Source organism: Streptomyces sp. NPDC054887, from assembly GCF_053610585.1.
The window spans coordinates 1-55,234 of record NZ_JBSGYQ010000019.1 but is presented as its reverse complement, the minus strand read 5'-3'; the positions used below and the strand labels follow the sequence as shown (position 1 = coordinate 55,234).

At 72.9% G+C, this 55,234-nt stretch carries 51 protein-coding genes and 7 tRNA genes (1 of these 58 cut by a window edge); 41 read left to right on the top strand and 17 right to left on the bottom strand.

The window, feature by feature from the left end:
• Nucleotides 1-1,120, bottom strand: partial view of an NAD(P)/FAD-dependent oxidoreductase gene (locus tag ACWGH0_RS13725; RefSeq protein WP_453404351.1) — the 5' portion only. Its footprint begins 239 nt before the window's first position; the window shows 1,120 of its 1,359 coding nt (coding positions 1-1,120); its start codon is at nucleotides 1,118-1,120; the stop codon falls past the left edge of the window.
• Between the two features lie 181 nt (nucleotides 1,121-1,301).
• Here ACWGH0_RS13725 and ACWGH0_RS13720 point away from each other — a divergent pair, with 181 nt between their 5' ends.
• The 5 genes from ACWGH0_RS13720 to ACWGH0_RS13700 all read left to right on the top strand — a co-directional run bounded on the left by ACWGH0_RS13720 (nucleotide 1,302) and on the right by ACWGH0_RS13700 (nucleotide 7,207).
• Complete coding sequence (locus tag ACWGH0_RS13720) at nucleotides 1,302-2,495, top strand: argininosuccinate synthase (protein WP_453404350.1); 1,194 nt, start codon at nucleotides 1,302-1,304, stop codon at nucleotides 2,493-2,495.
• 84 nt (nucleotides 2,496-2,579) lie between these two features.
• Nucleotides 2,580-4,007, top strand: coding sequence for an argininosuccinate lyase (gene argH, locus ACWGH0_RS13715; protein ID WP_453404349.1), 1,428 nt, complete (start codon nucleotides 2,580-2,582; stop codon nucleotides 4,005-4,007).
• 66 nt (nucleotides 4,008-4,073) lie between these two features.
• Nucleotides 4,074-5,045 carry an aldo/keto reductase gene (locus ACWGH0_RS13710; protein WP_453404390.1) on the top strand — a complete coding sequence of 324 codons (972 nt, stop codon included), beginning with the start codon at nucleotides 4,074-4,076 and terminating at the stop codon, nucleotides 5,043-5,045.
• 63 nt (nucleotides 5,046-5,108) lie between these two features.
• Nucleotides 5,109-5,660 (top strand): TetR/AcrR family transcriptional regulator, encoded by a 552-nt coding sequence (locus tag ACWGH0_RS13705; protein WP_453404348.1) that lies wholly within the window; start codon nucleotides 5,109-5,111, stop codon nucleotides 5,658-5,660.
• Nucleotides 5,657-7,207, top strand: a complete 1,551-nt coding sequence (locus ACWGH0_RS13700; RefSeq protein ID WP_453404347.1) for an MFS transporter — start codon at nucleotides 5,657-5,659, stop codon at nucleotides 7,205-7,207. Before ACWGH0_RS13705 ends, ACWGH0_RS13700 begins: the two co-directional genes overlap by 4 nt.
• A 153-nt stretch (nucleotides 7,208-7,360) precedes the next feature.
• Here the strand turns inward: ACWGH0_RS13700 and ACWGH0_RS13695 are convergent, their stop codons facing one another.
• Nucleotides 7,361-8,032 (bottom strand): lysophospholipid acyltransferase family protein, encoded by a 672-nt coding sequence (locus ACWGH0_RS13695; RefSeq protein WP_069929641.1) that lies wholly within the window; start codon nucleotides 8,030-8,032, stop codon nucleotides 7,361-7,363.
• A gap of 240 nt (nucleotides 8,033-8,272) precedes the next feature.
• On the opposite strand from ACWGH0_RS13695, the gene ACWGH0_RS13690 reads away from it, so the two are divergent.
• From ACWGH0_RS13690 to ACWGH0_RS13680, 3 genes are all read left to right on the top strand, one after another.
• Nucleotides 8,273-9,424, top strand: coding sequence for a glycerophosphodiester phosphodiesterase (locus tag ACWGH0_RS13690; protein ID WP_453404346.1), 1,152 nt, complete (start codon nucleotides 8,273-8,275; stop codon nucleotides 9,422-9,424).
• Between the two features lie 212 nt (nucleotides 9,425-9,636).
• A complete protein-coding gene (locus ACWGH0_RS13685) occupies nucleotides 9,637-10,218 on the top strand; it encodes a sigma-70 family RNA polymerase sigma factor (RefSeq protein ID WP_453404345.1) in 582 nt (193 codons plus the stop codon).
• Between the two features lie 37 nt (nucleotides 10,219-10,255).
• The gene (locus ACWGH0_RS13680; RefSeq protein WP_453404344.1) at nucleotides 10,256-10,759 is read left to right on the top strand and encodes a GNAT family N-acetyltransferase; all 504 of its coding nucleotides are present in this window, start codon (nucleotides 10,256-10,258) and stop codon (nucleotides 10,757-10,759) included.
• A 157-nt stretch (nucleotides 10,760-10,916) separates the two neighbouring features.
• Here ACWGH0_RS13680 and ACWGH0_RS13675 read toward each other — a convergent pair whose 3' ends face one another.
• A complete protein-coding gene (locus ACWGH0_RS13675) occupies nucleotides 10,917-11,342 on the bottom strand; it encodes a hypothetical protein (RefSeq protein WP_453404343.1) in 426 nt (141 codons plus the stop codon).
• A gap of 2 nt (nucleotides 11,343-11,344) precedes the next feature.
• Nucleotides 11,345-11,704, bottom strand: coding sequence for a hypothetical protein (locus tag ACWGH0_RS13670; RefSeq protein ID WP_453404342.1), 360 nt, complete (start codon nucleotides 11,702-11,704; stop codon nucleotides 11,345-11,347).
• Between the two features lie 62 nt (nucleotides 11,705-11,766).
• On the opposite strand from ACWGH0_RS13670, the gene ACWGH0_RS13665 reads away from it, so the two are divergent.
• From ACWGH0_RS13665 to ACWGH0_RS13625, 9 genes are all read left to right on the top strand, one after another.
• A complete protein-coding gene (locus ACWGH0_RS13665; RefSeq protein WP_453404341.1) occupies nucleotides 11,767-12,420 on the top strand; it encodes an HAD family hydrolase in 654 nt (217 codons plus the stop codon).
• A gap of 393 nt (nucleotides 12,421-12,813) precedes the next feature.
• Nucleotides 12,814-13,869 (top strand): methionine ABC transporter ATP-binding protein, encoded by a 1,056-nt coding sequence (locus ACWGH0_RS13660; RefSeq protein ID WP_453404340.1) that lies wholly within the window; start codon nucleotides 12,814-12,816, stop codon nucleotides 13,867-13,869.
• Nucleotides 13,866-14,537, top strand: a complete 672-nt coding sequence (locus ACWGH0_RS13655; protein WP_453404339.1) for a methionine ABC transporter permease — start codon at nucleotides 13,866-13,868, stop codon at nucleotides 14,535-14,537. The genes ACWGH0_RS13660 and ACWGH0_RS13655 overlap by 4 nt, the downstream gene beginning before the upstream one ends.
• A gap of 86 nt (nucleotides 14,538-14,623) precedes the next feature.
• The gene (locus ACWGH0_RS13650; RefSeq protein WP_453404338.1) at nucleotides 14,624-15,487 is read left to right on the top strand and encodes a MetQ/NlpA family ABC transporter substrate-binding protein; all 864 of its coding nucleotides are present in this window, start codon (nucleotides 14,624-14,626) and stop codon (nucleotides 15,485-15,487) included.
• A 163-nt stretch (nucleotides 15,488-15,650) separates the two neighbouring features.
• Complete coding sequence (locus ACWGH0_RS13645; protein WP_453404337.1) at nucleotides 15,651-16,298, top strand: GNAT family N-acetyltransferase; 648 nt, start codon at nucleotides 15,651-15,653, stop codon at nucleotides 16,296-16,298.
• 120 nt (nucleotides 16,299-16,418) lie between these two features.
• Nucleotides 16,419-17,681 carry a precorrin-6y C5,15-methyltransferase (decarboxylating) subunit CbiE gene (gene cbiE, locus ACWGH0_RS13640; RefSeq protein ID WP_453404336.1) on the top strand — a complete coding sequence of 421 codons (1,263 nt, stop codon included), beginning with the start codon at nucleotides 16,419-16,421 and terminating at the stop codon, nucleotides 17,679-17,681.
• Nucleotides 17,682-18,069: 388 nt separating this feature from the next.
• A complete protein-coding gene (cobT, locus tag ACWGH0_RS13635) occupies nucleotides 18,070-21,549 on the top strand; it encodes a nicotinate-nucleotide--dimethylbenzimidazole phosphoribosyltransferase (RefSeq protein ID WP_453404335.1) in 3,480 nt (1,159 codons plus the stop codon).
• Between the two features lie 764 nt (nucleotides 21,550-22,313).
• Nucleotides 22,314-23,576 (top strand): uroporphyrinogen-III C-methyltransferase, encoded by a 1,263-nt coding sequence (cobA, locus tag ACWGH0_RS13630; protein ID WP_453404334.1) that lies wholly within the window; start codon nucleotides 22,314-22,316, stop codon nucleotides 23,574-23,576.
• 64 nt (nucleotides 23,577-23,640) lie between these two features.
• On the top strand, nucleotides 23,641-24,459 hold the full coding sequence (locus ACWGH0_RS13625) for a TrmH family RNA methyltransferase (RefSeq protein ID WP_453404333.1): 819 nt from the start codon (nucleotides 23,641-23,643) through the stop codon (nucleotides 24,457-24,459).
• A 257-nt stretch (nucleotides 24,460-24,716) separates the two neighbouring features.
• Here the strand turns inward: ACWGH0_RS13625 and ACWGH0_RS13620 are convergent, their stop codons facing one another.
• Nucleotides 24,717-25,988 carry a serine/threonine-protein kinase gene (locus ACWGH0_RS13620; RefSeq protein WP_453404332.1) on the bottom strand — a complete coding sequence of 424 codons (1,272 nt, stop codon included), beginning with the start codon at nucleotides 25,986-25,988 and terminating at the stop codon, nucleotides 24,717-24,719.
• A gap of 231 nt (nucleotides 25,989-26,219) precedes the next feature.
• On the opposite strand from ACWGH0_RS13620, the gene ACWGH0_RS13615 reads away from it, so the two are divergent.
• From ACWGH0_RS13615 to ACWGH0_RS13600, 4 genes are all read left to right on the top strand, one after another.
• Nucleotides 26,220-26,456 carry a hypothetical protein gene (locus ACWGH0_RS13615; RefSeq protein ID WP_453404331.1) on the top strand — a complete coding sequence of 79 codons (237 nt, stop codon included), beginning with the start codon at nucleotides 26,220-26,222 and terminating at the stop codon, nucleotides 26,454-26,456.
• 238 nt (nucleotides 26,457-26,694) lie between these two features.
• Nucleotides 26,695-26,901: a hypothetical protein gene (locus tag ACWGH0_RS13610; RefSeq protein WP_453404330.1), complete on the top strand. Its 207-nt coding sequence runs from the start codon at nucleotides 26,695-26,697 to the stop codon at nucleotides 26,899-26,901.
• Between the two features lie 823 nt (nucleotides 26,902-27,724).
• Nucleotides 27,725-28,762 (top strand): phosphotransferase family protein, encoded by a 1,038-nt coding sequence (locus ACWGH0_RS13605; protein WP_453404389.1) that lies wholly within the window; start codon nucleotides 27,725-27,727, stop codon nucleotides 28,760-28,762.
• Between the two features lie 68 nt (nucleotides 28,763-28,830).
• Nucleotides 28,831-29,130: a TFIIB-type zinc ribbon-containing protein gene (locus ACWGH0_RS13600; protein ID WP_453404329.1), complete on the top strand. Its 300-nt coding sequence runs from the start codon at nucleotides 28,831-28,833 to the stop codon at nucleotides 29,128-29,130.
• A gap of 89 nt (nucleotides 29,131-29,219) precedes the next feature.
• On the opposite strand, the gene ACWGH0_RS13595 is transcribed toward ACWGH0_RS13600, so the two are convergent.
• The 5 genes from ACWGH0_RS13595 to ACWGH0_RS13575 form a co-directional block, all read right to left on the bottom strand.
• Nucleotides 29,220-29,294 (bottom strand) — tRNA-Val (locus ACWGH0_RS13595).
• 39 nt (nucleotides 29,295-29,333) lie between these two features.
• Nucleotides 29,334-29,405 (bottom strand) — tRNA-Val (locus ACWGH0_RS13590).
• Between the two features lie 29 nt (nucleotides 29,406-29,434).
• Nucleotides 29,435-29,506, bottom strand: a tRNA-Val gene (locus ACWGH0_RS13585).
• A gap of 1 nt (nucleotide 29,507) precedes the next feature.
• Nucleotides 29,508-29,581, bottom strand: a tRNA-Cys gene (locus ACWGH0_RS13580).
• 41 nt (nucleotides 29,582-29,622) lie between these two features.
• Nucleotides 29,623-29,695 (bottom strand) — tRNA-Gly (locus ACWGH0_RS13575).
• Nucleotides 29,696-29,837: 142 nt separating this feature from the next.
• Between ACWGH0_RS13575 and ACWGH0_RS13570 the strand changes: the two genes are divergently transcribed.
• The 3 genes from ACWGH0_RS13570 (at nucleotide 29,838) to ACWGH0_RS13560 (ending at nucleotide 32,632) form a co-directional block, all read left to right on the top strand.
• Nucleotides 29,838-30,902 carry a chorismate-binding protein gene (locus tag ACWGH0_RS13570; RefSeq protein ID WP_453404328.1) on the top strand — a complete coding sequence of 355 codons (1,065 nt, stop codon included), beginning with the start codon at nucleotides 29,838-29,840 and terminating at the stop codon, nucleotides 30,900-30,902.
• Nucleotides 30,899-31,720 carry an aminotransferase class IV gene (locus tag ACWGH0_RS13565; RefSeq protein ID WP_453404327.1) on the top strand — a complete coding sequence of 274 codons (822 nt, stop codon included), beginning with the start codon at nucleotides 30,899-30,901 and terminating at the stop codon, nucleotides 31,718-31,720. Before ACWGH0_RS13570 ends, ACWGH0_RS13565 begins: the two co-directional genes overlap by 4 nt.
• Nucleotides 31,721-31,786: 66 nt before the next feature.
• On the top strand, nucleotides 31,787-32,632 hold the full coding sequence (locus tag ACWGH0_RS13560) for an N-acetyltransferase family protein (RefSeq protein ID WP_453404326.1): 846 nt from the start codon (nucleotides 31,787-31,789) through the stop codon (nucleotides 32,630-32,632).
• A gap of 57 nt (nucleotides 32,633-32,689) precedes the next feature.
• Here the strand turns inward: ACWGH0_RS13560 and ACWGH0_RS13555 are convergent, their stop codons facing one another.
• On the bottom strand, nucleotides 32,690-33,196 hold the full coding sequence (locus ACWGH0_RS13555) for a DsbA family protein (protein WP_453404325.1): 507 nt from the start codon (nucleotides 33,194-33,196) through the stop codon (nucleotides 32,690-32,692).
• A gap of 156 nt (nucleotides 33,197-33,352) precedes the next feature.
• Between ACWGH0_RS13555 and ACWGH0_RS13550 the strand changes: the two genes are divergently transcribed.
• Entirely contained in the window at nucleotides 33,353-33,802 is a 450-nt protein-coding gene (locus ACWGH0_RS13550; RefSeq protein WP_453404324.1) for a hypothetical protein, read from the top strand.
• A 235-nt stretch (nucleotides 33,803-34,037) separates the two neighbouring features.
• Nucleotides 34,038-34,190, top strand: coding sequence for a hypothetical protein (locus ACWGH0_RS13545; RefSeq protein WP_167368049.1), 153 nt, complete (start codon nucleotides 34,038-34,040; stop codon nucleotides 34,188-34,190).
• A 46-nt stretch (nucleotides 34,191-34,236) separates the two neighbouring features.
• Here ACWGH0_RS13545 and ACWGH0_RS13540 read toward each other — a convergent pair whose 3' ends face one another.
• Nucleotides 34,237-34,806: a CGNR zinc finger domain-containing protein gene (locus ACWGH0_RS13540; protein WP_453404323.1), complete on the bottom strand. Its 570-nt coding sequence runs from the start codon at nucleotides 34,804-34,806 to the stop codon at nucleotides 34,237-34,239.
• Between the two features lie 191 nt (nucleotides 34,807-34,997).
• Nucleotides 34,998-35,411: an SsgA family sporulation/cell division regulator gene (locus ACWGH0_RS13535; RefSeq protein WP_003987206.1), complete on the bottom strand. Its 414-nt coding sequence runs from the start codon at nucleotides 35,409-35,411 to the stop codon at nucleotides 34,998-35,000.
• A gap of 189 nt (nucleotides 35,412-35,600) precedes the next feature.
• Here ACWGH0_RS13535 and ACWGH0_RS13530 point away from each other — a divergent pair, with 189 nt between their 5' ends.
• A complete protein-coding gene (locus tag ACWGH0_RS13530; RefSeq protein WP_453404322.1) occupies nucleotides 35,601-36,056 on the top strand; it encodes a TIGR02611 family protein in 456 nt (151 codons plus the stop codon).
• Nucleotides 36,057-36,110: 54 nt separating this feature from the next.
• Nucleotides 36,111-36,182, top strand: a tRNA-Val gene (locus ACWGH0_RS13525).
• 92 nt (nucleotides 36,183-36,274) lie between these two features.
• On the opposite strand, the gene ACWGH0_RS13520 is transcribed toward ACWGH0_RS13525, so the two are convergent.
• Nucleotides 36,275-38,806: an SCO7613 C-terminal domain-containing membrane protein gene (locus ACWGH0_RS13520; RefSeq protein ID WP_453404321.1), complete on the bottom strand. Its 2,532-nt coding sequence runs from the start codon at nucleotides 38,804-38,806 to the stop codon at nucleotides 36,275-36,277.
• A 90-nt stretch (nucleotides 38,807-38,896) separates the two neighbouring features.
• Between ACWGH0_RS13520 and ACWGH0_RS13515 the strand changes: the two genes are divergently transcribed.
• Entirely contained in the window at nucleotides 38,897-39,343 is a 447-nt protein-coding gene (locus tag ACWGH0_RS13515; RefSeq protein WP_453404320.1) for an SRPBCC family protein, read from the top strand.
• A gap of 39 nt (nucleotides 39,344-39,382) precedes the next feature.
• Nucleotides 39,383-39,454, top strand: a tRNA-Val gene (locus ACWGH0_RS13510).
• A 69-nt stretch (nucleotides 39,455-39,523) separates the two neighbouring features.
• Here ACWGH0_RS13510 and ACWGH0_RS13505 read toward each other — a convergent pair.
• Entirely contained in the window at nucleotides 39,524-40,252 is a 729-nt protein-coding gene (locus ACWGH0_RS13505) for an exonuclease domain-containing protein (protein ID WP_453404319.1), read from the bottom strand.
• A 186-nt stretch (nucleotides 40,253-40,438) separates the two neighbouring features.
• On the opposite strand from ACWGH0_RS13505, the gene ACWGH0_RS13500 reads away from it, so the two are divergent.
• The 4 genes from ACWGH0_RS13500 (at nucleotide 40,439) to ACWGH0_RS13485 (ending at nucleotide 45,034) form a co-directional block, all read left to right on the top strand.
• Nucleotides 40,439-41,005 (top strand): DUF4365 domain-containing protein, encoded by a 567-nt coding sequence (locus ACWGH0_RS13500; RefSeq protein WP_453404318.1) that lies wholly within the window; start codon nucleotides 40,439-40,441, stop codon nucleotides 41,003-41,005.
• Complete coding sequence (locus ACWGH0_RS13495) at nucleotides 41,005-42,249, top strand: hypothetical protein (protein ID WP_453404317.1); 1,245 nt, start codon at nucleotides 41,005-41,007, stop codon at nucleotides 42,247-42,249. Before ACWGH0_RS13500 ends, ACWGH0_RS13495 begins: the two co-directional genes overlap by 1 nt.
• Before the next feature lie 88 nt (nucleotides 42,250-42,337).
• A complete protein-coding gene (gene thrS, locus ACWGH0_RS13490; RefSeq protein WP_453404316.1) occupies nucleotides 42,338-44,314 on the top strand; it encodes a threonine--tRNA ligase in 1,977 nt (658 codons plus the stop codon).
• A 150-nt stretch (nucleotides 44,315-44,464) separates the two neighbouring features.
• Complete coding sequence (locus ACWGH0_RS13485; protein ID WP_453404315.1) at nucleotides 44,465-45,034, top strand: HIT family protein; 570 nt, start codon at nucleotides 44,465-44,467, stop codon at nucleotides 45,032-45,034.
• Between the two features lie 34 nt (nucleotides 45,035-45,068).
• On the opposite strand, the gene ACWGH0_RS13480 is transcribed toward ACWGH0_RS13485, so the two are convergent.
• Nucleotides 45,069-46,736, bottom strand: coding sequence for a hypothetical protein (locus ACWGH0_RS13480; protein WP_453404314.1), 1,668 nt, complete (start codon nucleotides 46,734-46,736; stop codon nucleotides 45,069-45,071).
• A gap of 183 nt (nucleotides 46,737-46,919) precedes the next feature.
• Nucleotides 46,920-49,127, bottom strand: coding sequence for an elongation factor G-like protein EF-G2 (locus ACWGH0_RS13475; RefSeq protein ID WP_453404388.1), 2,208 nt, complete (start codon nucleotides 49,125-49,127; stop codon nucleotides 46,920-46,922).
• A gap of 267 nt (nucleotides 49,128-49,394) precedes the next feature.
• Here ACWGH0_RS13475 and pgsA point away from each other — a divergent pair, with 267 nt between their 5' ends.
• From pgsA to ACWGH0_RS13440, 7 genes are all read left to right on the top strand, one after another.
• Nucleotides 49,395-50,054, top strand: a complete 660-nt coding sequence (gene pgsA, locus ACWGH0_RS13470; protein WP_453404313.1) for a phosphatidylinositol phosphate synthase — start codon at nucleotides 49,395-49,397, stop codon at nucleotides 50,052-50,054.
• Complete coding sequence (locus ACWGH0_RS13465; protein ID WP_453404312.1) at nucleotides 50,051-50,962, top strand: phosphatidylinositol mannoside acyltransferase; 912 nt, start codon at nucleotides 50,051-50,053, stop codon at nucleotides 50,960-50,962. The genes pgsA and ACWGH0_RS13465 overlap by 4 nt, the downstream gene beginning before the upstream one ends.
• Nucleotides 50,959-52,119, top strand: coding sequence for a glycosyltransferase family 4 protein (locus ACWGH0_RS13460; RefSeq protein WP_453404311.1), 1,161 nt, complete (start codon nucleotides 50,959-50,961; stop codon nucleotides 52,117-52,119). The genes ACWGH0_RS13465 and ACWGH0_RS13460 overlap by 4 nt, the downstream gene beginning before the upstream one ends.
• A gap of 98 nt (nucleotides 52,120-52,217) precedes the next feature.
• Complete coding sequence (locus ACWGH0_RS13455; protein ID WP_453404310.1) at nucleotides 52,218-52,766, top strand: hypothetical protein; 549 nt, start codon at nucleotides 52,218-52,220, stop codon at nucleotides 52,764-52,766.
• A gap of 99 nt (nucleotides 52,767-52,865) precedes the next feature.
• Nucleotides 52,866-53,774: a pyridoxal 5'-phosphate synthase lyase subunit PdxS gene (gene pdxS, locus ACWGH0_RS13450; protein ID WP_028814108.1), complete on the top strand. Its 909-nt coding sequence runs from the start codon at nucleotides 52,866-52,868 to the stop codon at nucleotides 53,772-53,774.
• A gap of 8 nt (nucleotides 53,775-53,782) precedes the next feature.
• On the top strand, nucleotides 53,783-54,373 hold the full coding sequence (pdxT, locus tag ACWGH0_RS13445) for a pyridoxal 5'-phosphate synthase glutaminase subunit PdxT (protein ID WP_453404309.1): 591 nt from the start codon (nucleotides 53,783-53,785) through the stop codon (nucleotides 54,371-54,373).
• A 63-nt stretch (nucleotides 54,374-54,436) separates the two neighbouring features.
• A complete protein-coding gene (locus ACWGH0_RS13440) occupies nucleotides 54,437-55,189 on the top strand; it encodes a YebC/PmpR family DNA-binding transcriptional regulator (RefSeq protein WP_453404308.1) in 753 nt (250 codons plus the stop codon).
• The last annotated feature ends 45 nt before the right edge of the window (nucleotides 55,190-55,234 follow it).

Here is a 55,234-nt window from a genome sequence, read left to right as displayed (position 1 = left end):
GCAGCTCCAGGCCCAGGGGCTTGGAGACCGCGTCGACGCCGCCGAGGTCCACGACCAGGCCGAGGTCCTTGTGCACGTACGGCCTCAGCGGGGCGCCGCGCAGCCGGGCCATGATGTTGTCCGCGAGGGCCTTGCCCTGGCGCTGGGCGTGCTGGGCGGTCGGCGGGCACACGGCGTCGCCGCCCTTCGCCAGGTCCGGTACGGCGGCCGCGTCGCCCGCCGCGAACAGCCCGTCGAAACCGGGGACGGTCAGCTGGGGCGTCGCCGCGAGACGGCCGCGCACCGTCTCGGCCCCGAGCGTGGCCACCAGGGGACTCGCGGAGACGCCGGCGGTCCAGATCAGGGTGTGCGAGGGCAGCGTGCGGCCGTCCGTGAGCTTGACCGAGGTGGCGTCGACCGAGGCGACCGACGTGCCCAGGGAGAACTCGATGCCCCGGTGGCGCAGGGTGGCCATCGCCTTCTCGCCCAGCTTCTCGCCCAGCTCGGGCAGCAGGCGCGGGGCCACGTCGACCAGATGCCACCTGATCTGCGCGCGGTCCAGACGCGGGTAGCGCTGGACGGCGGCGGACGTGAGGCGTTGCAGGTAGGCGGCCGTCTCGACGCCGGCGTACCCGCCGCCGACCACCACGAACTGCAACCGCGCGGCGCGCTCCGCCTCCTCCGTCGTGGCGGCGGCGATGTCCAGCTGCGCGATGACGTGGTCGCGCAGGTACGCCGCCTCGGCCAGCGACTTCATGCCGCGCCCGTGGTCGCGCAGACCGGGGATGTCGAAGGTGCGGGTGGTGCTCCCGGCCGCCAGGACGAGCTGGTCGTACGGCTCCGCGATCACCTCGCCGGTTACCTTCCTGACCACGCACACCTTGGCCTCGGCGTCGATGCCGATGGCCCCGCCGGGGCAGATGCGCGTACGCCGCAGCCTGCGGCGCAGCGACACGGCGACCGACTGCGGGGTGAGGACCCCGGCCGCCACGTGCGGCAGCAGCGGCAGGTAGAGCTGGTAGTCGGACGGCGACACGAGCACCAGCTCGGCCTCGCGCGGAGCCAGCCTGCGCTCCAGCCGCTGAAGGCACTCGACACCGGCGAATCCCGCGCCCACCACGAGGATCTTCGGTCGCGTCATAGGTCCACGGCTCCTTACGGCTCGCGACAGCGTTCCCCCCACCCTCGGCGTACGAGCGGGCCGCCGCCCGCCGGCGCGGTGCATTCGGGCGGCTTCCGCACGGGCCGGCGAGCGCGTTGACGAAACATACGGTGGAGTGCATACTTATACCCATCACCGCATGCATCGTAAGGAGAAACCCGTGACCGAGCGCGTCGTACTCGCCTACTCGGGCGGCCTGGACACCTCCGTCGCCATCGGCTGGATCGCCGAGGAGACGGGCGCCGAGGTCATCGCCGTTGCCGTGGACGTCGGCCAGGGCGGCGAGGACCTGGACGTCATCCGCAAGCGCGCGCTCGCCTGCGGTGCCGTCGAGGCCGAGGTCGCGGACGCCAAGGACGAGTTCGCCGACGAGTACTGCCTCCCGGCGATCAAGGCCAACGCCCTCTACATGGACCGCTACCCGCTGGTCTCCGCCCTCTCGCGGCCGACCATCGTCAAGCACCTCGTCGCCGCCGCCAACAAGCACGGCGCCTCGATCGTCGCTCACGGCTGCACGGGCAAGGGCAACGACCAGGTCCGCTTCGAGGCCGGCATCTCCGCGCTCGGTCCCGACCTGAAGTGCATCGCCCCGGTCCGCGACTACGCGATGACCCGGGACAAGGCGATCGCCTTCTGCGAGGAGAAGAACCTCCCGATCGCGACCACCAAGAAGTCCCCGTACTCCATCGACCAGAACGTCTTCGGGCGCGCCGTCGAGACGGGCTTCCTGGAGGACATCTGGAACGCCCCGATCGAGGACATCTACGAGTACACCTCGAACCCGGCGCTCCCGCGCGAGGCCGACGAGGTCGTCATCTCCTTCAAGGAGGGCGTCCCGGTCGCCATCGACGGCAAGCCCGTCACCGTCCTCCAGGCCATCCAGCAGCTCAACGAGCGCGCCGGCGCCCAGGGCATCGGCCGGATCGACATGGTCGAGGACCGGCTGGTCGGCATCAAGTCCCGTGAGGTGTACGAGGCCCCGGGCGCGATCGCGCTGATCACCGCCCACCAGGAGCTGGAGAACGTCACCGTCGAGCGCGAGCTGGCCCGCTACAAGCGGCAGGTCGAGCAGCGCTGGGGCGAGATGGTCTACGACGGCCTGTGGTTCTCCCCGCTCAAGCGCGCCCTGGACGGCTTCATCAACGAGGCCAACCAGCACGTCACCGGCGACATCCGGATGACCCTGCACGGCGGCCGCGCCGTCGTCACCGGCCGGAAGTCCGACGAGTCGCTGTACGACTTCAACCTCGCGACGTACGACTCGGGCGACACGTTCGACCAGTCCAAGGCGCAGGGCTTCATCGAGATCTTCGGCCTGTCGTCGAAGATCGCCGCGAAGCGTGACCTCGCGTAACCGAGACTCGTTCGACAGCCCGCCTCCCGACCCGCAAGGGGTGGGGAGGCGGTCGCACATCCCCATCCCTGAGGAGCAGTAGCTGTGAGCAGCAACAACGGTGACGTCCGGCTCTGGGGCGGCCGTTTCGCCGACGGACCGGCCGAGGCCCTGGCCAAGCTGTCCGCGTCCGTCCACTTCGACTGGCGGCTCGCGCCGTACGACATCGCCGGCTCCCGTGCCCACGCGCGCGTGCTCCACAAGGCCGGGCTGCTCACCGCCGACGAGCTGACGCGCATGCTGGCGGGCCTGGACCGGCTGGAGGCGGACGTCGCGGACGGCTCGTTCGTCGGCACCATCGCCGACGAGGACGTCCACACCGCCCTGGAGCGGGGCCTCCTGGAGCGCCTCGGCGCCGACCTCGGCGGCAAGCTGCGCGCCGGCCGGTCCCGCAACGACCAGGTCGCCACGCTCTTCCGGATGTACCTGCGCGACCACGCCCGTGTCATCGGCGGTCTGATCGCCGAGCTCCAGGACGCCCTCGTGGGCCTCGCCGAGGCGCACGCGGACGTCGCCATGCCCGGCCGTACGCACCTCCAGCACGCCCAGCCGGTGCTCTTCGCCCACCACGTCCTGGCGCACGTCCAGTCCCTGTCCCGGGACGCGGAGCGGCTGCGCCAGTGGGACGAGCGCACGGCCGTCTCGCCGTACGGCTCGGGCGCGCTGGCGGGCTCGTCGCTCGGCCTCGACCCGGAGGCGGTCGCCGCCGACCTCGGCTTCGAGCACGGCTCCGCCGCCAACTCGATCGACGGCACGGCCTCGCGCGACTTCGTCGCCGAGTTCGCGTTCATCACCGCCATGATCGGCGTCAACCTCTCCCGGATCGCCGAGGAGATCATCATCTGGAACACGAAGGAGTTCTCCTTCGTCACCCTCCACGACGCCTTCTCCACCGGCTCCTCGATCATGCCGCAGAAGAAGAACCCGGACATCGCGGAGCTGGCGCGCGGCAAGTCCGGCCGCCTCATCGGCAACCTCACCGGCCTGATGGCGACCCTGAAGGCGCTGCCCCTCGCGTACAACCGCGACCTCCAGGAGGACAAGGAGCCCGTCTTCGACTCCTGCGACACGCTGGAGGTCCTGCTGCCCGCCTTCACCGGCATGATGGCCACCCTCACCGTCAACCGCGAGCGCATGGAGGAACTGGCCCCGGCCGGCTTCTCGCTCGCCACCGACATCGCGGAGTGGCTGGTCAAGCAGGGCGTGCCGTTCCGGGTGGCGCACGAGGTCGCCGGCGAGTGCGTCAAGGAGTGCGAGCGGCACGGCATCGAGCTGGACCAGCTCACCGACGAGCAGTTCGCGAAGATCTCGCCGCACCTCACCCCCGAGGTGCGTACGGTCCTGAACGTGGCCGGCGCCCTCGCCTCCCGCGACGGGCGCGGCGGCACCGCTCCCTCGGCGGTCGCCGCCCAGCTCGCCGAGGTGAAGGCCGATCTGGCGAAGCAGCACGCCTGGGCCACCGCCAAGAACTGAACCTCGCGGTCCGGTTGAGTACGGTGGTGAGGGACCGTGCTCGACCGAACCCGCGAGGAGGCCACGATGCCGTTCGCCCGGCTGTCGGCGGCGACCACTGCCACCGCCCACTTCGGACTCGGCCTCGCGGCCGTCGGCCGTCCGGCGTACATCACGCCCCACCGGGACCGTGACCTGCCCGGCGACCGCACCCCCGACGCCCTGCGCGAGCGCGCCCACGAACTGCTGGACGCCGCCTACGCGCAGGGCGTCCGCTATCTCGACGTCGCCCGCTCCTACGGCCGCGCGGAGGAGTTCCTCGCGCAGTGGCTGCGCGGCAGGCCCGAGGTGCGGGACGTCGTGGTCGGCAGCAAGTGGGGTTACGCGTACACCGGCGACTGGCGCACCGACGCGGAGGTCCACGAGGTCAAGGACCACAGCGCGGCGGCGTTCGAGCGGCAGCGGGCCGAGACCGGCGAGCTGCTGGGCGAGCGGCTGGACCTGTACCAGATCCACTCCGTCACCCCCGAGAGCCCGGCGCTCACGGACCCAGCCCTGCACGCGCTGCTGGCGGAGTACGCCGCCGGTGGCGTCACGGTCGGCATCTCCACGAGCGGTCCCGGTCAGGCGGAGGCCGTGCGGGCCGCGCTCGCCGTGACGGTGGACGGCGAACCGCTGTTCCGCACGGTCCAGGCCACGTACAACCTGCTGGAGCCGTCGGCGGCCGCGGCGCTGGCCGAGGCCCACGACGCGGGCCTCACCGTGATCGTCAAGGAGCCCCTGGGCAACGGCAGGCTCGCCGGCCCCGAGGCGCCGCCCGCCCTGCGGGCCGTCGCCGAGGAGACGGGCTCCACGTGCGACGCCGTGGCCATCGCGGCGCTCCTGCGGCTGCCCTGGGCGGGCGTGGTCCTGTCGGGCGCGGCGAACGCGGTGCAGCTGTCGTCGAACCTGCACGCGGCCGTGGTCGACCTCGACGAGGAGCAGGCGGCCCGCCTCGCGACACTGGCGGAGGAGCCGGCGGCGTACTGGAAGCGGCGCTCGGAACTGCCCTGGAGCTGAGCCGCGCCGGCCCCGGATGAACGGCGCGAGACATCGCTGTCTCATTTGGGTTATCGTTGTCTCATGACTGTCGATCGCGAGCAGGTGCTCCGCACCGCGGCCGCCCTTCTCTCCCGCAAGGCGACCGCGACCATGGACGAGGTCGCCAAGTCGGCCGGCATCGGCCGTGCCACCCTGCACCGCCACTTCGCCGGACGCGACGCCCTGGTGAAGGCCCTCGAAGTGCTCGGCATCCGCGAGTTCGAGGCGGCTCTCGACGCCGCCCGGCTCGACGAGGGCTCCGCCGAGGAAGGGCTGCGCCGCCTCGTCGCCGGGATCGAGCCCGCCGCCGGACTGCTCGCCTTCCTCGTCACCGAGAACCAGCTCTTCGAGGGCGCCCACGTCAACGAGGGATGGGGCCGTCTGGACGCGCGGGTCTCCGCGCACTTCCGGCGCGGACAGCAGCAGGGCGAGTTCCGGATCGACCTCACCCCCGCCTGGCTGACCGAGGCGCTGTACGGGCTCATCGGCACCTGCGCGTGGGCCGTCCAGGACGGCCGGGTCGCGGCCAAGGACTTCCAGTACATGATCGTCGAGTTGCTGCTCGGCGGAGCACGTCGGAACGTGGAGCAATGACCAGTAGCGGCCGGCACCAGATGGCGCGCAACGCCGTCCACCATCCCGGCCGCTGGCTTGCCCTGGGCGTCCTGGTGCTGGCCGTGCTGCTGGTCGCCATCGACGCGACCGTCCTCGGCCTGGCGACGCCCTTCCTGAGCGAGGACCTTCAGCCGTCGGGCACCCAGCTGCTGTGGATCGGCGACATCTACTCGTTCGTCATCGCCGGTCTGCTCGTCTCGATGGGCAGCCTCGGCGACCGGATCGGCCGAAAGAAGCTGCTGCTCAGCGGCGCGGTCGCGTTCGGCGCGGTCTCCGTCCTGAACGCCTACGCCAGCAGCCCCGAGATGATGATCCTCGCCCGCGCGCTGCTCGGCGTGGCCGGTGCGACGCTGATGCCGTCCACCCTCGCGCTGATCCGCAACATCTTCCACAACGCCGAGGAACGCAGCTTCGCCATCGGCGTCTGGGGCGCGGCGGCCTCGGCCGGAGCGGCCGTCGGCCCGGTCGTCGGCGGCTTCCTCCTGGAGAACTTCTGGTGGGGTTCGGTCTTCCTCATCAACGTGCCGGTGATGCTGATCCTCGTGGTCGTCGGCAGCAAACTGCTGCCCGAGTCCAAGGACCCGTCGCCGGGCCCCTGGGACCTGCTCAGCGTCGGACTCTCACTCGTCGGCATCGTCAGCTTCGTATACGCCGTGAAAGAGGCGGCGGCGCACGGCCTCGCCTGGGGGATCGGGCTCATCGGGCTGGCCGGGCTGGGGGCGCTCTTCTGGTTCGTACGGCGCCAGCTCACCCTTCCCTCGCCCCTGCTGGACATACGGCTCTTCCACCACCGGGGGTTCTCCGGCGCGGTCCTCGCCGACCTCCTGACCATCCTCGGCCTCTCCGGCCTGGTCTTCTTCCTCTCTCAGTTCCTGCAACTCGTCCAGGAGCGCAGCCCCCTGGAATCGGGTCTCATCGAACTGCCCGCGGCGGCCGGGGCGGTGGCCGCCGGTCTCGCGGCCGGTTACGTGGCGCGCAGGGTGTCGGTCCGCAGCGCGGTGACCGGCGGCCTGTTCGCACTCGGACTCGGCCTGCTGACCTGCACCGTCGTCACGGCCGACACGGGCGTGCCGATGCTCGTCGCGGCCATGGTCGTCGGCGGCATCGGGGCGGGCCTGGCCTTCACCGTGACGGCGGACGTCATCCTCTCCAGCGTTCCCAAGGAACAGGCGGGAGCCGCTTCGGCCGTCTCCGAGACGGCGTACGAACTGGGCGCGGCGCTCGGCATCGCGCTGCTCGGGTCGATCGTGACGGGCATCTACCGCAGCTTCGCCGTGCCCGCCGGAACGCCCCCCGACGTGGCGGACGCCGCTCACGACTCCCTCGGCGGAGCCGTGGAGGCGGCCGAGTCCCTCCCGGCCGACCAGGGCGCCTCGCTCGTGGCGGCGGCGCAGGACGCGTTCACCGACGGCTTCCAGGCGGGCGCGTGGGTGGGCTCCGTGGTGCTGTTCGCGACAGCGGTCGCCGCGTGGTTCATGCTGCGCGGCCAGAAGCTGGCGAAGGGCATCGTCGACGACATCCCCTGACGCGGGCCGCCGAGGCCGCCACGACGGCAGCTCGGGCGGGCGGAGGTGTCCCGAGGCAGGGCGCCGCTCCGGCGGCGTACGCGGAAGGGGCCGGTCACCCTTCGGTGACCGGCCCCCGGGCCCTGCTTGTGCCGCCGCCCTGGGCGGCCGCGCTCAGGCCGCCTTCGCCTTGGTCGCGTACATGTCGACGTACTCCTGGCCGGACAGCCGCATGACCTCGGCCATGACGGAGTCCGTCACGGCGCGCAGCACGTAGCGGTCGCGGTCCATGCCCTCGTAGCGCGAGAACTCCATCGGCTCGCCGAAGCGCACGGTCACCTTGCCGGGGCGCGGCAGGCCCGCGCCGCCCGGCTGGAGCTTGTCCGTGCCGATCATCGCGAACGGCACCACGGGCGCGCCGGTCATCAGCGTCAGGCGGGCGATGCCCGTGCGGCCCCGGTACAGGCGGCCGTCGGGAGAGCGGGTGCCCTCCGGGTAGATCGAGAAGATCTTGCCCTCTTCGAGCACCCGGCGGCCGGTCATCAGCGCCGCCACGCCGCCCCGGCCGCCGTCGCGGTCCACCGGGATCATGCCGCAGCTGGTGAAGAACCAGGCCATCAGCCGGCCCTTCAGCCCCTTGCCCGTGACGTACTCGTCCTTGCCGATGTAGTACACCTGCCGGTCGCAGCAGATCGGCATGATCATCGAGTCGATGAACGTCAGGTGATTGCCCGCCAGGATGACCGGACCGGTCCCGGGAATGTTCTGGGCGCCCTCCACCTGTGGGCGGAACATCAGGCGCAGGATCGGTCCGAGCACTGCCTTGATGAGCGCGAGACGGGACAACGGTTCCTCCGGTGTCATGGCCGGGTGGGGCTCGGCGGCCTGTTCTGTATGAAGTCTGTGCAGGTGAGGACGATACTCGCGGGGTCCCGCTGATCGCACATCGGGTTCATCACTTCGATACGCAGTGTTGACGGGTGTTTCCACTGCGTTCTGTCCAGGGCCTCGTCCACGTAAGGCGTAGACGCCTACGATCGGGCCCTTGATTCTTGGCAGGTGCGGGACATTTCAGAAGGAGCGTTCATGACACAGGGCGGACAGACGAACCCCGGGCGCCGCACGGTTCTCGGCGCGGCCGTGCTCGGGGCGGGCGGCGTCACCCTCGGGCTGCCGGGTGCGGCGAACGCCGCCCCGTCCAAGGATCACGGTTCGTACCGCGATCTTCCCGTACCGACCGTCGTGGCGCACCGCGGCGCCAGCGGTTACCGCCCGGAACACACCATCGGGTCGTACCAGCTCGCGCTCGACATGGGCGCGCACGTCATCGAACAGGACCTCGTCCCGACCAAGGACGGCCACCTCGTCTGCCGCCACGAGAACGACATCACCGGCACCACGGACGTCGCGGCCCACCCCGAGTTCGCCTCCCGCAGAACGACCAAGTCCGTCGACGGCGTGTCGCAGACCGGCTGGTTCACGGAGGACTTCACGCTCGCCGAGCTCAAGACGCTGCGCGCCAAGGAGCGCATCCCGGGCACGCGGCAGGAGAACACCCTGTACGACGGCCGCTGGACGATACCCACCTTCGAAGAGGTGCTCCGCTGGGCCGAGCGGGAGGGCCGCGCCCGGGGCCGGCGGATCTGGCTCCACATCGAGACGAAGCACCCCACGTACTTCCGCGAGCTCGGCCTCGGCCTCGAAGAGCCCCTCGCCGACCTGCTGCGCCGCTTCGGCCGCCACCGGAAGAACGCGCCGAACTTCCTCCAGTCGTTCGAGCCCAGCAGCATGCGGCGGCTCGGCGAGCTCGTCGCCGCCCCGCGCGTCGTGCTGCTCTCGGGCGCCCACACCCGGCCCTGGGACTTCCAGGTGGCGGGCGACCCCCGCACCGTCGCCGACCTGGTCGAGCCGGACGGCCTGAAGTGGATCGCCGGTTTCGCCCAGGGCATCGGTCCGACCCTCGACCTCGTCATCCCCAAGGACGCCACGGGCCGGCTGGGCACGCCGACGACCCTGGTACGGGACGCGCACGAGCGGGGCCTGGTCCTGCACCCGTACACGATGCGCAACGAGAACAGCTTCCTGCCCGCCGACTTCCGGCGCGGCACCGACCCGTCGGCGTTCGGGGACGCCTTCGGCGCCTTCCAGGCGTACTTCGAGCAGGGCATCGACGGGATCTTCTCCGACCACCCGGACACGGCGCTGCTGGCGGCGGCGGACTTCAACCGCCGCCGCTGACCGCACGGGGGCCCGCGGTTGACGGGCGGGGCGGGGGGACGGACCGGCGGGCCGGCGGGAGACTCCCGGTGGTCCGGCGGCCCGTCGGCCGGGTGAGGGCGCCGCGGCGGCTGACGGGCCGGCAACCCGCCGCACCCGCGCCGAAGTCCACGGACGGGTGACTGTGGCGACCTGCGGCAACCGCCGCGCGGCGGCGGCACGTCCCGCCTGGCATGACCCTCCCGACGCCCGCCGCCGCACCCCCGGCCGCACCGCCCGCGCCCTCCGCGCCGTCCCCCTCGGACGACCTCTTCCGTACGCTGCGCCCCCTGCTCGCCGCCGAGGCCGTGGCGGAGGCCGCGAGCGGGGGAGTGGAACCCGGCGACCTCGAACAGGCCGTGTGGCTGCGGCTCCTCGAACTCCTCGACGGGGCGGGCCCGCCGCCCGACCCGGCCGGGTGGCTGCTGCACGCCGTGCGCACCGAGGCGAGCCTGGCCCGCAGCGCGACGCGGCGCGAACTGCCGTACCCCTTCCCGCCGGCCGCGACGACGGACACCACCTGCCCGGAACGCGCCGCGCTGAGCGCGGAGCGGCGGCGCGTGCTGCGCGCGGCGGTCGGCAGGCTGCCGGCCAGGTGCGCGCGGCTGCTGAACGCGATGCTGTCGCCGGCCGATCCCACGTACCAGGAAATCGCAGGGAAGTTGGGAATGTCACAAGGCAGTTTGGGGCCTATGCGTTCCCGTTGCCTGGGATGCCTGCGCAGAATGCTGGCGGCGGAGGTTGCGGCTCCTGAGCTGAGGGGAAAGGAGCGTTAGGCAACCGGCGTATCAGGCGAGCGGGAGGCATGCACACATGGGCATGAGCGTGACCATCTCAGCGGCAACGGCGCAGGACGCCGAGCACATCCTGAAGTTGCAGTACCTGTGCTACCAGAGCGAGGCCGAGCTGTACGGCGACTACAGCATCGAGCCGCTCACCCAGACCCTCGACGACCTGCGGGCCGAACTCGACCGCAGCCACACACTGGTGGCCCGGCTCGGCGACGAGGTGGTCGCGTCGGTGCGCGCGGCGGTCGACGAGGCGGGAACCGCGAGGATCGCCAAGCTCATCGTGCATCCGAGGATGCGGCGGCACGGGCTCGGGGGAAGGCTGCTCGACGCGATCGAGGGGCGCTTCGCCGCCGAGCCGGCCGCCAAGCGCTTCCAGCTCTTCACCGGCCACCGCAGCGAGGTCAACCTGCGGCTGTACCGCAGCCACGGTTACGCCCCGGTCGCCACCGAGCAGATCGCCCCCGGCTTCGCGCTGGTGACGCTGGAGAAGGAGCCGGCGGCGCGGCCGCTCGCCGCGAGCGCCTAGGCGCGGCGGGCGAGCGCCCCCGACCCCGCTCCCCGGGCCCTGGAGTCCGTACGGGCCGGCGGTCGCCGCGGAGCGGAAAAGTCACCGCTCCGGCGGCGGAGCCCGCCCGTCCGGCGTCCGCCGGGGACGCGGGTGCCGCGGGGGAAGGCGTCCGCCGCTAGGCGCGCCGCGCCCTGCGCAGCCAGAGCATGCCCGTCACCGGCAGCAGCACCGGAATGAACAGGTAGCCCTTCCCGAACGCCGACCACACCGTCGCGTCCGGGAACGCCGACGGCTCGATCACCGTCCACGTCCCGACCACGAGCACGCCCAGCAGCTCCGCGCCGCAGCACACCAGCGCCGCCCGCCGGGCGGTCTCCCCGCCCCGCACCAGGGTGTACGTGATGAAGGCGTAGACGACCGCGGCGACGGCGGACAGCGTGTAAGCCAGCGGCGCCCGGCCGTACTCGGTGGCGATCTGGTAGATCGAGCGGGAGACCGCGCCGACCGACATGACGCCGTACAGCCAGACCAGCAGCAGTCCGGGGCCCCGTACCAGCCGCTCGCGGGACCCGGGGCGGTCCTCGGTGACGGGCTCGCCCATCGTCAGCCTCCCCAGATGTCGTGCAGCCGGACTTCGAGCACGGCCAGCACGACCGCGCCCGCCGACACGGTCACCGAGCCCCAGCGGGTCCGCTCGGCCAGTGAGAGGAAGCCGGCCGCCGGCACCGCGGCGAGCGCCCCCAGGAGGTACGACACGAAGATCACCGTGCCGTCGTCCGGCTTGTCGCCCCCCGCCAGCCGCACGACGCCGACCACGAGCTGGGCGAGCGCGAGCAGGGACACCACGGCCATGCCGATGAAGTGCCAGTCCTTGGTGGGCTGATCGCGAAAGGCGGCGTAACCGCACCACGCGGCGAGTGCGAGCGCGGCCACGGAGACCGAGACCGTCAGGGCGTCGAGCATGAAGACGAGCGTATTACGACCGTTCACAGCCGCGACAACGGGTGGGCGTAGGGTCGGGCCACATGATGATCGACGCCGACGCCCTCCTGTTCGACAACGACGGAACACTCCTCTCGTCCCTGGAGTCGGTGATCCGCTGCTGGACCCGCTGGGCGGCGGAGTACGGCATATCGGCCGAGGACTTCGCCGCCGTGGAACTGCACGGACGCCCCGCCGCCGAGATCGCCGCCGACCTGCTGCCCCCGGACGCGGTGCCGGACGCGGTGGCCCGTATCGAACAGCTCGAGGTCGAGGACGTGAGTTCGCCCGGGGGCGTCGTCCTGCTCCCCGGCACCGGCGAACTGCTGGCGAGCCTGCCGGCCGACCGCTGGGCCGTCGTGACCTCCGCCACGCGCAGGCTCGCCGAGGCGCGCCTGGACGCGGTCGGCATCCGCCCCAAGGCGATGATCGCCGCGGACGACATCACGCGCGGCAAGCCCGACCCGGAGCCCTTCCTGACCGCGGCCCGCAGGCTCGGGGTGGACCCGGCGCGCTGCGTGGTCTTCGAGGACGCGCCCGCGGGACTTCGCGCCGGCCGCGCGGCGGGCATGCGTACCGTGGCATTGGCCACAACCCACACGGCCGGCGAGCTCGACGCCGACATCGTCGTACGGGACCTTTCGGCGGTGTCGGCGCAGGCCACGGACGGCGGAGTGCGGATCGTCGTCCGTCACTGAGCGCGACGAAACGGGGTCCGTTGGCGAGACAAAGGTGTCCGCTATTCGGACGGCGTCGATGGGTGCGTACGCACGTCTGGTTTACTCATCCGCATGACCACGACGAGCAGCCGCACCCTTGCGACCGAGGCGACGATGACGCCCGGTGCTCGTTGTATGTGTCGAATGTGCGCCTTCTGAGGGCCCCTGCCTGAGCCTCGCGCCCCGAAGCGAGACCCGTAGGCCGCGCCCCGCGTCCCCCCGAGCGCCCACCCGCTGCCGGAGGACCGGGCCCGCCTGCCCCGCGCACGCGTTGCCTCCGGTACCCACCGACCCGGCCGTGCCACGTCCACAAGACGAATGCCCCGTGCCCGGCGGACACTGCGCCGCGCACTCGACAGTACGGAAACCCCTGTGATCACCACTACGGGCCTCACCAAGGTCTATCCCTCGCGTGGCCGCGAGGTCACCGCCCTGGACGGTGTCGACCTGCACGTCCGCGAGGGCGAGGTGTTCGGCGTCATCGGCCAGAGCGGCGCCGGCAAGTCCTCCCTCATCCGCTGCGTGAACCTGCTGGAGCGGCCCACCGCCGGCACGGTGACCGTCGACGGCCAGGACCTCACCGCGCTCGCCGGGCGGGGCCGCCGCGCCGGCCGGGAACTGCGCGAGGCGCGCAGCCGTATCGGCATGGTCTTCCAGCACTTCAACCTGCTGTCCTCACGCACCGTGAAGGACAACGTCGAGCTGCCGCTGGAGATCCTCGGCGTGTCCGGCCAGGCCCGCTCCCGCAAGGCCCTGGAACTGCTCGACCTCGTCGGCCTCGCCGACAAGGCCAAGGCGTACCCCGGCCAGCTCTCCGGCGGACAGAAGCAGCGCGTCGGCATCGCCCGCGCCCTCGCCGGCGACCCCAAGGTGCTCCTCTCCGACGAGGCCACCTCGGCCCTCGACCCCGAGACCACCCGCTCGATCCTCCAGCTCCTGCGCGACCTCAACCAGCAGCTCGGCCTGACCGTCCTGCTCATCACGCACGAGATGGACGTCGTCAAGACGGTCTGCGACTCGGCCGCCCTGATGAAGCGGGGGCGGATCGTCGAGTCCGGCACCGTGAGCGAGCTCCTCGCGACGCCGGGCTCCGAGCTGGCGCAGGAACTCTTCCCGGTGGGCGGCCAGGCGTCGGGCCCCGGCCGCACCGTCATCGACGTCACCTTCCACGGCGAGGCGGCGACGCAGCCGGTGATCTCCCAGCTCTCCCGTACGTACAACATCGACATCTCGATCCTGGGCGCCGCGATGGACACCGTCGGCGGCAAGCAGATCGGCCGGATGCGCATCGAGCTGCCGGGCCGGTACGACGAGAACGTCGTCCCCGTCGGCTTCCTGCGCGAACAGGGACTCCAGGTCGAGGTCGTCGACGGCCCCGCGAACGTGCCGGCGCGGACGCCCGCCCCGGTGAAGGAAGGTGCCAAGTGAACTGGTCGGAGATGCAGCCCCTGCTGACGCAGGGAACCATCGACACCCTCTACATGGTGCTGTGGTCCACCGTCGTGTCGGTCGTCGGCGGCCTGCCGCTCGGCATCCTGCTCGTCCTCACGGACAGGGGCGGACTGCTCCAGAACGTGGCCGTCAACAAGGTCGTCGGCGTGATCGTGAACATCGGCCGCTCGCTGCCGTTCATCATCCTGCTCATCGCCCTCATCCCCTTCACCACGCTCGTCGTCGGTACGTTCATCGGCCCCAGCGCGATGATCGTGCCGCTCGCCATCGGCGCCATCCCCTTCTTCGCCCGCCTCGTCGAGACCGCGATCCGCGAGGTCGACCACGGGCTGGTCGAAGCGGTCCAGGCCATGGGCGGCGGGGTGCCGACCGTCGTCTTCAAGGTGCTGCTCCCGCAGGCCCTGCCGTCCCTGATCTCGGGCGTGACCACCACCGTCATCGTGCTCGTCGGCTACTCGGCGATGGCGGGCGCGGTCGGCGGCGAAGGGCTCGGCAGCAAGGCCGTGACCTACGGATACCAGCGCTTCGAGACCGACTTCATGCTGGTGACCGTGGTCGTGCTGATCGCGCTCGTCAGCGTCGTGCAGCTCATCGGCGACGGCGTGATCCGGCTCCTCGCGCGCCGCGGACGCACCGCCTCCTAGGGACGCGCCCCCAGAACCTCCTCCCCATCAAGCCCGCACTCCTTGTCCGGGCGACACCACCGCACCACCAGAAAGAGGCACTTTTCGTGCGTAAGAACATCAAGATCACCGCAACCGCCGCCGTCTCCGCCGCCCTCGCGCTGGGCCTCACCGCCTGCGGCACGGCCTCCGACCCGGGTGCCAAGAGCGAGTCGGGCGGCAAGGCCGACGCGTCCAAGGCGCTCGTCGTCGCCGCGTCCCCGACCCCGCACGCCGACATCCTCAACTACGTCAAGGACAACCTGGCGCAGAAGGCCGGCCTGAAGCTGGAGGTCCGGGAGTTCACGGACTACGTCCTGCCGAACACCGCCACCCAGAGCGGCGAGGTCGACGCCAACTTCTTCCAGCACAAGCCGTACCTCGACGACTTCAACAAGAAGAAGGGCACCACCATCGTGCCCGTCGCCGACGTCCACCTGGAGCCGCTGGCCCTCTACTCCAAGAAGGCCAAGGACATCAAGGACATCAAGCCCGGTCAGACGGTCGCGGTGCCCAACGACACCACCAACGAGGGCCGCGCGCTCAAGCTGCTCGCGGACAACGGCCTCATCACGCTGAAGGACGGCGCCGGCCAGGACGCCAAGCTGAGCGACATCGAGGACAAGAAGGGCCTGGAGTTCAAGGAGCTGGAGGCGGCCACGCTGCCCCGCGCCCTGAACGACGTCGACGCGGCGGTCATCAACGGCAACTACGCCATCGAGGCCGACCTGGAGCCCGCGAAGGACTCGCTGGCGATCGAGAAGGCCGAAGGCAACCCGTACGCCAACTTCCTCGCGGTCAAGAAGGGCAACGAGAAGGACGCCCGGGTCGAGAAGCTCGCCGAGCTGCTCAACTCCGACGAGGTCGAGAAGTTCATCGAGGACGAGTACGCGGGCTCGATCGTGCCGGCCTTCGGCGCCGACAAGTCCTGACCTCCGTACGGTCCTTGGGACCCGAGGCCCCGCCTGCCCCGCACGGGCCGGCGGGGCCTTCGCGTCCCCGGGACGACCGCCACCCGACCATGCACACGGCAGCGATGATGCTGCATGCTGTGCTTTTACGTCCCTCACGACGGTCCACGGCATGGAGCTGCGCATGACTACCACCTTCCCGGACATCTCCATCAGCACGGACCGGCTGGTGCTGCGCCCCTTCGACGAGTCGGACATCCCCGCGCTGACCGAGATGATGAGCGACGAGATGGTGGTCGCCTGGACCGCCGCGCCGCACCCCTACACCACGCTCGACGCCGAGCGCTGGGTGCGCAGGATCGCTCCTTCGGAACGCACGCAGGGCCGCGGGATCGCCTTCGCCGTCACGGAGTTCCTCACCCAGCGGCTCGTCGGGTCGGTCCACCTCCGGCACACCGACTGGCGCACGCGCGCCACCGAGGCCGCCTACGTGACGGCTCCGTGGGCACGCGGCGAGGGATACGCCACCGAGGCCGTGCTCGCCGTCGCCCAGTGGATCTTCCGGGACCAGCGGTTCGAGCGCCTGGAGCTGCGCACGGCCGCCGACAACACCGCCTCCCAGCAGGTCGCGCAGAAGATCGGCTGCATCAGCGAGGGAGTGCTGCGCAACGCCTGGATAGCACGGACCCGCACCGAGAACGGCACCGACGGCGGCTGGACCGACATCCGTACCGACCTGATCGTGTGGAGCCTGCTCCCCGAGGATCTCGAAGGCGTGGCCGACCGGATGGCCGACGCGGGCGGTTACGGCGCGTACAACGACTGGAACTGACCTCCCGGCCGAGGCCGCCCCGCTCCGTACCGGATACGCTCACCCTGCGCGCCGCCGCAACAGCAGCCACTGCCACCCCACCCACCGCACCCCAGTGACGACTCCAGGAGACTGACAAGGATGGCCGACCGGGTCACGGTGATCGGCTGGGACGGATCGCCGCTCACCGCCGCGGCCAGGTCCGCACTCGCGGCCGCCACCCTCGTCGCGGGCGCGGGGCACCACCTGGCGCTCCCCGAGGTGCCGCCGGGCGCCGAACGCATCCGCCTCGGCAGCGTCGACCTCGCCGCCCGCCGCATCGCGGGCCACCGGGGCACCGCGGTCGTCCTCGCGGACGGAGACCCGGGCTTCTTCGGAGTCGTACGCACCCTGCGCGCACCCCAGCACGGCCTGGAGGTCGAAGTGGTGCCCGCCGTGTCCTCGGTGGCCGCCGCCTTCGCCCGCGCCGGAATGCCCTGGGACGACGCCCAGATCGTCGTGGCCCACAGCCGCACCCTGCGCCGGGCCGTCAACGTGTGCCGGGCGTACCCCAAGGTCGCCGTGCTCACCTCGCCGGGCGCCGGGCCGGCCGAACTGGCCCTGCTGCTCGACGGCGTGCACCGCACCTTCGTCATCTGCGAGGAACTGGGCACCGCCCGGGAGCAGGTCACCGTCCTGACCTCGGACAAGGCCGCCGACCACGCCTGGCGCGACCCGAACGTCGTCATCGTCATCGGCGGCTCCGCCGGCCCCGGCGGCTCCGCCGGCCAGGCGGGCGGCTGGATCGGCGGCCGCGACCCCGGCCACCCGCCCGCCGTGCGCGGCTGGGCGCTGCCGGCATCCGAGTACGGCGACCGGGAGGACGCCCGCCCCGGCCGCCCCGCGCCGGGGGAGGGCGCGTCCGCCGGGCTGCGGGCCGCCCAGCTGGCCCGCCTCGGCCCGCGCACCGGCGACCTGGTCTGGGACATCGGCTCCGGCAACGGGGCACTCGCCGTGGAAGCCGCCAGGTTCGGGGCGGCGGTCATCGCCGTCGACGCCGACCCGGACGCCTGCGGCCTCACCACGGCCGCCGCACGGCGTTTCGGCGTACAGCTCCAGGTGGTGCACGGGCGGGCCCCGTACGTCCTGGAGAACCTGCCCGAGCCCGACGTCGTCCGCATCGGCGGCGGGGGAGTGCCCGTGGTCTCCGCCTGCGCGGACCGCAGGCCCGAGCGCATCGTGACGCACGCGTCCACCCGCGACGAGGCGGAGGCGATCGGCCGGGCGCTGGCCGAGGGCGGCTACGCCGTCGAGTGCGCGCTGCTTCAGTCCGTCGAACTCGACACCGGAGCCTGGTCGGAACGCGACCGCTCGGTGGTCTTCCTCCTCTCCGGTGTCCAGGAGCGGCGCGAACCGTCGCGGTGAACCGCGTGGTGAACGGGCGGCCGGACGGTGTCCGGGACAGCGCCCCGTGATGAGGCCGCTGCACGGCGCGATGTAGGCTGGCCGATCGTTGTACCGCAGCCGGGCGTTCGGCGGTTCGTTCGCCAATGTCCGGAAAAAGGGGCCCGGTTTGGCGCTCCGTGTGGTACGGCGCAGCCGGGGGGCGCGCAACGTGGCGCAGCCCACAGCGATCCGTGGCGGGAGTTCCCGCCCTGGCGGCGCACGGCCGCGACAATGCATGGTGTCCGCGGGGCTTTCGTGCCGCGCGACAGGGACGCTCGTTAGTTGTTGAAGCGGGTGCCGGACATGCCGCGAGCGGGCGTCCCGGGCGAAGGGCCGAAGGAGCACAAGCGATGGGCGAGGGGTACGCATGACTGACACCGGCCGGGTCCCGGGCGAGGGACTGCCGGAGGACGCAGGCATGGTGGCGCAGCCGGGCATCCCCGCTCCGGAGGCGTACACCTTCCTCGAACCCTCCGAGAACGCAGCCGAGGACGACGACCTGCTCCTGATGCCGGGCGCGCAGGGCGCGTGGAGCGACCCGCAGGTCGTGCCGCCGCCGGCGCCGCAGCCCGCGCAGGAGCTGCCGCAGCAGGTGGCGCAGGCCCCGGCACCGCAGGCGGCGGCCGACTTCGAGCCGCAGCCGGCCCCCGAGGCGCAGACCGCGCCGGCCGCCCAGCCGCTGCCCCAGCCCGCGCCGCAGCCGGACGGGCCGGGCGCGCACGAGGCCGGCGGCCGTGACTCCGGTTTCGTCGACCTCAGTGCCGTACGCACCCCGCAGCCGGCCCCCGCCGCGGCCCAGGCGCCCGCGCCCGCGCGGCGTCCACTGCACCTCGGCCCGCCGGTGCCGGACGCGACCGGCGGCGTCGTACGGTCGCTGGCCGACCGCGGCCCCGCCGCCGGTGCGCCCAGCGCGCCCGTGATGCCGCAGAGCCCGGCGCCCGTACAGCAGCCCGCGCCGCAGATCACCGGCCTCGAATACCTCGACATGCCGGGGAACGAGACGGCGTCGCTGCCCGGGCCGCAGCTCGGCACGATCCCGTCGCAGGCCGCCCAGCCGTGGCCGCGGCCTCAGGAGAGCCCCGCAGAAACGGTCGCTCCGGCGGCCGTGACGCCGGAACCCGCTGCCCCCCAGCCGGCGCCGGTCGCGGAGCAGCCCGTGAGCGTCCCCGCCGAGCCGGTGGCCGTCGCTCCGGAACCCCCGGCCGCCGAGGCGCAGCAGCCTCTGCCGCCGCAGACCCCGTTCGTCCCGGTCGAGGACTCCGTCCCGGCCGAGCCGCACGCTGCCCCGGCGCCGGTTATCGAGCCGCCGGCGGAACCGGTCGCGGCCGCCCCCGAGCCGGCATCCGAGCCGACTCCAGTGCCGCAGCCCGCCGAGGCGACGGCTCCCGAGCCCGTCGAGCCGACGGCAGCGCAGGACCCCGCACCGGAACCGGCCGCAGTGGCGGCCGAACCCCAGCCGCAGCCCACCCCCGAGTCGGCCGAAGAGGCCGCCGAGCCCCAGCCGGAGCCGGTCGCGGAGGCCGCCGAGCCGCAGCCCGCCCCCGAGCCGGTGGCGGCGGTCGCGGAACCGCAGCCCGAGCCGGTGGTGACCGAGGCCCAGCCCGAGCCCGCCCCTGCCCAGGCGACGGAGCCGATCGCGGCCCCAGAGCCCGAGCCGGCCCCCGCCCCGGCGGCGGAGCCGTTCGCGCCCGAGGAACAGCGGACCGAGCCGATCCCCGCCGCCACCGAGCCCGTGGCGGAAGCCTTCGTACCGGAAGCTGCTGCTCCCGTCCTGGTGCCCGCACCGCGCGACGGCGGCCTCGCGGCGGAGCTGCCCGTACAGCCCGGCGGCCCCGCCGTGGAGCTGCCCGTACAGCAGGCCCCGGCACCGGAAGCGCCCCCTCAGCCGCAGGCAGCAGCCGAGACCGCCCCCGCCGCTCCCTCCGAGACCGCAGCCGAGACCGCGCCCGCCGCTCCGATCCAGCCCGCAGTCGAGACCGCGCCCGCCCCCGCGTCGGAGCCCGCGGCCGAGACCGCGCCCGCCGCTCCCTCCGAGCCCGCCCCCGAGCCGACGGCGGCAGCCGCCCCCGAGCAGGCTCCGGAGCCCGCCCCCGCGACCCCGGTAGCCGCTGCCACCGCACCCGCGCCGGGTTACGACGACGCCGAGCGCGAAGCGGTGCTGCGGGTGATGCGTGAGCGCCGTGACATCCGCAACGGATTCCGCGCCGACCCCATCCCGCACGAGGTGCTCCTCCGCGTCCTGGAAGCCGCGCACACCGCCCCGAGCGTCGGCCACTCCCAGCCCTGGGACTTCGTGGTCATCCGCTCGGCCGAGACCCGCCGCACGATGCACGAACTGGCGGTCCGCCAGCGCGACGCGTACGCCAAGTCGCTGCCCAAGGGCCGGGCGAAGCAGTTCAAGGAACTGAAGATCGAGGCCATCCTCGACACCCCGGTGAACATCGTCGTCACCGCCGACCCGACCCGCGGCGGCCGCCACACCCTGGGCCGCCACACCCAGCCGCAGATGGCCCCGTACTCCTCCGCGCTCGCGGTCGAGAACCTGTGGCTCGCCGCCCGCGCGGAAGGACTCGGCGTCGGCTGGGTCAGCTTCTTCGACGAGCGCGAGATGGTCCGCGCGCTGGGCCTGCCGGAGCACCTCGAAGTGGTCGCGTACCTCTGCGTCGGCTACGTCGACGAGTTCCCGGAGGAGCCCGAGCTGATGCAGGCGGGCTGGTCGAAGCGGCGCCCGCTGTCCTGGGTCGTCCACGAGGAGACGTACGGCCGCCGCGCCCTGCCGGGCGAGGAGCCGCACGACCTCCTCCAGGAAACGGTCTCCAACATCCGCCCCCTCGACGCCAAGGCGCTGGGCGAGGCGTGGGAGCGCCAGAAGCGCATGACCAAGCCGGCCGGCGCGCTCGGCATGCTGGAGATCATCTCGGCCCAGCTCAGTGGTCTCTCCCGGATGTGCCCGCCGCCGATCCCGGAGCCCGCGGCCGTAGCGATCTTCGCGGGCGACCACGGTGTGCACGCCCAGGGGGTCACGGCCTGGCCGCAGGAGGTGACCTCCCAGATGGTCGCCAACATCCTCGGCGGCGGCGCGGTCTGCAACGCCTTCGCGAGCCAGGTCGGCGCGGAGGTGTGCGTCGTGGACGTCGGCGTGGCCGGCGAACTCCCCTCGACGCCCGGCCTGCTGCCCCGCAAGGTGCGCGCCGGAACGGCCGACTTCACCACCGGGCCCGCGCTCACCCACGAGGAGGTGCTCGCCGCGATCGAGGTGGGCATCGAAACGGCGCGCGACCTGGTGGCGGCGGGCAACAAGGCCCTGGTGACCGGTGAGATGGGCATCGCCAACACCACGGTCTCGGCCGCCCTGATCGCCGTCTACACGGGTCAGGACCCGGCCGAGATCACGGGCCGGGGCACGGGCATCAACGACGAGATGCACGCCCGCAAGGTCGACGTCGTACGCCGCGCCCTGGAGCTCCACCAGCCCGACCCGGCGGACCCGATCGGCGTCCTGGCGGCGGTCGGCGGCCTCGAACACGCCGCTCTGGTCGGCTTCCTGCTCGGCGGGGCGTCGCTGCGTACGCCGGTGATCCTGGACGGCGTGAGCGCCGGAGCGGCGGCACTGGTGGCCCGCGCGATCGCCCCCGAGTCGCTGGCGGCCTGCATCGCGGGCCACCGCAGCGCGGAGCCGGGCCACGTGGCCGCCCTCAACAAGCTCGGCCTGCGCCCGCTGGTCGACCTGGACCTCCGCCTCGGCGAGGGCACCGGCGCACTGCTGGCCCTGCCGGTGGTCCAGAGCGCGGCAAGGGCGATGCACGAGGTCGCCACGTTCGACTCGGCCGGAGTCACCGAGAAGTAGTCCAGCCCCGCACCGTGCCCCTCACGCTCCGCCGCGAGGGGCACGGCCCCACCCCCGTCAACACCGCCGGCACCTCGCCACCGGGCAGCTTTCCCCGCGTAGCCCCACTGAGCCGCACCGGCCCCTGAGCCAACCGAACGCAACGCGTCGAGCAACTCGCGCCGAGCCCACAACGCTCCGCGCCACGCGACGCCACAACGCTCCACTCCACGCCGCCTCGCGCCTCCCACGTAGAGCGCGGCACCGAGCACTCCTCGCAGTACCTGGTGGGGATGGGTCGGGGCGCTCCCCGCAGGGTGTCGAACGCAACACGCCCGAACCATGCCGGTGCCGGAAAGGTTCGGCACCCGAGGAGACGCCCCGACCGGTCCCCGCCCCCAAAGCCACTGCCAGGCCCCCGGCCCGGCCCGGCACCCCCACCCCACGCACCGGCCCCTCGCTCACGCCCGGCAACCCACGCGAACCAACCCGCACCCACCGGCATCACCCGCACAAACCCACCCGCACCACCCGCACCACCCGCCAATCGCAGCGAGCCCGCACCACCCGCACCACCCGCCAAACCCGCCGGCCCCAGCCCGCCCAGCCGCCCCCACCCCCAGCCCCCAGTGACCCCGAAGCCCCCGGCCCGTAAGGTATTCGCGGGGCCCCCGAACCCCGCCCCACCAGCCGCTTCACCGTCGCAGCGGCGCAAGGCCCCCATGCCGCCGAGCGGCAGGGCCGTACAGCCGCACCCACCTCCCCGCCCCGAGGAGCCGCACGACATGAACGCGCACGCCGCCGCAGGCGACCCGTACCCCGCCTACCCCGTCGGACTCCGCCTCGCCGGGCGGCGCGTAGTCGTCATCGGTGGTGGCGAGGTGGCTCAGCGGCGACTCCCGGCGCTCATCGCGACCGGCGCCGACATCGTCCTCGTGTCCCCGACGGCCACCCCCTCGGTCGAGGCGATGGCAGAAGCGGGCGAGATCCGCTGGGAGCGCCGCCCGTACGCCGAGGGGGACCTGGCGGAGGCGTGGTACGCCCTCGTCGCGTCCACCGACGCGGCGGCCAACGCCGCCGCGTCCGCCGAGGCCGAACGCACCCGCACGTGGTGCGTCCGCTCGGACGACGCCGAGGCCGCCACCGCCTGGACCCCCGCCACCGGCCGCTCCGAGGGCGTGACCGTGGCCGTCCTGACCAGCGGCGGCCCCGACCCCCGCCGGACGGCCGCCGTGCGCGACGCCATCGTGGAGGGCCTGCGCGACGGCACCCTCGTCGCCCCCCACCACCGCACCCGCACCCCCGGCGTGGCCCTCGTCGGCGGCGGTCCCGGCGACCCGGACCTGATCACGGTCCGCGGCCGCCGCCTCCTCGCCGAGGCCGACGTCGTCATCGCGGACCGCCTCGGCCCGCGCGACCTGCTCGACGAACTCCCGCCGCACGTCGAGGTGATCGACGCCGCGAAGATCCCGTACGGCCGCTTCATGGCCCAGGAGGCCATCAACAACGCGCTGATCGAGCACGCCAAGGCGGGCAAGGCGGTCGTACGCCTCAAGGGCGGCGACCCGTACGTCTTCGGCCGCGGCATGGAAGAGGCGCAGGCGCTCGCCGAGGCCGGCATCCCGTGCACGGTGGTCCCCGGAATCTCCAGCTCCATCAGCGTGCCCGGCGCGGCCGGAATCCCCGTCACCCACCGGGGCGTCGCGCACGAGTTCACGGTGATCAGCGGCCATGTCGCCCCCGAGGACCCGCGCTCGCTCGTGGACTGGAAGGCGGTCGCGGGTCTGCGCGGCACGCTCGTGCTGCTCATGGCCGTCGAGCGGATCGGCGCGATCGCCGAGGCGCTGACGGCGTACGGCCGTTCGCCCGAGACCCCCGTGGCGATCGTCCAGGAGGGCACGATGGCCGCCCAGCGCCGCGTGGACGCGACGCTCGCGACCGTCGCGGAGACGGCCAGGGCCGAGGACGTACGCCCGCCGGCGGTCGTCGTCATCGGCGAGGTCGTCGCCGTGAACGCCCCGGCGACGACCGCGCCGCACGCGGAGTAACCTCCGGTAACCGAACCGACGCGCACCCGTTGGCACCCCATCCAGGACAAGGCAGTATCACCCTGTGGCCGATCTCATCACCATCGACGATCCCGACGACCCGCGCCTGAGCGACTACACGGGCCTGACCGACGTCGAACTGAGGCGCAGGCGCGAGCCCGCCGAGGGCCTCTTCATCGCCGAGGGCGAGAAGGTCATCCGGCGGGCCAAGCACGCCGGGTACGAGATGCGGTCGATGCTGCTCTCCGCGAAGTGGGTCGACGTGATGCGCGACGTCATCGACGAGGTCCCGGCTCCGGTGTACGCCGTGAGCCCGGACCTCGCCGAACGCGTCACCGGCTACCACGTGCACCGCGGCGCCCTGGCCTCGATGCAGCGCAAGCCGCTGCCGACGGCCAGGGACCTGCTCGCGAGCGCCCGGCGGGTCGTCGTCATGGAAGCGGTGAACGACCACACCAACATCGGCGCGATCTTCCGCAGCGCCGCCGCGCTCGGCATGGACGCCGTGCTGCTCTCCCCGGACAGCGCCGACCCGCTCTACCGCAGGTCGGTCAAGGTCTCCATGGGCGCGGTGTTCTCGGTGCCGTACGCGCGCCTGGAGTCCTGGCCCAAGGACCTGGAGCAGGTACGCGAGGCGGGCTTCAGGCTCCTCGCGCTGACCCCGGACGAGAAGGCCTCGGTCATCGACGACGCGGCCCCGCACCGCCTGGACCGGGTGGCCCTGATGCTCGGCGCGGAGGGCGACGGCCTGTCCAGGCAGGCGCTCGTCGCCGCCGACGAGTGGGTCCGCATCCCGATGGCCCACGGAGTGGACTCGCTGAACGTGGGCGCGGCCGCCGCCGTCGCCTTCTACGCGGTGGCGACGGGCCGCCCGAAGCCCTGACCCGGGCCCCCACCGCGCACGCCGCCCACCGAGCCCCGGAGCCCGCGTGCGCCCAGGACGCGGCGCCGGCCCTACGGGGCCCCGCCAGCCCCACCGGTGACAGAGGCGCGGGCACCGGACACGCGCCCGGGAGACAGCGGGCCGTCCGGCCACCTCCGTGGCCGAAGCTCCGCCCCCGGCGTGCCTGACGAAAGGCCGGCGCACCGCACCGCACCGCCACGCGTCCGGCACAGCGCCGCCGCCCGGCCGGCCGCGCCTCACAACGCCTGTGGTCCCTCCTGGCCGGGACGCCGGTCCACGTCGGTCGTCACGCCGAGACTTCTGGCCGGCCCCTGGCACCCCTGTGCCGCCGCGATCCCCAGCGCCACCAGCAGCGTCACCACGACGAAGACGACGAGGCGCTGCCGCAGCAGCCTGGGGTTCGCCGGACGCCGCCCGGCCGACGTCGTCCTGGTCCCCGGCCTCGTCCCCGGCCTGGTGCCGGGCCGCCCGTTCGTCCGGTCGCCGGAACGCGTCGTACCGCGCCCGGCCGACGGCCGTGAACCGGGCCGAGGCGTCGTCGCGCGCGGCGCGTGCCCACGCGGCGACGCGGGCGTCCCCGCCGTACGCCCCCGCTCGGTGTCCTGGTCGGCGTACCGCTCGGCGAGCCGTCCGGTCGGCCGGTCGTGATCGACGCGGGGGTGGGGCGTCCGGGCCTCGCCGATGCCCTGCGCCTCCCGGGCGGCGATCTCCTTGAGCCGCATGGAGAGCTGGAGGGTACTGGGGCGCTCCTCCGGATCCTTGGCGAGGCAGGCCCGCACCAGCGGCGCGAGGGCGTCCGGCACCCCGTACAGCTGCGGCTCCTCGTGCACCACGCGGTACAGCATGACCTCGGAACTGCCCTGTCCGAAGGGGGAGTCGGCGGTCGCCGCGTACGCCAGCGTGGCGCCCAGCGCGAACACGTCCGTGGCGGGCGTGACCGCCGCGCCGCGCACCTGCTCAGGGGCGAGGAAGCCGGGGGAGCCGACAGCGGTGCCGACATGGGTGAGGGTGCTCGCGCCGGTCGCCCAGGCGATGCCGAAGTCGATGATCCGCGGGCCCTTGGGGGACAGGAGGATGTTCGACGGCTTCAGGTCGCGGTGGACGACACCGGCCTCGTGCACGGCCAGCAGGCCCTCCGACAGTGCCGCGCCGATGGAGGCCACCTCGGAGGCGATCAGCGGCCCTTCCTCGGCCACCTTGTCGTGCAACGAGGGCCCGGGGACGTACTGGGTCGCGAACCAGGGCCGGTCCGCCTCCAGGTCGGCGGCGACCAGCCGGGCCGTACAGCCGCCGCGGATCCGCCGCGCCGCGGACACCTCGCGCGCGAACCGCGATCTGAATTCCTGGTCCTCCGCCAGATCGGGACGGATGACCTTCAGCGCGACGCGCTGGCCGCGCCGGTCGGAGCCCAGGTAGACGACCCCCATGCCGCCCGCCCCGAGCCGCCGGTGAAGCCTGAACGAGCCGACGACACGCGGGTCCTCGCGCCGGAGCCGCATCATCGCCATGTCCGTCCCCTACCTCTGGTGGGGCCTCCCCCACCCCGCTGCTGACCGGTCCGTTCGACGTCGCACAGCTTACGTACCTGCGGCCCGGTGTGCTCATAGGCCGCGCCCTCCCGAACCGATCGATTGTCAGTGCCGGGTGGGAAACTTGAGGAGTGGTCAGGGGGCGGCCGATCCGCCGTCCCCGGCCCGTGCGAGATCTCAATGGTCCGTCGCAGAAGGGGGATTGGATCAATGAAGGGCGATCGCGTGGAGATAGTGGTCGACGCGGGAGACACGACCCGTACGTACGAAGTGGTGGCCAGCCGGGCAGGCCGGCGGGTGGAGACAGCGGTCCGCAGGGGAGTGGTGGAAGTGAGCGAAGTCACCCGCAGCGGCTCCGTGGTACGCACGGCGCGCTTCATGGCGACCAGGGTGCTGGCCCTGGTCGAACAGCCGGTCCCCAGGGAGGACGACTCGGAGCGGTCCTGAGGCCGCGTACTCCCGGGGGCGTCCCCTCCGGGAAGACCCCGGGAGACAGCGCCGTCTCTCCACCCTGGGGAGTACGCCGCGGTGCGTCCGCTCATCCTCGGGGAGGCCCGGCAATCAGTACGCGGGCATGACGCCGGGGTGGTGAGGCGCGCCTAGTGTTGAGGTCAAGCGGCGGGTGAAGCACTCGTCCCCCGAGGTCAGACACCCGCCGCTGCCAACACACGACAGGAGAGGGACCATGGCGGACACGGCATCGCGCACGATGATCCGTACGCAGGGACGCAGGGCGTTCACCGCGTTCGGCGGCCGTCCGTCCGGCACGCGCCACCCGCTGGTGGCGACGGCCATGGTCCTTCCCCTCGCGGCGCTGCTCGTCGTCCTCTTCGGAGGCTGGGAAGCAGTGGTCACCCAGGCGTCGTCCGTGGGCGTGATGCTCGGGCGCTGAGCGGCGCCCACGGCCCGGTAGAGCGGACCGGTCCAGGACATCCGGCCATTTTCACTACCCCGTGGGGACGGGGGTGCGGCGGACGACTGCGTTTGCCCGGACAGCTGGGGAGCTGTCCGGGCAACGCCTTTTTCCCACCGGCACCGGGCGGCAGGCACCGACCAGGACCGGTGGCCGCCCCCGCCGCCGCCCCCTGCCGGAGGCGGCCGCAGACGCCGTCGCCATCCCGCGCCGGCGCCCCGCGCAGCGTGGGCGGACCTGCCTCCCAGCCCCCTGCCGACGTGCTGCCGAACGACTCCGGAATCGGAGCGGTTCGTCCGCCTCGGGCGCACTCGGCTTCCTCTCTCCCGGCCGTCAAGGCCAGCCTGCGGCCGGCGCTCACCACACAGCCACCTGATCGCCCAGCAGTACGGGCACCCGCCCCGGCCGCGCGAGCGCGTGGCCTCGATCGCGGCTCCGGCCGCCCGCTCCGTCGTGCGCCCAGCAGGCGGTGCGTACCGCCGGAGCGACCGAGCAGCCCCGCACGGCGCTCACCGCCCAGCCACCTCGCAGGCGGTGCGTACCGCCGAAGCGACCGAGCAGCCCCGCACGGCGCTCACACGTCCACCTCGCAGGGGAGGCGTACCGCCGGAGCGACCGAGCAGCCCCGCACGGCGCTCACCGCCCAGACACCCGATCCGCCCAGCAGTACGGGCAACCGGCCCGCCGCGCAGCGCGTAGGCTCCCGGGCGGCACCGCGCGCCGTGCCCGCGCGGAACGCACCGCACCGCCCGCACCGCACAGAACCCCGGGGGAGTCCGTGACCGTATCCGTCGCGCAGGCGCTGACCGCCGTCGCGCACGCCGCCGAACCCGCGTCACAGGTATCACCCGCGCCCTCGTCCCAAGCCCTCCCACCCACCCTCCCCGCCTCCCGAACCGCCTCCATCCCCTGCGCCTGCCCCCGCCCCGACGTGCTGGCCGACAGGCCGGACGGTACGGTCGTGCGCCACGGCGGCATCGTCGCCAAGGCCCACGCCCCCGGCACCGACCCCGCCGCCCTCGCCACCCGGATCGCCGCCGCGGCGCACCCCCTGCTGACCGGCGTGCTCCTGTCGCCCCTCCCCGTACCGGCGTCGCCGAAGGGCAGCCTCTTCACCACCGAGTCGCACGGCCGGCCCCTGTCCCTGTGGCCGTACGGAACACCGGTCGATCCCGAGGACCCCGACGCCGCCCCCTGGGAGGAGGCCGCGGCGCTCCTCGCCCGGCTGCACGCCGTCGCTCCGGCCGCGCTGCGACTCCCCGCGCCGCTTCCGCCCATGCGCGGCCCCGCGAAGGCCGCCCGCGCCGTCGCACGCATGCGTGCGACGGGCCCGCATCCCTCCACCGCCGCCACGGCCGTGCTCCGCGCCTGGGCCGGGCTGCCCGCCTGGGCCCGCGACGAGGCCCCGGCCCCGCACGGTCGCGCGGCCCTGTGCCACGGCGACCTGCACCTCGGCCAACTGGTCCGCGACCCGGCAGGCCCTCCGGCCGCGAACCGCTGGCTGCTGATCGATGTGGACGACATGGGGGTCGGGGACCCCGCCTGGGACCTGGCCCGCCCTGCGGCCTGGTACGCCGCGGGCCTGCTCGCGCCGGAGGTGTGGGCCCGCTTCCTGGGCGCGTACCGGGCAGCGGGCGGCACGGCCGTACGCTCCGACGGTGATCCCTGGCCCCAACTCGATGTGCCCGCCCGCGCCCTGACCGTTCAGACCGCCGCCCTCGCCCTCGCGAAGGCAGCGGCCGGGAACCGGCCGCTGGACGAGGTGGAGGAACTGGTCGTCGCGTCCTGCTCCCGTATCGCCGCCCTGCCGCCCGAGTTGGAGTGCGAAGCCACGCCGTAGGGTGAACGGACCATCGCCGGGCATGCATTCCGGCGATGCCCAACCGACGGCGAGGAGTTGACCCGACCATGCAGTGTCCCAAGTGTCACGCGGCGATGCACACGTACAACCGCAACGGTGTCCAGATCGAGCAGTGCAGCGGATGCCGCGGCATATTTCTCGACTACGGCGAGCTGGAGGCCCTGACCCGCCTGGAGTCGCAGTGGACCCACCAGGCGCCGCCCCCGCCGCCGGCCCAGCAGGGCTACCCCGCCGCGCCCGCACCCGCCTGGGGCGCGCCGCAGCACGGCCACCACGGCGGGCACCACGGTGGCCACCACGGCGGGCACCACCAGAAGGGCTTCGGCCGGATGCTCTTCTCGTCCTGACCACGGGCACAGGGGCAGCGGGTCGGCCCCCGCCCGAACGCACACGAAGAAGCCCCCGGCCGTCGTCCCGGCCGGGGGCTTCCTCCTGATGGTGCGCGATACTGGGATTGAACCAGTGACCTCTTCCGTGTCAGGGAAGCGCTCTCCCGCTGAGCTAATCGCGCGGGGTTCATTCAGTTGATCTTGCGGTGCCGCAGACTGCGTGCGCGATACTGGGATTGAACCAGTGACCTCTTCCGTGTCAGGGAAGCGCTCTCCCGCTGAGCTAATCGCGCGGGACGGACACCCGTTTCCGGGGTTCCAGTGGACGATACTGGGATTGAACCAGTGACCTCTTCCGTGTCAGGGAAGCGCTCTCCCGCTGAGCTAATCGTCCTTGGAGGTGGAGACGGGATTTGAACCCGTGTAGACGGCTTTGCAGGCCGTTGCCTCGCCTCTCGGCCACTCCACCAGGAGTGCAATGACGGGGGTTCGGGAAGATCCCCCACACCGAGCGGACGACGAGATTCGAACTCGCGACCCTCACCTTGGCAAGGTGATGCTCTACCAACTGAGCCACGTCCGCTTGTCTTACCGGGGCGTTCCTGTCCCGGCGACGTGTTGAACTCTAGCGGATTCCGGGGCCAGTACAAAAACGCGTTTGTGCAGCGTGCTGCGCTGCCTCCGCCCCGGCGCAGGTCACCGCGGCCCGCTCTACACTCGGGGCCGTGCACGACCTTCCCCCTTTGGCCCGCTTCGGCGGCCTTGTCGCCTCCGATCTGCGCGATGTGACCAGCGATCCCGCCGCACTCGACTCCGCCGGCTTCTGGGCCGTGACCGCGGACTTCGAGGGCGGCCTGGTGTGCGCCCGCTTCGGCGACGTACGCACCGAGCCGGTCCCCGCCCCGGTCCCCGGCGCCTGGCACGGGCCCGCGGCCGGTGACTGGGCGTCGTCGATGGACCGCGCCGCGTACACGGCGGGCGTGCGCCGCATCCGTGAGCACATAGCCGCCGGCGAGGTCTACCAGGCCAACCTGTGCCGCGTCCTGACGGCGCCGCTGCCCGACCGCGCCGGCGCGCGTGCCGACGTGGACGCGCTCACCGCACTGCTCGCGCGCGGCAACCCGGCGCCGTACGCGGGAACGATCCGGCTGCCCGCGCACGGCGTCGAGATAGCCACCGCGTCCCCCGAGCTCTACCTGCGGCGCGACGGGCGGACCGTGGAGTCCGGGCCCATCAAGGGCACCGGCCGGACGGCCGGTGATCTGCTGGAGAAGGACCACGCCGAGAACGTGATGATCGTGGACCTGGTCCGCAACGACCTGGGACGGGTGGCCGTGCCGGGTTCCGTGACCGTGCCGGAACTGTGCGTGGTCGAACCGCACCCCGGCCTCGTCCACCTCGTCTCCACCGTCCGCGCCGAACTCGCGCCCCGGGCCGGCTGGGCCGGACTGCTCGCCGCGACGTTCCCGCCCGGCTCGGTCACCGGCGCCCCCAAGTCGAGCGCGCTCACGATCATCGAGGCGCTGGAGACGGCGCCGCGCGGCCCGTACTGCGGAGGCGTCGGCTGGGTGGACGCCGACCGGGGGACCGGCGAGCTGGCCGTCGGCATACGCACCTTCTGGATCGACCGCACCCTCCCCGGCGGCCCCGTCCTGCGTTTCGGCACGGGCGCGGGCATCACCTGGGGCTCGGACCCCGAACGCGAGTGGGCGGAGACCGAACTCAAAGCCTCCCGGCTGCTCGCGGTAGCGTCGGGAACGTACCGGGAGACGGGAAGGACCGCGTCATGAAACTCTGGGTCGACGGCGGGCTGCGCGATGCGGCGACCGCCAGGGTGTCCGTATTCGATCACGGGCTGACCGTGGGCGACGGCATCTTCGAAACCGTGAAGGCGACCGCCGGGCGGACCTTCGCCCTCACCCGGCACCTGGACCGGCTCGCCCGCTCGGCGCGCGGACTCGGGCTGCCCGAGCCCGACCTCGACGAGGTGCGCCGCGCCTGCGCCGCCGTGGTGGAGGCCAACTCCATGGCGCTCGGCCGGCTGCGGATCACGTACACCGGCGGCCTGTCACCGCTCGGCTCGGAGCGGGGGGACACCGGTCCCACCCTGGTCGTCGCCCTCGGGGAGGCCGCCCGCCGCCCCGACAGCACCGCCGTGATCACCGTCCCCTGGACGCGCAACGAACGCGGCGCGCTCACCGGCCTCAAGACCACGTCGTACGCCGAGAACGTCGTCGCACTGGCCCGCGCCCGGGAACAGGGCGCGTCCGAGGCGCTGTTCGCCAACACCGTCGGACAGCTCTGCGAGGGGACCGGCTCCAACGTCTTCGTCGTGCTCGGCGGCCGGCTGCTCACCCCGCCGGTCTCCTCCGGGTGCCTGGCCGGCATCACCCGCGCCCTGGCCGTGGAGTGGACGGGCGCCGAGGAGGCCGACCTTCCGCTCGACGCGCTGGAGCGGGCCGACGAGGTCTTCCTGACCTCCACGCTGCGCGACGTGCAGGCGGTTCACCGGGTCGACGGCCGCCAACTGCCGGGTGCGCCGGGCCCGGTGACGGCCAAGGCGATGCGCGTCTTCGACGAGCGGGCCGCTTCGGACCTCGACCCGTAGGCCCGCCGGGCAGCCGCCGGGCCCACGGGGATGACGGGGGGCCCTCCGGCGGGTAGAACTCCCCTGATGACCACGACTCTGCGGCCGACAGCGCCGCTTCAGCAGGGCGCCGACGGCGCGAGGTCACGTACGTACGACGTGTGCGTGAACAGCCGCCCGGTCGGTGTCGTCGAGCTGTCCGCCGACCCTCCCGCCGGTGGCGCGGGCGGCGTCGGCCGGATCGCCGCACTCGCCGTCGACGAGGCCGACCGGCGCCGGGGCAGGGCCACGGTCGCCGCGCTCGCCGCCGAGGAGGTGCTGCGCGGCTGGGGCTGCCGCCAGGTGGAGATCGCCGTCCCGGCCGGCGCGGCGGCGGCGCTCCGGCTGGCCGCCGCCCTCGGCTACACCGAGCGCCGCCGCATCATGACCAAGGCCCTGCCCGCCCGGCCGCCCGCGCTGCCCGAGGGCGTCGTGGGGCGGCCGATGACGGAGGGGGAGTTCGACACCTGGCTCGCCCACACCAAGGTGGGGTACGTCCGGACGCTGACCTCCCGCGGCTGGTCCGAGGAGGCGGCGCGGGCCAAGTCCGAGGCCGACCACGCGGCCGCGCTCGCCGAGGGGGCCGCCACCCCGGACGCCTACCTGGGCGCCCTGGAACGCGGCGGCGCGGTGGTGGGGACGCTCTGGCTGGCGCTGCGGCACCCGCACCCCGGGCAGGCCGGGGCGTACGTCTTCGACGTCGAGGTGGCCGACGCGCACCGGGGCCAGGGGCTCGGGCGCGCGCTGCTGCTGCTCGCCGAGCGCCAGGCGCTGGCGGCCGGGCTCGACCGCATGGGACTCAACGTCTACGCGGACAACACCCCGGCGCTGCGGCTGTACGAGTCGCTGGGCTACGAGCCGGTGACGTACCACCTGCACAAGCCCCTGCTCTGAGGCCGGCGCCGACCGCCGGTCCGGGGCCGGCTCGGGAGCCGGCCGCCGGCCGCCGGTTCAGGCGAGCAGGCGGTCGACGATCTCCTCGACGCGCTCGCGCAGCCCTGCCTGGCTTTTGCCGCCGTTCAGCCGCTCGCCGTCGATCACGTACGTCGGCGTCCCGGTGACGCCGATGGCCCTGCCCTCGGCCTCGTCGGCGTCGACGATCAGCAGGTGCCTGCCGTCGATCAGGGCGGTGTCGAACTCCTCGGCGTCCAGGCCGAGTCCGGCGGCCACCTCCAGCAGCAGGGGCTCCCCCTTGGCCGCCAGTTCCTCGTTGCGCGCGAGCACCGCCTCCACGTACGGCCAGCCCTTGCCCTGGTCGACGGCCTCCTCGGCGGCCTGCGCGGCGGCGTAGGCGTGCTTGTGCTTCTCGAGGGGGAAGTGGCGCAGGCGTACGTCGAGACGGTCGCCGTAGCGCTCGCGCAGGGCGCGCACGTCGTCCAGGGCGGCGTGGCAGTCGGGGCACTGGAGCTCGCACCAGACGTCGAGGACGACGGGGCGGGCGGGAGAGGAGTCGCTCATGGGGCCAGTCTTCCAGTCCGGCGGTCGCGCCCCCAACCGGGACCTGGGGAGGAGCGCGCCCCCGAGATCTCCCTGACGTCGAGCGCGGGCGTGGCCCGGGCGGCGCCCGCAGGTGCAGGATGGAGGGGAACGCACACCCTGGGGTTGGAGGACCGGATGCTGGCAGAGACCGTCTGTTCCGCTGTGTCCGCGGCCGGTCTGGGCATCGCCGCGATCACCGCGTACCGCAAGCGCTTCCTCGCCGCGACGCGCATCGCCGCGTACGCGCTCGTGCCGGTGGGCCTGGTGATGACCGGCGTTGTCGAGTGGCTTTCGGGCATCGCCTTCAAACCGCAGGTCTGGCTCGGGTTCGGCGTGCTGGCCCTGTCCTGGCTGCTCTTCACGGCGGCCAGGGCGGCCGAGCGCCGCGCCGGCGGCACCCGCAAGGAACGCAGGGCCGCGCGTGCGGCGCGGCGTGAGGCGGTCGCCCCGCAGGCCGCGGCGCCGTCGCTCGGCGCGGGGACCCCGTCGGCCGCACGGCAGCAGCAGCCTCCGCCCGCGGCGGCGAAGGGCCGGGGCGACGACTTCAGCGACATCGAGGCCATTCTGAAGAAGCACGGCATCTGACGGCGGCGCGGCATCCGGCCGGCGGCGGCGCGTTTCGGACCGCGGCTTCGTGGGGGCGCGGCGCGTACGGGCGGTTCCGCGGCTTGTGGTTCCGCGGCGTGTGAAGGCAAAGCTGCAACTCGGACACCGAAGTGATCACCAGCGGATCGCGTATGGCCAAGAACCGGCGAACTGCTGGTCAGGGTGGGCGTGTTGGTCGTCGGGGGTGGCCGGCCTGCGTCATCATCGGCCCGAGATGCTCGACACATCCCGGGGCGAAGCCCCCGCACCCACCGAAGAACCGCGCGGCTGCCTCTTCGCGCTCTCCCAGCCACCCCTGATGATCTTCCTCGGGGTGATCGGCTTCCTGCTCCTGATGGCCGCGATGCACGACCTCTTCCTGCTGTGAGACGGGGCCGGCCGGGGTGTCCCGGTGCGCACCCGCGTCCGGCGCGTCAGCCCGCCGCTTCCCTGCGCCGGGCCCGGTACGCCGCCACGTGCAGCCGGTTCCCGCAGGTGCGGCTGTCGCAGTAGCGGCGGGACCGGTTGCGCGACAGGTCGACGAAGGCCCGCCGGCAGTCCGGCGCCTCGCAGCGGCGCAGCCGCTCCTGCTCGCCCGAGACCACGAGGAAGGCCAGCGCCATCCCGCAGTCCGCCGCGAGGTGGTCGGCGACCGAGGCGCCCGGGGCGAAGTAGTGCACGTGCCAGTCGAAGCCGTCGTGGTCGGTGAGCCGGGGCGTGGTGCCGGCCGCCGCCACGAGCTGGTTGATGAGTTCGGCGCAGGTGCGGGGGTCCTGCGCCGCGAACACCTCCGCGAAGCGGCCTCGCACATCCCGTACGGCCCCCAGGTCCGCCTCCGTGAGCGTTCCCACGTCGCTGAACTGGTGGAGCCGTACGAAGCCGTACAGCGCCTCGATGTCGGCGAGCCGGTCGTCGCCGCGCTCGCTCTGGTCGCTCTCCGGCGCGGTGTTCACCAGTTCGACGACGACGTCGAGCGCGCGCCGGGTGTCGTGGGGGATCAGCACGATTCGCTCCCTGGCCTGCTGCGGGCGGGCGCCCGCAGATGCCGGTCGACTTTAGCGGCTCGCGCCGGGAGCGCACCGGCGCCGTCCCCGCGGTGGAATCCGCGGAGACGGCGCCGGCGTGTGCCGTATGCAGTTGTCCGCCCCTCGCCGTCGCCCCGAGTCGGACGGCGCTGGGTGGCTCTCGGCCTGGCTCAGTTCTCCGCCAGGATGTGTGAGAGTTCCGTGTCGAGATCGAAGTGGCGGTGCTCGGTGCCCGGTGGGACCGCGGCGTCCGTCCGCTTCAGGAACGATTCCAGGGCCCGCGCCGGGGCTTCGAGCAGGGCCTCTCCTTCGGGGGAGCTCAGGGCGATGCAGACGACGCCCTGGCCGTGACTGCGGGACGGCCAGACTCTGACGTCTCCGGTTCCGGTGGGCCGGTGCAGGCCCTCGGCGAGGAGATCGCGGGCGAACACCCACTCGACGGTTTCCTCGGCTCCGGTGTGGAAGGTGGCATGCACGGCGTAGGGATCGGCCGTGTCATACCGCAGGCCCGCGGGTACAGGCAGTGATGACTCGCTCGACACTACGAGGCGCAGGTGCAGCTCGCAGCTGACCGTGGTGTTCATAAGCGCCAGGGCCTTTCGCTCAGTGTGCGCTCGGGGATTCGCACGTCGGCGAAATCGACATGCCACCTACGGTGTCGTTGTAAACCCCTCTGACCTTTTTGCGGCTCTTCAGGTACCTCGTACGGCGGAGTGACACTTGATGCAGTACGACCTTTCCGGCCGCGCGATCAGTTCCGGTAGGTTGGACGCATGAATGCGGAGAGTAACGAGCGGGAGGAAGCCGCCGACCCGGCGGTCGCAGAGCCCGCCACGGGGGGCGCGACGGGGGGCGAGCGGGAGCTGGGCTCGCGCGCGCCGCAGGTCGTCAAGCGCTATCGCACGCTGCACCTGAGCTGGCAGGTCGGGGTCTTCGTCATCGGCCTGGCGGTCGTGGCGGCGGGCGTGGTCATGCTGCCGCTGCCCGGACCGGGGTGGCTGGTGATCTTCGGCGGCATGGCGATCTGGGCCACCGAGTTCGTCTGGGCCCAGCTGGTGCTGCGCTGGACGAAGCGGAAGGTCACCGAGGCGGCGCAGAAGGCGCTCGACCCGAGGGTCCGGCGGCGCAACATGATCCTGACGACGATCGGCCTGGTGATCGTCGCCGTGCTGGTTGCGATCTACGTGTGGAAGTTCGGCGCGGCGATGCCGTGGAACATCGACGAGTGACCGGAAAACGGTTCGGGGGACCCGCTGACATGGGGTAATGTTTGCGGAGCGCCGGGGCGATTAGCTCAGTGGGAGAGCGCTTCGTTCACACCGAAGAGGTCACTGGTTCGAACCCAGTATCGCCCACCCGGACCGAAGGCCCGGAAGACGAGAGTCTTCCGGGCCTTCGGCGTTCCCGGCCGCCTCCGCGAGCTCCGCGGCCGGGGACGGCCCTGCCCTCAGCGCATCCGGCCCAGGGCGTCCCGCAGCCGGCGCGCGTCGCGCAGCCGCTGCTCGTACGTCGCCCCGACGCCCAGCAGCAGCAGACCGGCGAGGGCGGGCGGCAGCCAGCGGGGGAGTACGCCGACGACCTGGACGACGTACGGCGCCAGCTCGTGCAGGGCGACCAGGGCGAGGGCGGCGGAGCCGAGCACCAGCAGCGCCTGGAGCCGGTGCCGCGCGCCCGTCAGCGTCACGGCCAGCGCCGCCGCCCCGAGCAGCAGCGGCCGCAGCCAGTGCGGGTCGCCCCAGACCGCGATCACGCTCGGCAGGAAGGTCGCGGCGAGACCGGGCCCGTACGCCGTCCAGGAGGACGCCCGGGTGTCGCGCCGCCGCCGCAGCACGCCGATCACCAGGGCCGGCACGGTGACCGGCAGCGTGTACGCCTCGGGCGTCACCACGTCCGAGGCGCCGAGGCGGACCCACGTGGCCAGCACGAGGAGGACGGCCGCCGCGTACCCGACGGGCCGGCGGTCGGCCCGTACGGCGGTGCCGGCGGCGATCAGCCCGCACAGGGCCAGGACCAGCGCCAGCGTGGGAGCGTCACCGACCGCGAGGCCGATCGCGAGCAGGCCGGCGGCGGCGCCCGACACTTCGAGGGGAAGTCCGGTGACGTGCCCGCGGATGCGGGCGGCGAGTACGGCGGCCACCGCCGGCACGGTGAGGACCAGCAGCGCGGCCCGGTGCGGCGGGAGCGCAAGCGAGGCGGCGCAGGCGCCGGCCAGCCCGGTGGCGTACACGACGGCCGCCGCGGCCGACACCGCCGGTACGACCGGGCCCCGGGCGAGAACGGCCGAGGCGCCGAAGAGCGCCGCCATGAGGCCGAGCACGGCGAACGTCGAGCCCCGTTCCGCGAGCGACAGCAGCGAGAGGGTGGAGGCCGACGCGAGCGCGCAGGCGAGCGCGGTCAGCGGCAGGGGCGCGCGGGGTCCCGCCGCGCCGGTCAGGGCCGGACGCACCGCCGGTACGAGGAGGGCGGCGGTCAGCAGGGCGTGGACCACCAGCGCCGCCGGGTGGCCGAGGTCCAGGGCGGCCGGGGCGGTGTACGCCGCCGACCAGGCCAGGGCCACGGCGGCGCAGACCGCCGGGGTGCGCCAGGCGGGCCCCGGCGCGGTCGCGCGGTGGGCCGCCGCCGCGACGGCGGCCACGGTCAGCAGGACCAGCGGGGCGGTGGCCGACCCGGCCCAGGGGTACGTCGGGGACAGCGCCTCGCGGACGCCGGCCGGCGCCCCGGACCACGCGTGCCCGGCCCGGGCGGCCGGGCCCAGCAGCGTGACGGCGGCCGGCGGCAGCGCCCACAGGAGCCCCAGGGCCAGCACGGCCCCGGACGCACCGGCTGCCCCCAGGGCCATGGGGCGCGGCAGACTCAGGCGTACGACGGCCAGCAGCGCCACCGCGCACAGCACGTACGCGGGCACGGCCCAGGCGTCCGGCAGGGCCGGCCGCAGAACCCCGGCGAAGGCGGCCGTCACGGCGAGGCCGGCCACGGCCGAGGACATCAGGGCGTGCGTGGCGACCGGCTCAGGGCGCTCCGGCGCGGTCGGCCGCGGCGGGGCGGCCGGGCCCTGCGGCGCGGGCTCGCCGGCGTGCGACGCCGTGGCTCCGCCGCCGGACGCCCGCACGTGGGCCACGGGCGCGGTGCGCCAGGCGGCGAACACCGCCAGGGCGGCGACCGCGAGCAGTGTCGCGCCCGGCCGCAGCGCGGCGGCCGGATCCGCCGCCGTCAGGGACATCGCACCGGCGCCGAGCAGCGCCGCTGTACCCGTGAGCCAGGCCGCGACGGCCGCCGTCGGCCGGACCGCGCGCCCCGGGCCCCACAGCGCCACGACGACGTCGAGCGCGGCCGTCGCCAGCAGCGCCCAGGTGAGGCCGAGGGCGCCCGCGTCCACCGCCGTCGCCCAGAGCACGAAGGGGAACTGAGCGGTGATCAGCGCCGCGGGCAGCGGCAGGCGCAGGCGGCCCAGGGCCAGGCCGTACGCCGTCCAGAGCGCCGCGAGCGCCGCCGAGCAGCCCGCCGCGTACGCGAGACCGTCCGTGCCCGGCAGCGCCACGCGGTGCAGGGCGTACGCGTCGAGCACCGTGAGGGCGAGGCCGAGCGCGCCCACCGACTCGGCGGTCGACACGAGCCCGCGGCGCAGCAGCAGCGCCGGCGCGGCCAGTGCCAGCGCGGTGACGGCGGCCAGCACGGCGGAGCGGCCGCCGATGCCCAGGTACCCCCAGCTGACCAGGGTGAAGGCGATGGCGGCGATCGTCAGCAGGATGCCGCCGAGCGTGAGCAGCACGTTCTGCGCGCCGCGCGGCGAGGCGTCCCGCGGGGCGGCCGGCGGGAAGGGGTGCGGCGGGTGCTGGGGGCGCTGCTGGGCGGCGGCCTGCTGCAGGACGCCGATCAGCCAGGCCCTGCGGGCCAGCAGTTGGGCGCGACGGGCGTCGAGCAGGCCCAGTTCGCGGTCGAGGATCACCAGTTCCTCGGCGGGCGGTGGCGCGTTCTCCATGGTCAGGAGTGTGGCGGGCGGCACACTCCGCGACATGGGTTCGGGTACTCAGATCGGTGAGTGAGTACGCCGGGCGGGCAGACTCCACGCATGGACTGGAGTCACTACCGCTTCCACAGCGTGTGGGACCTGCCCGCCGCTCCCGGCGAGGTCTACACGGCCCTCGAACAGGTCGACGCGTACCCGCGCTGGTGGCCGCAGGTGCGGGGGGTGACCCGCCTCGACGACAGCACCGGCATCGTCCGGATCCGTTCCGTCCTGCCGTACGAACTGGTCGTCACCGTGCGCGAGAAGCGGCGGGCGCCGCGCGACGGCGTCCTGGAGGTGACCCTGACCGGAGACATGGACGGCTGGGCGCGGTGGACCGTGCGGCCGCACGGGGCAGCAGGCACCCGCGCCGTCTACGACCAGGAAGTGGACGTCCGCAAGAAGCTGGTGCGCCGCCTCGCCGTTCCCGGGCGTCCCTTCCTGGTCGCCAACCACGCGCTGATGATGCGCGGCGGGCGGCGCGCGCTGGCGGCCGCACTCGCGGTTTGAACCGGAGCCGCCGGGGGTTGTATGGTTCAGTCCGTTCCCGGGCGATTAGCTCAGTGGGAGAGCGCTTCGTTCACACCGAAGAGGTCACTGGTTCGAAACCAGTATCGCCCACCCGGGGAAGGCCGGTCCGTCACCGACGGACCGGCTTTTTCGTGCCCGGACCTCCCGTGCGCCGGGGGCTCAGGCGGCTGCCGCGGGGATCTCGGGGCGCAGGGGCCAGGCCGTACTGACCGTTTCCTCGGAGCCGTTGCGCGCGAACCACGCCTGAAGGCCGCGCGCCTGGGCCGCGTGCCACACCGCCTGGAGGGAGTGCAGCTCCGCGGGGGAGAGCCGCTCCAGACGGGCGGCGAAACGGCGGCCGAGCGCGCGGACGAGCTCCAGCGAGGCCGTCGCGTCGGCGGCCGCGTCGTGCGCGCCGTCCAGCTCCACCTCGTACTGCGCGCACAGGTCGGTGAGCGTACGCCGGCCCTTGCGGTAGCGGTCCAGATGCTTGTCCAGGACGCGCGGATCCAGCACGCACAGCGGGCGGCTGTCCAGATAGCGCGTCAGCGACGACGCGCGGTGGCGCCGCAGCTCACGGTCGAGCAGCGTCAGGTCGAACGGCGCGTTCATGACCACCAGCGGCCGGCGGGCGATGCTCTGCTCGGCGAGGCACCTGGCTATCTCCTCCATGACGGGCGCGGGCCAGCGGCCGTTGCGCTGGAGGTGACCGTCCGTCAAACCGTGTATCGCGGAAGCCTCGGCGGGCACCGGGATGCCCGGATTCACCAGCCAGCGCGTCACCCGCACCCGCCCGCCCGGCGCGTCCTGCACGACCAGCGCGGCGGACACGATGCGGTCCTCCTCGACGTCCACCCCCGTCGTCTCCGTGTCGAACGCGGCGAGGGGCCCTTCGTACCAGCACGTCATGTCGAACTCCTCTTGCTCCCGTGGCAGATGGCGTGCGTCCCCTGCCCGAACCGGTGATACCCGGGACGTTTGCCCGGTACGCCGTTTGCGAGGCAGCGGGAACGGAGACAACACAGGTGACGGCACGGGAGGTTGACGGACCGTCGAGGGGAACAGATCGGCACAGCCCGGAAGGCACCGTCAGCCATGGCGCTCACGCAGCCCGAACCGGGCGGGCTGCTGCCCGAGCGGATCGCACCGCTGCGCGGCGGACTCGCCACCACCGCCTGCATGGAGACTCTTCAGGTGGGCTACCTGCACGCGGTCGCGGCTGCCGCGGGCTGCTCTCTCTCACAGCCGTTCCCGGACAACGGAATCGACTGGCACGTGAGCCACAGCGCTCCCGAGCACACGGTCGACGACGAAGTCACCATCAAGGTGCAGCTCAAGTGCACCTACCAGATCCCACCGCACCCGGCCGGGGGCGCCTTCTCCTTCACGCTGGACAACGCGCACCTGGAGAAGCTCGCCCGCAGCCCCGTGTCGGTGCACAAGATCCTCGTCGTGATGCTCGTGCCGAGGACGCGGGAGGACTGGCTGCGCGCCGGTCACGACCGGCTCGACCTGCGGCACTGCTGCTACTGGACCAACCTGGCGGGACACCCGGTGACGGGCAGGCGCAGGACCACCGTGCGGATCCCGACCTCGCGGATATTCGACGACCGGGCGCTCTGCGAGATCATGACCCGGGTCGGGGCGGGAGGGAGACCCTGATGCAGCACCGGCCGAACGACGAGCCCGTACGACCGCACCCGAGCACGGAGCCCGACGGCGGATTCGCCACGGGTCCCGGCGTCTGGGACGCCTCCGAGGTGCCCGACCCGGCGCAGGTCGACCCCGCCGTGCTCGCCGTGCTCCTCGCCCGGCACGGGTGGCGGCGGCGCGGGGGAGCGGCGGGGCGCTACGCGCGCTGGACCCCGCCCGCGCCCACCGGCGGCGCGGTCAGCCTGCTCGTACCGGAGAGCAGGGCCTTCCCGGACAGCGACGACCTGCTCGGCGAGGCGCTGACGGCACTCGCCCGGTGCGCCGCGCCGTCCGCCCGGGAGGTGCTGGTCTCGCTCGCCGTGCCGAGCGACGAGATCAGGTGGTGGCGCGACGTACCGGAGAGCCCCTCGGGCGCCGCTCCGTGGACCGCGCAGGAGCAACTGCGTTCGGCGGCGCGCGAGATGCTGCTCGCGGCGGCGCTCGCCGCCCGGGGGCGGGCCGGCTACTACGGCGCGCGGCACCGGCGGCAGGCCCGGGCGTCCCTGGAGGGCGTCCTGGTGGGACCGGCGCCCGGCGGCCGCGCGCTGACCGCGTTCGTGCCGGTGGAGACGGGGCGCGCCACCGTCGTACGGCTGCACCACGCGCTGCACGCCGCCCGCGAGGCCGTCGACTTTCAGCGGGCGACGGGCGGCATGGGAGCTTTCGACTCCGCCGTGGAGGCGGGGGTGAGCCGCGAGCTGACGGACGCGGTGATCGCGCTGGTGCACGGCTCGGAGGGCGCGCGGATAGGGCTGGAGTGGGCGCCGGCCGCCGGGGTGCCGCAGGGGTGCGCGGCGCGTCCGGAGGAGGTGGAGTTCTCGCCGGGCGACCTGCCGGCGCTGCGCGCCGCGGCTGCCCGGTACACGTTCGACGAGCCGTCCGTCACCGTACGGATCACCGGCACGGTCGTACGGATGCGCCGCTCGGGCCCGCGCGGGTCCGGCACGGTGCGGCTGCGCGTCCTGGCCGGCGCGGAGGTGCCGCACGTACGGATGGTGCTCGACGAGGAGGCGTACCGGATAGCCGGCCACGCGCACCTGGTCGGGCTGCCCATCAGGGTCCACGGCCGGCTGCAGAGCCGGGGCGGCTTCCGGCGGCTGACGGACGCGCGGAGCGTGGTCCCCGTGCAGGTGGACGACGCGGAGCGGGACCGGCTGATGAAGTCGCTCCAGGAGAACCTGGACTTTTTCGAGGAGGCGTGCGGCGGGGACTGACCGTTTCGCGGTGGGGGCGGGGGGCTCGGTACAGTAAGGCATTACGCGCGCAACACCTTCGCGCGGCCCCCTCAGTCAGGAGAGACCGGTGTCAGACGTCCGTGTGTTCGTCCAACGCGATTCCGAGCGGGAAGAGCGCGTGGTGACGACGGGCACTACGGCGGCCGAACTGTTCCCCGGCGAGCGCACCGTCGTCGCCGCGCGCGTGGCCGGCGAGCTGAAGGACCTGGCGTACGTCGTCGCCGACGGCGAGGAGATCGAGCCGGTCGACATCTCCTCCGAGGACGGCCTGAACATCCTGCGCCACTCGACCGCGCACGTCATGGCGCAGGCCGTGCAGGAGCTCTTCCCCGAGGCGAAGCTCGGCATCGGACCGCCGGTCAAGGACGGCTTCTACTACGACTTCGACGTCGAGAAGCCGTTCACCCCCGAGGATCTCAAGGCCGTCGAGAAGAAGATGCAGGAGATCCAGAAGCGGGGACAGCGTTTCTCGCGCCGCGTCGTCACGGACGAGGCCGCGCGCGAGGAGCTGGCGGACGAGCCGTACAAGCTGGAGCTCATCGGCATCAAGGGCTCCGCCTCGACGGACGACGGGGCGAACGTCGAGGTGGGCGGCGGCGAGCTGACCATCTACGACAACCTCGACGCCAAGACCGGCGACCTGTGCTGGAAGGACCTGTGCCGCGGTCCGCACCTGCCGACCACCCGGAACATCCCCGCCTTCAAGCTGATGCGCAACGCCGCCGCCTACTGGCGCGGCAGCGAGAAGAACCCGATGCTCCAGCGCATCTACGGCACCGCGTGGCCGTCGAAGGACGAGCTGAAGGCGCACCTGGAGTTCCTGGCCGAGGCCGAGAAGCGCGACCACCGCAAGCTCGGCAGCGAGCTGGACCTCTTCTCCATTCCCGAGCAGATCGGCTCGGGCCTCGCGGTCTTCCACCCCAAGGGCGGCATCGTCCGCCGGGTCATGGAGGACTACTCGCGCCGCCGGCACGAGGAGGAGGGGTACGAGTTCGTCTACACCCCGCACGCCACCAAGGGGAAGCTGTTCGAGACCTCGGGGCACCTGGACTGGTACGCCGACGGCATGTACCCGCCCATGCAGCTCGACGAGGGCACGGACTACTACCTCAAGCCCATGAACTGCCCGATGCACAACCTGATCTTCGACGCGCGGGGCCGGTCCTACCGTGAACTGCCGCTGCGCCTCTTCGAGTTCGGGACCGTGTACCGGTACGAGAAGTCCGGTGTGGTGCACGGCCTGACCCGCGCCCGCGGCTTCACGCAGGACGACGCGCACATCTACTGCACCAAGGAGCAGATGGCGGAGGAGCTCGACCGTACGCTCACCTTCGTCCTCGGCCTGCTGCGCGACTACGGCCTGACCGACTTCTACCTGGAGCTGTCCACCAAGGACCCGGAGAAGTTCGTCGGCTCGGACGAGATCTGGGAAGAGGCCACCGAGACGCTGCGCCAGGTCGCCGAGAAGCAGGGCCTGCCCCTGGTCCCGGACCCGGGCGGCGCCGCGTTCTACGGCCCGAAGATCTCCGTCCAGTGCAAGGACGCCATCGGCCGCACCTGGCAGATGTCGACCGTCCAGCTCGACTTCAACCTGCCCGAGCGCTTCAACCTGGAGTACACCGGTCCGGACGGGTCCAAGCAGCGCCCGGTCATGATCCACCGCGCGCTGTTCGGTTCGATCGAGCGGTTCTTCGCCGTCCTGCTGGAGCACTACGCGGGCGCGTTCCCGGCGTGGCTGGCTCCCGTCCAGGCCGTCGGCATCCCGATCGGCGACGCCCACATCCCGTACCTCCAGGAGTTCGCGGCGGACGCGAAGAAGAAGGGGCTGCGGGTCGAGGTGGACGCCTCCTCCGACCGGATGCAGAAGAAGATCCGCAACCAGCAGAAGCAGAAGGTCCCGTTCATGATCATCGTCGGTGACGAGGACATGAACGCCGGAACGGTCTCCTTCCGCTACCGCGACGGCTCCCAGGAGAACGGGATCCCGCGCGACGAGGCGCTGGCGAAGCTCGCCGACGTGGTGGAGCGCCGCGTACAGGTCTGACGCCCGTCCGCCCAGGTGGGGAGCGGCCCCCGGAGAGCATCGGCTCGCCGGGGGCCGCTCCCGTCGCGCACGCGCCCGGCCCGGCACCGGCCGGCGTCCGGGAAGCAGCCGGACTCGCCCCGGCTACTCGTTCGGCGGGTAGCAGGTCATATGCTGCACAGCATGACGATTGAGCCGGAGCAGCAGATCGGAGTCGGGACGCCGGACGCGTTCCAGCGCCTGTGGACGCCCCACCGGATGGCGTACATCCAGGGGGAGAACAAGCCGACCGGTCCGGGGGCCGAGGACGGCTGCCCGTTCTGCTCGATCCCGGCGAAGTCCGACGAGGACGGCCTCGTCATCGCGCGCGGTGAGCACGTGTACGCGGTGCTGAACCTCTACCCGTACAACGGGGGCCACCTGATGGTCGTCCCGTACCGCCACGTCGCCGACTACACCGGACTGGACGACGCCGAGACCGCCGAACTGGGCGCGTTCACCAAGCACGCGATGACGGCGCTGCGCACGGCGTCCGGGGCGCAGGGCTTCAACATCGGGATGAACCAGGGCGCGGTCGCCGGGGCCGGCATCGCGGCCCATCTGCACCAGCACGTGGTGCCGCGCTGGGGTGGGGACACGAACTTCATGCCGGTGGTCGGGCACACCAAGGTGCTGCCGCAGCTCCTGGGGGACACCCGCACGATGCTGGCCGACGCCTGGCCGGCGGCGTCGGCGCACTGACCGGGGACGCTGCCGGGGCCGGCCCCCGGGAGCGTCACGCGTCGTACACGTCGGCCTTCCTCGGCGCCGCGTCCTGCACGAGGCCGCTGAGGACCAGCGAGCGGTTGGTGAAGCGCTCGGTGTCCACGCCGTGGTCGTCGAGTACGCGGATCGCCGCGGCGTGCACCACGCGCAGGACGGGGGTCGCCGCGCGCATCGCGTCGTCGGCCATGAAGCGGTGCCGCCAGGGCTTGTCCGCCCAGGCGTGCCGCAGACCGAACGGCTCGGGCAGCACGATCTTGCCGCCGAAGAAGTCCAGGACCGGCGGGAACCAGGTGAACGGGGCCCGGACCGCCAGCCGGACCACCTCGTTGGCGTCGACGAGCGGCAGCGTCTTGTCGACCGTCTCCCAGAACCTGACCGGCTTGCTCACCGTCACCGTCTTGGCCGCGGGCTTGGTGGTGAACAGCGAGTGGACCGGCCCCAGGGCGTGGCCTGTGACCTCGATCCGCAGGGTCTCGTGCAGCACGGTGACCGTGATCAGCATGGTGATCACCAGCTGGCCGTCCCACAGGGTGAACTGCACGCCCAGGTAGTGGCGGTTCCCGGCGCCGAACTGCTGCTCGTTGCAGATCCGCTGTATCTCGTGGCCCTTGATCTGGAACGCGTCGACGTCCTGTCCGTCGGGCCTGGCGACCTCGGCCGCGTTCTCACCGATCGGGGCGACGATCCAGTGCCGTACGGAGGGCTTGGGGAAGCCGCCGGTGTGCAGCGGGCCGCGCTCCAGCATCCGCAGCTGGTCGTGGATGGCGCGGATGACGTCCCAGCTGCGGAACCCGTGGATCTCCTTGCCGGCGTCCCGGGGGACGAGCTCCTCGGCGAGCTGCCAGCTGCCCCAGCGGGTGCCCATGCCGAGTATTCCTTTGGGGCCGGCGTAGAAGACCGAGTTGCTGTACTGCTCCGCGGTGAGCTTGGCGAGCGACTGGCGCAGCTGTTCGGCGGCGGACTCGTTGGGGTCGCGGGGTACGGCCTCGGGGATCTTCGCGCCCACGCCGCCGCCGCTCAGCAGGCTCTCCCAGCGGTTGCGCATGTCCACGGCCGTGGACTCGCAGATCCGCTTGGCCAGCAGCCAGCCGATGACGGGAGCGACGACCATGGCCCGCAGGTAGATCGACAGGAACCCGTCGAGGGGCAGCTTGACGAAGAGGATCAGCAGCAGGCCGCCCACCGCGACCAGGGCGGCGGTGCCGAAGGCCCCGGCGCGCTTGCCCTGGGCGCCCGCGATCGTACGGCGCAGCTGGAAGACGGCGAGCCAGATGAGCAGCCCCGGCAGGAAGAGGAGGCCGAAGAGCGCCATGATCCCGGTCAGCTTGGCGTCCCGCTCCCTGCGGATGCGGGTGGCCGCCAGGCAGTGCTCGACGACCGTCTGCGGCTCCGTGCCGAACGACTGGATGAGCGCCTTGCGGGCCCCGCCGAGCATGCGGACCTGGACGGCGCGCGAGAACGCCTCACCCAGGTTCGGTTCGAGCAGGGAGAGCTTGCCCTTCTTCACCTCGGACTTGTGCCACTCGCTGTTGGCCTTCAGGATCTCGGCCACCGGGCTGTCGCGGTACGCCGCCGAGGCCAGGGCCTGGGTCGCGGCCGTCTGGCCCGCGGCGCCCTGGAGCGGGACCTGCGCCCCCGGTGAGAAGTCGAACCCGTCATCCGCCACTGCTGCCCCCATCGCCGCACGCAACCGCTCCTGCGGCCTCTTCCCAACTGCCCTGCCCCGCACACCTTCTGGACGGGGGCGCCCCGGAGCGTCCAGCGTATCCGGCGAGGCCGGGCGCCGCCCGGGAGAACCCTGCCCGTCATGGGACAGTGAAATGCCGCCCGCCGGCGATCAATTGGACGGGCGGCCTGTAAACTATGAACCGCTTTCCGCCTGTTCGCGTATTTTGCCCGCCAGTTGAGGCGGCATCGGCTCGTGCCGGGCGTACGAGCGGTCGAACCGCCCGGTGCCGTGCGACACCGACCTCAGGTCCAGGGCGTACCGCTCCATCTCGATCTCCGGGACCTCGGCCCGCACGAGGGTGCGCCCCTGCCCCGCCTGCTCGGTCCCGACCACGCGTCCCCGCCGCCCCGACAGGTCGCTCATCACCGGCCCCACGTACGGGTCGGGCACCAGGACCAGCACCTCGGCGTACGGCTCCAGCAGGTGGATCCTCGCCTCCCCCGCCGCCTCGCGCAGCGCCAGCGCCCCCGCCGTCTGGAACGCCGCGTCCGAGGAGTCGACCGAGTGCGACTTCCCGTCGGTCAGCGTCACCCGTACGTCGACGAGGGGGTAGCCGGCGGCGACGCCCCGCGCCGCCTGCGCCCGCACGCCCTTCTCGACCGACGGGATGAACTGGCGCGGCACCGCGCCGCCCACCACCCTGTCGACGAACTCGATGCCACTCCCCGGCGGCAGCGGCTCCACCTCGATCTCGCAGATCGCGTACTGACCGTGGCCGCCGGACTGCTTCACGTGCCGTCCGCGCCCGAACGCCTTCGCCCCGAACGTCTCGCGCAGCGACACCTTGTGCGGCACGACGTCCACCCGTACCCCGTACCGGCTGCGCAGCCGCTCGAGCGCCACGTCGCGGTGGGCCTCGCCCAGGCACCACAGCACCAGCTGGTGGGTGTCCTTGTTCTGCTCAAGGCGCATCGTGGGGTCCTCCGCGACGAGCCGCGCGAGCCCCTGGGACAGCTTGTCCTCGTCCGCCTTGCTGTGGGCCTCGACGGCCAGCGGAAGCAGCGGGTCCGGCATGGTCCACGGTTCCATCAGGAGCGGGTCGTCCTTCGCCGACAGGGTGTCCCCGGTCTCGGCGCGCATCAGCTTCCCGACGCTGGCGATGTCGCCCGCGATGCAGCGGTTGAGGGTGCGCTGCTGCTTGCCGAAGGGCGACGAAAGGGCGCCCACGCGCTCGTCCGCCTCGTGCAGGTCCGGGCCGTCCTGGCCCCGGTCGGTGAGCCCGTGCCCCGACACGTGCACGGTGTCGTCGGGCCGCAGCGTGCCGGAGAAGACCCGTACCAGGCTGACCCGCCCGACGTACGGGTCGGACGCCGTCCTGACCACCTCTGCGGCCAGCGGCCCTTCGGGATCGCAGGTGAGCGGCGGGCGCGGCCGGCCGTCCGGGGTGGTGACGGCGGGCGCCTCGTGTTCGGCCGGCGTCGGGAAGCCGCCCGTGATCAGCTCCAGCAGCTCTACCGTGCCGAGGCCCTCGCGGTTGCCCTCGGCCGCCGGGGCGGCGGCGAGGACCGGGTGGAAGGTGCCGCGCGCCACGGCCCGCTCCAGGTCCTCGACGAGCGTCTTGTGGTCGATCTCCTCACCGCCGAGGTAGCGGTCCATGAGGGTCTCGTCCTCGCTCTCGGCGATGATCCCCTCGATCAGCCGGGCGCGGGCCGTCTCGATCCTGGGCAGCTGCACGTCGTCCGGCGCGATCTCCTCGCGCTTGCCCGAGGAGTAGTCGAAGACCCGCTGCGACAGCAGGCCGACGAGCCCCTCGACCGGGGCGTGGCCGTCCGCCCCCTGCGGCCCGTACAGCGGCAGGTACAGGGGCAGTACGGCGTCGGGGTCGTCGCCGCCGAACGTCTGCGCGCAGACCCGGGTCATCTCGTCGAAGTCCGACCTGGCCGCCTCGAGGTGGGTGAAGACGATCGCGCGCGGCATGCCGACCGCGGCGCACTCCTCCCACAGCATCCGGGTCGAGCCGTCCACGCCGTCCGCGGCGGAGACGACGAAGAGGGCGGCGTCGGCCGCCCGCAGACCGGCCCGCAGCTCCCCGACGAAGTCGGCGTATCCGGGGGTGTCGATCAGGTTGATCTTCACGCCGTCCCATTCGACCGGGACCAGCGAGAGCTGTACCGAGCGCTGCTGGCGGTGCTCGATCTCGTCGTAGTCGGAGACGGTCGCGCCGTCCTCGACCCGGCCCGCCCGGTTGACCGCTCCCGTCGCCAGCGCGAGCGCCTCGGTCAGGGTGGTCTTGCCCGATCCGCTGTGGCCGACCAGCACGACGTTGCGTATCGACGAGGGCCGGTCGGCCGCTGTCGCCCTGCCGGCGGCTCCGGGGTGGGTGTGCGTCTTGTCGCCCATGATCCTGCCTCCCAGTTCGTGCACGGTGAGGAGAGGGGGCGCGGACATGTGGGAGCCGCAGTGACGAGGCGACACCGGTGACGCCCGCGGTCATTCGAGCTTTCCACTCCGGCCACGGCACGTCCATACGTAGTACGCGACCGGCAGGCGCCAGGAGCCCCTGTGACGGCCCGGCGGTGCCCCGGCACTGCCCGGGGCCGGTCGTCGCTACGATGGGCCAGCCGGTGGCCATAGGGGCCGCACGGCGCACCGACCCTCGGGAAGGCCATGCTGAACAAGTACGCGCGTGCATTCTTTACGCGTGTCCTCACACCGTTCGCCGCGTTTCTGCTCCGTCGCGGGGTCAGCCCCGACGCGGTGACGCTCATCGGCACGGCCGGAGTGATGGCGGGTGCGCTGGTCTTCTTCCCCCGGGGAGAGTTCTTCTGGGGCACGATCGTCATCACGCTCTTCGTCTTCTCCGACCTCGTCGACGGCAACATGGCGCGGCAGGCCGGGGTGTCGAGCCGCTGGGGCGCCTTCCTCGACTCGACGCTCGACCGGGTCGCCGACTCGGCGGTCTTCGGCGGGATCGCGCTCTGGTACGCGGGAGGCGGGAACGACAACGTTCTCTGCGCGGTCGCCATCTTCTGCCTCGCCAGCGGCCAGGTCGTCTCCTACACCAAGGCCCGCGGCGAGTCGATCGGCCTGCCGGTGGCCGTGAACGGCCTGGTGGAGCGCGCCGAGCGGCTCGTCATCACGCTCGTCGCCGCCGGCCTCGCCGGGCTGCACGCCTTCGGGGTGCCGCACATCGACGTCCTGCTGCCCTTCGCGCTGTGGATCGTCGCCGTCGGCAGCCTCGTGACGCTCGGACAGCGCGTCGTGACCGTGCGCAGGGAGGCGGCCGAGGCGGACGCCGCCGCGCCGGAGACCGGGGCCACACCGTGAGCGGAGCCCGGGATCGGCTGACGGACGGCCTGTACGGCCTCGGGTGGGCCGCCGTGAGGAAACTGCCCGAACCGGCGTCCGTGGCGCTGGGGCGCACCATCGCGGACACCGTGTGGAAGCGCCGCGGCCCCAGTGTCCTGCGGCTGGAGTCCAACCTCGCCCGGGTCGTCCCCGACGCGGGTCCCGAGCGCCTCGCCGAGCTGTCCAGGGCCGGCATGCGCTCGTACATGCGCTACTGGATGGAGTCCTTCCGGCTGCCCGCGTGGAGCGCCGAGCGCATCAAGGCCGGAATAGAGGTGGAGAACGTACACCACCTGACGGACGCGCTGGGCGCCGGCCGGGGCGTCGTCGCCGCGCTGCCGCACCTGGCCAACTGGGACCTGGCGGGCGCGTGGGTCACCACCGAGCTGGGCGTCCCGTTCACCACCGTCGCCGAGCGCCTCAAGCCGGAGACGCTGTACGACCGGTTCGTCGCGTACCGCGAGAGCCTCGGGATGGAGGTCCTGCCCCATCAGGGCGGCAGCGCCTTCGGCACCCTGGCGCGGCGGCTCCGGGCCGGCGGCCTCGTCTGCCTGGTCGCCGACCGCGACCTGTCCGCCTCGGGCACCGAGGTGAAGTTCTTCGGCGACACGGCCCGGATGCCCGGCGGCCCGGCCCTGCTGGCGCAGCAGACCGGGGCGGCGCTGCTGCCCGTGACCCTCTGGTACGACGACTCGCCGGTGATGCGGGTACGCATCCACCCGCCCGTCGACGTACCGGAGACCGGGACGCGGGCCGAGAAGACGTCCGTCATGACGCAGGCGCTCGCGGACGCCTTCGCGACCGGCATCGCCGAGCATCCCGAGGACTGGCACATGCTGCAACGACTGTGGCTCGACGACCTCGAGCCGCGCCAGGAGAACCCGTGAAGATCGGCATTGTCTGCCCGTACTCGTGGGACGTGCCGGGCGGCGTCCAGTTCCACATCCGGGACCTGGCGGAGCACCTCATCGGCCTCGGTCACGGGGTGTCGGTCCTCGCGCCGGCCGACGACGAGACGCCGCTGCCGCCGTACGTCGTGTCCGCGGGCCGGGCCGTGCCGGTGCCCTACAACGGCTCGGTCGCCCGCCTGAACTTCGGGTTCCTCTCCGCCGCCCGGGTACGGCGCTGGCTGCACGACGGCACCTTCGACGTCATCCACATCCACGAGCCGACCTCCCCCTCCCTCGGACTGCTCGCGTGCTGGGCCGCGCAGGGGCCGATCGTCGCCACGTTCCACACCTCCAACCCCAAGTCCCGCGCGATGATCGCGGCGTACCCGATCCTGCAGCCGGCGCTGGAGAAGATCAGCGCCCGCATCGCGGTGAGCGAGTACGCGCGGCGCACCCTGGTCGAGCACCTCGGTGGGGACGCGGTCGTCATCCCGAACGGCGTCGACGTCGACTTCTTCGCCGAGGCCGAACCGAAGGCGCAGTGGCAGGGCCGGACGATCGGCTTCATCGGCCGCATCGACGAGCCGCGCAAGGGCCTGCCCGTCCTGATGCGCGCCCTGCCCAAGATCCTGGCCGAGTGCCCGGACGCGCGGCTGCTGGTGGCGGGGCGCGGCGACGAGGACGAGGCGGTCGCCTCCCTGCCGAAGGAGATGCGCGAGCGCGTCGAGTTCCTCGGCATGGTCAGCGACGAGGACAAGGCGCGGCTGCTGCGCAGCGTCGACCTGTACGTCGCTCCGAACACCGGCGGCGAGAGCTTCGGCATCATCCTGGTCGAGGCGATGTCGGCGGGCGCCGCGGTACTGGCGAGCGACCTCGACGCGTTCGCCCAGGTCCTCGACCAGGGATCCGCGGGCGAGCTCTTCGCCAACGAGGACGCCGACGCGCTGGCGTCGGCGGCGGTGCGGCTGCTGGCGGACCCGGAGCGGCTCGCGGAGCTGCGGCTGAAGGGCTCGGCGCACGTACGGCGCTTCGACTGGTCGACGGTGGCCGCCGACATCCTGTCCGTGTACGAGACGGTGACGGACGGCGCGGCGTCGGTGGACACCGACGAACGCTCGGGGCTGCGGGCGCGGTTCGGGCTGGCGCGGGACTGACTCCGGGCGGGCGGGTGGGCGGGCGCGGCCCGGCCTGATGCCGGCGGGCCCCCGGGTCCCGGCCGGCGCCCCGCCCGCCCCGGGTAACGTTGCCGCCCGTGACCGCAACCCTCGTCTGGATCGTCGTAGCCCTCGTCGCGATCGGGCTGTACCTCAGCTGGACCGCGGGCCGGCTGGACCGCCTGCACGCCCGTATCGACGCCTCCCGCGCCGCGCTCGACGCCCAGTTGCTGCGCCGCGCCTCGGTCACCCAGGAGCTGGCCACCTCCGGGGTGCTCGACCCCGCCGCGTCGATCCTGCTGTACCAGGCCGCGCACGCGGCCCGGCAGGCCGAGGAGGACCACCGGGAGGTGGCGGAGAGCGAGCTCAGCCAGGCGCTGCGGGCCGTTTTCGGGGAGGCCGCGCAGGTCGAGGCGGTCAAGGAGGCGCCCGGCGGCGAGGACGCGACCGGGGAGCTGGCGGCGGCCGTACGCCGCGTGCCCATGGCCCGGCGCTTCCACAACGACTCGGTGCGCGCCGCGCGGGCGCTGCGCCGCCACCGCACGGTGCGCTGGTTCCGGCTGGCGGGCCACGCGCCGTTCCCGTTGGCCTTCGAGATGGACGACGAGGCCCCTGTGGCGCTGGCCGACCGCCCCGGCAGCCAGTAGAACGAGCCACCGGCTGCACATTGGCCCTTGCGGTGGACTGGTCGGCCGGGGTTCTCTCTAGGAGAGCAAAAACCTTCTTTCTCCGAGTGAGGTCCATCCGTGTCCAGCACCAGCAACTTCCAGGCCCCCGAGACCGGCACCGCACGCGTGAAGCGCGGCATGGCGGAGCAGCTCAAGGGCGGCGTGATCATGGACGTCGTCAACGCCGAGCAGGCGAAGATCGCCGAGGACGCGGGCGCCGTGGCCGTCATGGCGCTGGAGCGCGTGCCCGCCGACATCCGCAAGGACGGCGGCGTGGCCCGGATGTCGGACCCCAACATGATCGAAGAGATCATCGAGGCCGTCTCGATCCCCGTCATGGCCAAGTCCCGCATCGGCCACTTCGTCGAGGCCCAGGTGCTCCAGTCCCTCGGCGTCGACTACATCGACGAGTCCGAGGTCCTGACCCCGGCCGACGAGGTCAACCACTCGGACAAGTGGGCCTTCACCACCCCCTTCGTCTGTGGTGCCACCAACCTGGGCGAGGCCCTGCGCCGCATCGCCGAGGGCGCGGCCATGATCCGCTCGAAGGGCGAGGCCGGCACCGGCAACGTCGTCGAGGCCGTGCGCCACCTGCGCCAGATCAAGAACGAGATCGCCAAGCTGCGCGGCTTCGACAACAACGAGCTGTACGCCGCCGCCAAGGAGCTCCGCGCCCCGTACGAGATCGTCAAGGAGGTCGCCGAGCTCGGCAAGCTCCCGGTCGTGCTGTTCTCCGCCGGTGGCGTGGCCACCCCCGCCGACGCGGCGCTGATGCGCCAGCTCGGCGCCGAGGGCGTCTTCGTCGGCTCCGGCATCTTCAAGTCCGGCGACCCGGCCGCCCGCGCCGCCGCGATCGTGAAGGCCACCACCTTCTACGACGACCCGAAGATCATCGCTGACGCGTCCCGGAACCTGGGCGAGGCCATGGTCGGCATCAACTGCGACACCCTCCCCGAGTCCGAGCGCTACGCCAACCGCGGCTGGTAGTGCCGGACATGAGCAACCCTGTGATCGGCGTCCTGGCTCTCCAGGGCGACGTGCGGGAGCACCTGGTCGCCCTGGCCGTGGCGGACGCCACGGCCAGGCCGGTCCGGCGCCCCGAGGAGCTCGCCGAGATCGACGGCCTGGTCATCCCGGGCGGCGAGTCCACCACCATGTCCAAGCTGGCCGTGCTCTTCGGCATGCAGGAGCCGCTGCGCGCGCGCATCGCGGACGGCATGCCCGTCTACGGCACCTGCGCCGGCCTGATCATGCTGGCCGACAAGATCCTCGACCCGCGCTCGGGCCAGGAGACGTTCGGCGGCATCGACATGATCGTGCGCCGCAACGCCTTCGGACGGCAGAACGAGTCGTTCGAGGCCGAGGTCGAGATCGCCGGCATCGAGGACGGCCCCGTGGAGGGCGTCTTCATCCGCGCCCCCTGGGTGGAGTCGGTCGGCGCCAGGACCGAGGTGCTCGCGGAGCACGACGGCCACATCGTCGCGGTACGCCAGGGCAACGCCCTCGCCACGTCGTTCCACCCCGAACTGACGGGCGACCACCGGGTGCACCGGCTCTTCACCGAGATGGTGCGCGCCGTAGGCTGACGGGATCCCGGTAGGATCTCTGCCGAACGCAGCAGAATTTGGTGACGCGAAGGAGACAGGCGGATGTCCGGCCACTCTAAATGGGCTACGACGAAGCACAAGAAGGCCGTGATCGATGCCAAGCGCGGCAAGCTCTTCGCGAAGCTGATCAAGAACATCGAGGTCGCGGCCCGCACCGGCGGCGCCGACATCGACGGCAACCCGACCCTCTTCGACGCCATCCAGAAGGCGAAGAAGAGCTCCGTCCCCAACAAGAACATCGACTCCGCGGTCAAGCGCGGCGGCGGTCTCGAGGCGGGCGGCGTCGACTACGAGACCATCATGTACGAGGGTTACGGCCCCAACGGTGTCGCGGTGCTCATCGAGTGCCTCACCGACAACCGCAACCGTGCCGCCTCCGACGTCCGCGTCGCCATGACCCGCAACGGCGGTTCGATGGCCGACCCGGGCTCCGTCTCGTACCTCTTCCACCGCAAGGGCGTCGTGGTCGTCCCCAAGGGCGACCTGACCGAGGACGACGTGCTGGGCGCGGTCCTCGACGCGGGCGCCGAGGAGGTCAACGACCTCGGTGAGTCCTTCGAGGTCCTGAGCGAGGCCACCGACCTGGTCGCGGTCCGCACCGCGCTCCAGGACGCCGGCATCGACTACGACTCGGCGGACGCCAACTTCGTCCCGACCATGCAGGTCGAGCTCGACGAGGAAGGCGCGCGGAAGATCTTCAAGCTGATCGACGCACTGGAGGACAGCGACGACGTGCAGAACGTCTTCGCCAACTTCGACGTGTCCGACGAGGTCATGGAGAAGGTCGACGCCTGACGCTTGTCAGTGGCGCGAAACAGCGGCGGGCCGACGGGACACACC

Excerpts from the sequence above, each read along its gene's own strand:
- ACWGH0_RS13690 (WP_453404346.1), top strand. The coding sequence starts at position 8,273 with ATGACACAGGGCGGACAGACGAACCCCGGGCGCCGCACGGTTCTCGGC.
- ACWGH0_RS13555 (WP_453404325.1), bottom strand. The coding sequence starts at position 33,196 with ATGAGCGACTCCTCTCCCGCCCGCCCCGTCGTCCTCGACGTCTGGTGC.
- ACWGH0_RS13550 (WP_453404324.1), top strand. The coding sequence starts at position 33,353 with ATGCTGGCAGAGACCGTCTGTTCCGCTGTGTCCGCGGCCGGTCTGGGC.
- ACWGH0_RS13565 (WP_453404327.1), top strand. The coding sequence starts at position 30,899 with ATGAAACTCTGGGTCGACGGCGGGCTGCGCGATGCGGCGACCGCCAGG.
- ACWGH0_RS13705 (WP_453404348.1), top strand. The coding sequence starts at position 5,109 with ATGACTGTCGATCGCGAGCAGGTGCTCCGCACCGCGGCCGCCCTTCTC.
- ACWGH0_RS13545 (WP_167368049.1), top strand. The coding sequence starts at position 34,038 with ATGCTCGACACATCCCGGGGCGAAGCCCCCGCACCCACCGAAGAACCG.
- ACWGH0_RS13670 (WP_453404342.1), bottom strand. The coding sequence starts at position 11,704 with ATGCTCGACGCCCTGACGGTCTCGGTCTCCGTGGCCGCGCTCGCACTC.
- cobA (WP_453404334.1), top strand. The coding sequence starts at position 22,314 with ATGAACGCGCACGCCGCCGCAGGCGACCCGTACCCCGCCTACCCCGTC.
- pdxT (WP_453404309.1), top strand. The coding sequence starts at position 53,783 with ATGAGCAACCCTGTGATCGGCGTCCTGGCTCTCCAGGGCGACGTGCGG.
- ACWGH0_RS13530 (WP_453404322.1), top strand. The coding sequence starts at position 35,601 with ATGAATGCGGAGAGTAACGAGCGGGAGGAAGCCGCCGACCCGGCGGTC.
- ACWGH0_RS13560 (WP_453404326.1), top strand. The coding sequence starts at position 31,787 with ATGACCACGACTCTGCGGCCGACAGCGCCGCTTCAGCAGGGCGCCGAC.
- ACWGH0_RS13685 (WP_453404345.1), top strand. The coding sequence starts at position 9,637 with ATGACCCTCCCGACGCCCGCCGCCGCACCCCCGGCCGCACCGCCCGCG.
- ACWGH0_RS13665 (WP_453404341.1), top strand. The coding sequence starts at position 11,767 with ATGATGATCGACGCCGACGCCCTCCTGTTCGACAACGACGGAACACTC.
- cbiE (WP_453404336.1), top strand. The coding sequence starts at position 16,419 with ATGGCCGACCGGGTCACGGTGATCGGCTGGGACGGATCGCCGCTCACC.
- ACWGH0_RS13610 (WP_453404330.1), top strand. The coding sequence starts at position 26,695 with ATGGCGGACACGGCATCGCGCACGATGATCCGTACGCAGGGACGCAGG.
- ACWGH0_RS13505 (WP_453404319.1), bottom strand. The coding sequence starts at position 40,252 with ATGACGTGCTGGTACGAAGGGCCCCTCGCCGCGTTCGACACGGAGACG.
- ACWGH0_RS13515 (WP_453404320.1), top strand. The coding sequence starts at position 38,897 with ATGGACTGGAGTCACTACCGCTTCCACAGCGTGTGGGACCTGCCCGCC.
- ACWGH0_RS13710 (WP_453404390.1), top strand. The coding sequence starts at position 4,074 with ATGCCGTTCGCCCGGCTGTCGGCGGCGACCACTGCCACCGCCCACTTC.
- ACWGH0_RS13475 (WP_453404388.1), bottom strand. The coding sequence starts at position 49,127 with ATGGGCGACAAGACGCACACCCACCCCGGAGCCGCCGGCAGGGCGACA.
- ACWGH0_RS13485 (WP_453404315.1), top strand. The coding sequence starts at position 44,465 with ATGCTGCACAGCATGACGATTGAGCCGGAGCAGCAGATCGGAGTCGGG.
- ACWGH0_RS13535 (WP_003987206.1), bottom strand. The coding sequence starts at position 35,411 with ATGAACACCACGGTCAGCTGCGAGCTGCACCTGCGCCTCGTAGTGTCG.
- ACWGH0_RS13480 (WP_453404314.1), bottom strand. The coding sequence starts at position 46,736 with ATGGGGGCAGCAGTGGCGGATGACGGGTTCGACTTCTCACCGGGGGCG.
- ACWGH0_RS13675 (WP_453404343.1), bottom strand. The coding sequence starts at position 11,342 with ATGGGCGAGCCCGTCACCGAGGACCGCCCCGGGTCCCGCGAGCGGCTG.
- ACWGH0_RS13615 (WP_453404331.1), top strand. The coding sequence starts at position 26,220 with ATGAAGGGCGATCGCGTGGAGATAGTGGTCGACGCGGGAGACACGACC.
- ACWGH0_RS13620 (WP_453404332.1), bottom strand. The coding sequence starts at position 25,988 with ATGGCGATGATGCGGCTCCGGCGCGAGGACCCGCGTGTCGTCGGCTCG.
- ACWGH0_RS13520 (WP_453404321.1), bottom strand. The coding sequence starts at position 38,806 with ATGGAGAACGCGCCACCGCCCGCCGAGGAACTGGTGATCCTCGACCGC.
- pgsA (WP_453404313.1), top strand. The coding sequence starts at position 49,395 with ATGCTGAACAAGTACGCGCGTGCATTCTTTACGCGTGTCCTCACACCG.
- ACWGH0_RS13440 (WP_453404308.1), top strand. The coding sequence starts at position 54,437 with ATGTCCGGCCACTCTAAATGGGCTACGACGAAGCACAAGAAGGCCGTG.
- ACWGH0_RS13700 (WP_453404347.1), top strand. The coding sequence starts at position 5,657 with ATGACCAGTAGCGGCCGGCACCAGATGGCGCGCAACGCCGTCCACCAT.
- ACWGH0_RS13600 (WP_453404329.1), top strand. The coding sequence starts at position 28,831 with ATGCAGTGTCCCAAGTGTCACGCGGCGATGCACACGTACAACCGCAAC.
- cobT (WP_453404335.1), top strand. The coding sequence starts at position 18,070 with ATGACTGACACCGGCCGGGTCCCGGGCGAGGGACTGCCGGAGGACGCA.
- ACWGH0_RS13645 (WP_453404337.1), top strand. The coding sequence starts at position 15,651 with ATGACTACCACCTTCCCGGACATCTCCATCAGCACGGACCGGCTGGTG.
- ACWGH0_RS13495 (WP_453404317.1), top strand. The coding sequence starts at position 41,005 with ATGCAGCACCGGCCGAACGACGAGCCCGTACGACCGCACCCGAGCACG.
- ACWGH0_RS13680 (WP_453404344.1), top strand. The coding sequence starts at position 10,256 with ATGGGCATGAGCGTGACCATCTCAGCGGCAACGGCGCAGGACGCCGAG.
- ACWGH0_RS13500 (WP_453404318.1), top strand. The coding sequence starts at position 40,439 with ATGGCGCTCACGCAGCCCGAACCGGGCGGGCTGCTGCCCGAGCGGATC.